This window comes from uncultured Dechloromonas sp. (assembly GCF_945957265.1).
Classification (GTDB): Bacteria; Pseudomonadota; Gammaproteobacteria; order Burkholderiales; family Rhodocyclaceae; genus Azonexus.
In genome coordinates, this window is record NZ_CAMFKO010000002.1 from 113,400 (window position 1) to 167,619 (window position 54,220).

Sequence of the window (54,220 nt, forward strand, 5' to 3'; positions counted from 1 at the left end):
CGGCGCTCGATCAATTTCTACAGCGGCATCCAGGACATGCTGCTTTCCATCGCCAATGGCCGGCCGGTTGGCGAGGCCGAGAAACGGCGGCTGCGGACGACCTTTTCCGAAGCCGACAAATACGTCTGCGCCCAGCGCAAGGCGCATATCCTGACCGCCATCCGGATGGTCGAACACCAGATCCAGCACGCGCCGCCGGACACGGTCATCCGGCCGAACGCGGATTGAGCGGCGGGGGGCGGTCAGCGCAGGTTGGCTGCCACCCACTGGCGCAGACGCGCCTCGGGGACCACGCCGGAGACCGCTTCCAGGCGGTGTTCGGCATCGTAAAAATGCGTGCGCGGCAGTTCGCCGTACCAGCGGCGGTCGATGTCCATGCGCAGCCGTTCCGGAATCGGGTCGGCGAATACCCATTGCGGCGCCTTGGCCAGGCCGTATTGCGCGGCCAGGCGCCGGGTTTGCGGCGCATCGTCGGGCGTGTCCGCCGCCACGAGGACGACATTCAGGCCGGGGTGGCGCCGCTTCAAGGCGCCCAGCGTCTTCAGCTCGGTCGGGCAGTGCGTGCAGCCGACGGACCAGAAGGCAACGATCAGCGGCTTGCCGGCGTACTGCGCCTGTATTTCCTTGAGGCTGCCGACGACAAAGGGGCGCGGGTCTTCCGCGGCCTGCACGGCCCAGGCGAGGCCGCCGAGGAGCAGGGCGGCCAGCAGGCGCGCGATACCCCTCATCACGGCGCCTCGCGCAGGTCGACGATGCGCAGGCCGGCCGCCGTTCCCCAGGCGACCAGCGGCCGGGCCGCGCCGTGCACGAAGAGCGGCAGGTCGGTCGCGCCTTCCGCTTCGGCCACCGTAGCCGGAGCCGACCAGGTCTCGCCGCGGTCGGACGACAGCATGCGGCGCAGGCGATAGCGCTGGCCGTCGAATTCGCGCCACACCACCGCCACCTGTTTTTCGTCGGCAAACACCGTCGGGTGGCCGGCCTGCGCATCGAGATCGCCGAACGCCAGGGCCGTGCCGAACTGCGTCCCGTCCGCGTAGCGGTAGAACAGGCCCGGCTTCCTGGCGCTGCCGGTAAACCAGACGTAATGGCGACGCCCATCGGCGTCGATGGCCAGGTCGCCGCCGTGGTGCGGACAGGCGCTGATTTCCCAGCCATCCTCGCTGGCCCGCTGCAGCGGCGCACCGGGTTTCAGGGCGGTGGTCGCGAAGTCGCGCACGCCGCCGGCGAACAGGTGGCGCCATTGCGCCACAGCCGTGCCGTCCGGGCCGATGGCGAGGCCGATGCGGCAACATTCGCAGGTGTTGTCGGCGAGCTTGGCGTTGGCCGTCCAGGTCTTGCCGAAATCGCCCGAGGTCGCGTAATACACGCTCGAACCGGCGTATTTGCCGCCCTTGCGGGCCGCCGCGCTACGTTCGCGCCCATCGAGCCAGGCCACGGCGAGGTTGCCCCGGCGATCCATCTTCATGGCGTTGAAGCCGTGGCCGATTTCCTCGCGGTTGTCGTTGACGATCACCGGCGGCGCGAAGCTGAGCCCGCCGTCTTCGGAGCGGGCCATGCGGACGTGACCGGTATGCAGCTTGGGCAGGGCCTGCGACCAGGAAACGACGACCGCCTGGCCGTGCACGGCGATCAGCGGCCGGCTCTGGCCGTCGGCCAGGATGGCTTCCGGCTGGGCGTTCACCTTGCCTATCTCGGCGAAAGTCTTGCCGCCGTCCGTCGACCGCGAAAGCCAGAGCTGGCCCTGGCGCATGTCGACCGACCACAGGCGTCCCTGCTCGTCCGCCGCCACGGAAACCGCGCTGCCCTTGGCCGCCGTCAGGCGTTCCTGCCAGTGGCGGGCCATCGGCGTGGCGGCCGGGTGTTCGTGCGCGCCGGCGGGCAGCGCGCCGAGCAGCAGCCCGCAGGCCAGTGCCAGGCTCGGCAGGCGAAAGTGCAGTTTTACCATTTACCCTGGATTCCAATCGTGAAGATGCGCGGCAGTCCGGCCGTATAGCTGGCGACCGTGCCATCCACCCCGGCCGTCTCGGCATAGCGCTTGTCGAGCAGGTTGTTGATGCCACCCCACACCTCGAACTGGCGCGTCACCGGGTAGTTGGCCCGCAGGTGGAACAAATCGTGACCGGCGTATTTGAGCGTATTTGCCTGGTCCTGCCAATAGCTGCCCAGCTTCACCCATTCCAGCTGGACGCGGCCGCCGTTCATGCTGGCCGGGTGGTAGGTCAGGCGCGTGTTGGCCATGACCTTGGGCGCGGCTTCCATGTCCTTGCCGCTGTAGTCGGCGGTGCCGCCGACCACCCATTTCTCGTAGCGGTGCTGGGCGCGGGAGAGGCTGACATCGGCGCGCCAGGCTTCGGCCAGCTGGGCGCCGAGGCCCAGTTCGACGCCGCGGTGCTCGGTCTGGCCGGCATTGACCACGCGCCGCTGGCTGGTCGCCGGATCGGTGTAGCTGACGATGTCGTCCTTCTTGGTCATGTAATAGGCTGCGACTTCGTAGTTGAAGCGGCCCTGTTTGCCGCGCAGGCCGATTTCGTAGCTGTCGACAACGACTGGCTTCAACTGTAGCAGCGATTCGGCGGCGGTCTGGGCCTTGAGTGCCGAGGTTTCGCGGCTGCCGCGGAAGACCTGGCTTTCGGAGGGGGTCCGGAAGGAGTTGCTGTACGAAACGTAGGCGTTCAGGTTCTTGTCGAAGGCGTAGTTGATCGCCAGCTTCGGGCTGAAGTGCGAATAGCCGATCTTGGCGCTCGCCGCGTGGCCGTAATAGCCGCCTGCCGGGAAGGGGCCGCCGACCCCCTGCGTCGCCGACGCGGCGCCGCCGTTGAAGGTGTTGGTGTAGTCGTACTGCATGTCGTCGTAACGCAGGCCGGCGGTGATGCGGAGCTTCTCGACCGGGCTGATCTCGCCGTGCAGGTAGGGCGAAATGCTGCGATAGACGACATCGTATTTGTAGATCTTGACCGGTGCCGTGCTGTTGAGCGCATAGGTCTTGCCGCCGAGGGAATTGATGGTCCGGGTGAGGCTGATCGAATCCTCGTCGCGCGATCCCGGGCTGAAGTCGTAGTCGAGGCCGACGATGACGCGGGCCTGGAGCGGCTCGAAGTCGCGGCGATACTTGCTCAGGAAGCCGAACGACTGGCTTTCCGAGACATAGCGGCTGGGGTCGTAGCTGACCGACCAGTTGGGAATGATCTCCATCCGGTTGTCCCGGATGTACGGGGTGATCGACAGCAGCGAGTTTTCGCTTTCCTTCTCGTAGGTCGTGGACAGCCGGAAAGCATCCACCTTGCGATACGAGAAGGGGGTGTTGTTGCTGCGCGGCGCTTCGTTGTATTCGCGTGTCGTCAGGTTGCCGACGTGCTGCTGGTTGATCGAGGAGACGGCAACGATGGTCTTGAGCACGGCGTCGTTGCCCAGGGCGCTGTCCCAGCGGAAGTTGCCGGATTGGCGTTCGTAGCCCGCGTTGTTCTGCCAGCCGTCGTTCCGGGTCAGGTTCAGGCTGGCGCGCCAGGCGTTGTCGCCGACCGCGTCGCCGCCGCTGATCAGCGAGCGTTTCCAGCCGTAGGAACCGACTTCCGCGCTGGCCTCGAACTCGGCCTGGCGCGGCGGCGTGCGGGTCAGCACATTGATCGAGCCGCCGATCGCGTCGGAGCCGTACAAGGCCGTGCCCGGCCCCTTGGAAACCTCGATCCCGCCGGACTGCGGCACGTTGATCTCGTACAGCGCATTGTGGTTGAAGAAACCGGTGGGGCGGGTCGGGATGCCGTCTTCCAGGTAGAGGTACATCGCGGCCGTGGTCAGCGGCTGGCGAATGGCCGTCGAGTGCCCCTCGCCGGACAGGTTGCTGACCCAGACGCCGGGCATCTGGTTCATGACCTGGCTGGGGTGGCTCGGGCGCTGGTCGCGGATAGTCTCGGCCTTGACCGCGTGGATGGTTTGCGGCGTTTCCGACAGGAGGCGGGCTTCGCGCGTGCCGGTGACCGTGACTTCGCCCAGCGCCGTCGTTTCCTCGGCAGCCATGACGGCAGCGTTCAATGAGAACAGGGCGGTGAGCAGCGCGGCGATCGGCGTCGGACGAATGTTCATGGTTCGGTACTCGCAGGAAAAGTGAGGTCGCCGGCGATCTTAATCAAAGCAAACACGCGCCCTGTGCGACATATCGTCGCACTTCTTCGGGAAATGGCCCGTTTTCTTGAGATATCTCAATTCCAGTGAAAAAAGTTGTCTTTTGTGCCGCTTCACCGGCCCGGGACGGGGTGGAACACGCATGGAAATGAGCGGCAGGCCTGGCGGGTTTTTTCGGCAGATGCCCGCACCGTAATGGCGATGCGCGCCTTGTTTTGGTGCGCTCCACTTGGGTGCCTGTCTCGGTTTTCGATAGAAATCAGTTGCTTGCGCTTGTGGCATGCGACTTGCGATGGATGTTGCATCGCAGCGATCCGACCGCCAACGGGGGCGGGTTCATGGCAACGATGTCATGCGCTGAAACAAGCTTTCCCCTTTAACAACCGCTCCCGCGGTCCATCCAGGAAACTGCCCCATGGACAAGAAATCATTCCTGCAAGCCGGCCACACGCCCACGTTGCTGGCCGCCTTTCTCTACTTCGACCTCGCCTTCATGGTGTGGGTGCTGCTCGGCCCGCTCGGGGTCGGCATCGCCAAGGATCTCGGCCTGTCGCACGCCGAAAAGGGCCTGATGGTGGCGACGCCGGTGCTGGCCGGCGCCTTGCTGCGCATCGTCATGGGTATCCTGGTCGACCGCCTGTCGCCCAAGAAGGCGGCCATCATCGGCCAGGTCATCGTGATCGGCGCCATGCTCTACGCCTGGCTGGTCGGCGTGCATAGCTACGCCGAAGTGCTTGTCCTCGGCATCTTCCTCGGCGTCGCCGGCTCGTCGTTCGCCGCCGCGCTGCCGCTCGCCTCGCGCTGGTATCCGGCCGAGCACCAGGGCACGGCGATGGGCATCGCCGGCGCCGGCAACTCGGGCACCGCGCTGGCCGCGCTGTTCGCGCCGGGCCTGGCCGCCGCATTCGGGTGGACCAACGTCTTCGGCATCGTGCTGATCCCGCTGGTCATCGTGCTCATCGCCTTCGTCTTCATGGCCAAGGACGCGCCGGATGCGCCGCCGCCGAAGACCCTGGCCGAGTACCTGAAGGTGCTCAAGGACAAGGATGCCTGGTGGTTCATGTTCTTCTACTCGGTGACCTTCGGCGGTTTCGTCGGCCTGGCTTCCTCGCTGGTCATCTACTTCAACACCCAGTATGGCCTCGATCCGAAGACCGCCGGTTTCTTCACCGCCGGCTGCGTCTTCGCCGGTTCGCTGGTGCGCCCGATCGGCGGCAACGTGGCCGACCGCATCGGCGGCGTCAAGTCGCTGACCGTGATGTACGTCTTTGCCGCGATCTTCCTGGCCATCGTCAGCTTCGGCCTGCCGGAAGCCTGGATGGCGCTGGTCGTCTTCGTCTGTGCCATGCTCGCGCTGGGCATGGGCAACGGAGCGGTGTTCCAGCTGGTGCCGCAGCGCTTCAAGAAGGAAATCGGCGTCATGACCGGCCTGGTCGGCATGGCCGGCGGCGTCGGCGGCTTCTACCTGGCTTCCAGCCTGGGTTACGCCCGCCAGATGACGGGCAGCTACCAGGCCGGTTTCCTGATCTTCGCCGGCCTCGCCGTGCTCGCCCTGGTCGGCCTGACCGGCGTCAAGACCCGGTGGCGCACCACCTGGGGCGCCAGCCACCTGACCACCGCCAAGATCTGAGAGGCAGCTGTTAGGATCGAGGGCCGAGGATCGAGCAAAAACCCGCTCACTCGATCCTCGACTCCAAATCCTGGATTCTAAAAATGCCCCTGCAAATTGCCGTTGGACACGCTTCACTGACCGGGCCGCGCGAGCGGAACGAGGATTATTGCGGGGTGGCCACGCCGGAAGGCCTGGAGCTCGAAAACAAGGGCGTCATTGCCGCCGTGGCCGACGGCATCGGCGGCCACAAGGGCGGGCGCGAGGCGGCGGAATACACGGTGCGCGGCCTGCTCGCCGACTACTTCGCGACGCCGGATACCTGGAGCATCCCGCGCGCCGTCGAAACCGTCACCACGGCGCTCAACCGCTGGGTGATCGCCGAAGGCAGCCGCAATGCCGAACTGGCCGGCATGGCCACCACGCTGTCGGCGGTGGTGCTGCGCGGCCGGCGCTTCTATACGGCGCACATCGGCGATTCGCGCATCTATCGCCTGCAGGACGGGCTGCTGCATCAGCTGACGGTCGATCACACCTGGGAACACCCGGAGCTGAACAACGTGCTGTCGCGGGCCATCGGCCTCGATCCGCGCGTGCTGATGGATTTCGCCGACGGCGAACTGGCGCTGCACGACCGCTTCCTGCTCGTTTCCGACGGCGTCTGGGGCGTGCTGCCCGACGCCCTGATGGCCGATGTGTTGCTCGATCACCCTGAGCCGCAGGCGGCGGCCGCGGCCTTGACCAGCCTGGCCATCGCCAATGGCGGCCACGACAATGCCTCGGCCGTGGTGGTCGACGTGCTGGCGCTGCCGCCGGCCAGCCTGCGCGACAGCCTGGAGGGGGCGGCCAGCCTGCCGTTGCCCGGCCGCCTCAAGCCGGGCCACGAACTCGACGGCCTGGTCGTCGAGGAGGTGCTGCACGATTCGCGCGAAACGCTGCTCTACCGGGTACGCAATCCGCGCAACGGCCAGCAGCTGGTGCTGAAGACCCTGCAGCCGGCGATGGTGGGCGACCCCGAGGCAACCGCCGCCCTGCTGATGGAGGAGTGGCGGGCCAGGCGCGTGGTGTCGCCGTTCTTCCCGCAGGTGCTGCCGGCCGATCAGCGCAGTTGCCTGTACTACCTGATGACCTGGCATCCCGGCGCGACGCTGCAGGCGCGCTTGGATGGCGACCAGCATTTCCCGGTGGGCGAGGTGGTGCGCCTGGGGATCGCGCTGCTCAAGGCGATTGCCGCCTTGCACCGGCTCGACATCGTGCATCGCGACATCAAGACCGACAACGTGCACCTCGGGCAGGACGGCGTGCTGCGCATCCTCGACCTGGGGGTCGCCGTCAGCCTGGCCGAACGCAAGGCGGGCGATCCGATCGGACAGGCCGGCACGCCCTCCTACATGGCGCCGGAGCTGTTCGCCAACCCGGAGCCGGCCTTCGGCCACGACCTCTATGCGGCCGGCGTCAGCCTGTATCACCTGCTGACCCGCAAGTATCCCTACGGCGAGATCGAGCCCTTCCAGACGCCGAGCTTCGGCGAGCCGGCCCGCCCGACGCGCTGGCGGCCGGAAATTCCCGGCTGGCTGGAGAACATCCTGCTCAAGGCGGTGGCCCGGGAGGCGAAGGACCGCTTCGAAACCGCCGAGGAGTTCATCCTGGCGCTGGAGCGGGGGGCGGCGCGGCCGATCGCGGCGCCGGGACGCCAGGCGCTGATCCAGCGCAACCCGCTCAAGCTGTGGAAAACGGTCGCCGCGGTATCGTTGGCGATCAATTTTGTGTTGCTGCTGATCCTGTTGCGGTAAAGTCCGCGACATGAACACTGCCCTCATCCTCTTTGCCCACGGCGCCCGCGATCCCGAGTGGGCCGATCCGATGCGCCGGGTCCAGGCGGCCGTTCGCCAGCTGCAGCCGGCGACCCGGGTCGAGCTGGCCTTCCTGGAGTTCATTGCGCCGACCCTGGGCGACTGCATCGCCGGCCTGATCGGCGACGGCGTGGAGAAAATCGTGGTGATGCCGATGTTCATCGCCCGGGGCGGTCACCTCAAGCGCGACGTGCCGGACCTGCTGGCCGCCTTGCGGCTTGCCCATCCCGGCGTCGAGTTCGTGCTGGGCGATGCCATCGGCGCCCATGAGTCCGTCGTCCAGGCCATGGCAGCGGCGGCCCTGGCGGAGGCTGGCCTGCAACTTGCTGAGTAAGCGGCATGCTTACCGTACTCGTCATCGATGAATCCAGGGCCCGGGCCGGCGAAATCTGCGCCGGGCTGGCCCTTGCCGGCTATCAGGTCGCCGCCATCCTGGCCGGCGCCGACAACCTGACGGCCGAAGTCGAAAAACTTCAGCCCGACGTCATCCTGATCGACACCGACTCGCCCAGCCGCGACACGCTGGAAAACCTGGCCGCCATGAACAAGGACATGCCGCGCCCGGTCGTCATCTTTACCCAGGAAGACGGCCAGGAAACCATCCGCGATGCCGTCAAGGCGGGCGTTTCGGCGTATATCGTCGATGGCCTCGACCCGAAGCGCATCAAGCCCATCGTCGAGGTGGCGCGGGCGCGTTTCGAGGATACCCAGGCGCTGCGCCGCGAACTGGATGAAATCTCCCAGAAGCTGTCCGACCGCAAACTGGTCGACAAGGCCAAGGGCGTGCTGATGAAGGCGCGCGGCCTCGACGAGGATGCGGCCTACCACGCCATGCGCAAGCTGGCGATGGAGCGCGGCCAGACCATGGCCAGGGTGGCGCGCGACGTCATCGACATGGCGCGGGTGCTGCTCTAAGGCAGTGCGGCATTTTGGCTTGCTGCACTGCAATAGTGCATGGCGCCGCCAAGGCGCCGATCAAAAATCCGCCAGCCAAGTCACTGAAAACAAACTAGATATTTTTGACTAGTTCTAAATAACTAGGCCTGGCACGGCCATTGCAATAGTCCTTTTAAAAGCCCGGTCAATGGCGATCGGGCGAGAACCGGAAGGTCCGGTTCAAGGACAAGGGCGTCCATCCATGCTGCCGATCGGCGGTACGGATGCGACGCCCGTTTTGTTTTTCGATTCGAGTAATCAAGGAGCAAGCAATGGAAGAGAAGAAACTGGCCCCGCTGGATGCCGTCGCTGGCAAACCGTCTCTGTCACGTCGTGATTTCGTTTCAACTGCCCTGGGAGCCTCTCTGATGGCCATGGTCCCCCCCGGCGTTCGCAGCGGTGCCTGGGCCGCTGGTTCCGACGCCCCCGAAAAGAAGGAAGTCCGCATCGGCTTCATCCCGCTGACCGATTGCGCTTCCGTCGTCATGGCGTCGGTCATGAAGTTCGACGAGAAGTACGGCATCAAGATCATCCCGACCAAGGAGGCTTCCTGGGCCGCCGTGCGCGACAAGATGGTCAACGGCGAAATCGATGCCGCCCACGTGCTCTACGGCCTGATCTACGGCGTGCAGATGGGCGTCGGCGGCCCCAAGAAGGACATGGCCAGCCTGATGACCCTGAACACCAACGGCCAGGCCATCACGCTGTCCAACCAGATGAAGGACAAGGGCGCCATCGACGGCCCCAGCCTGGCCAAGCTGATCGCCAAGAAGGAGAAGGAATACACCTTCGCCCAGACCTTCCCGACCGGCACCCACGCCATGTGGCTGTACTACTGGCTGGCGGCACAGGGCGTCAATCCGCTCAAGGACGTCAAGACCATCACCGTGCCGCCGCCGCAGATGGTCGCCAACATGCGCGTCGGCAACATGGACGGCTACTGCGTCGGCGAGCCGTGGAACAACCGCGCGATCATGGACAACATCGGCTTTACCGCGACGACGACGCAGGACATCTGGACCGACCACCCGGAAAAGGTGCTCGGCACCACCGCCGAGTGGGTGCAGAAGAACCCGAACACCGCGCGTGCCGTGGTCGCCGCCATCCTCGACGCCGGCAAGTGGATCGACGCCTCGCTGGCCAACAAGCAGAAGACGGCCGAGACCATCGCCAGCAAGGCCTACGTCAACACCGACACCGAGGTCATCGTGGCGCGCATGCTCGGCCGCTACCAGAACGGCCTGGGCAAGAGCTGGGACGACAAGAACCACATGAAGTTCTTCAACGACGGCGCGGTGAACTTCCCCTACCTCTCCGACGGCATGTGGTTCATGACCCAGCACAAGCGCTGGGGCCTGCTCAAGGACCATCCGAACTACCTCGAGGTGGCAAAGAAGGTCAACCGCATCGACATCTACAAGCAGGGCGCCGCCGCCGCCGGCGTCGCGCTGCCCAAGAGCGAGATGCGCTCGAGCAAGCTGATCGACGGCGTGGTCTGGGATGGCAAGGACCCGGCCAAGTATGCCGACGGTTTCAAGGTCAAGGCTTGAGATGCCTGCCCGCCATGCCCGGCCAGCCCGGGCGTGGCGGCGGAAATGAATGCTTGAGGAGAAAACCATGAGCGCAATGACGATGAGCAACGAGTACCGCGCGGAAAATCCCGCCGAACTCGCCATAAACAGCAAACCGGTCGCCGCCCCCGCTGCAGAGCCGGTCAAGGAAAAGAAAATGGAAAAGACAGCAACCCAGCCGGCCGGCGTGCCGCTCGGCGAGAAAATCGGTGCCTTCTTCCGTGCCGCCCTGCCGCCGCTGCTCGGCCTGCTGGTGCTGATCGGCATCTGGCACGTCGCCACCCACAAGGGCGGCAGCATTCCCGGTCCGGCCCAGGTCTGGGAGGCCGCCGTGGCGCTGTTCTCCGACCCGTTCTACCGCAACGGTCCGAACGACCAGGGCATCGGCTGGAACGTGCTGTCCTCGCTGCAGCGCGTCGCCATCGGCTTCGGCTTCGCCGCGCTGGTCGGCATTCCGCTCGGCTTCATCCTCGGCCGCTCGGCCTTCCTGTCGGCCATGGTCAATCCGATCATCAGCCTGCTCCGTCCGGTGTCGCCGCTGGCCTGGCTGCCCATTGGCCTCCTGGTGTTCAAGAAGGCCGACCCGGCGGCGACCTACACCATCTTCATCTGCTCGATCTGGCCGATGATCATGAACACCGCCCAGGGCGTGCAGCGCGTGCCGCAGGATTACCTCAACGTCGCCCGCGTGCTGGCGCTGTCGGAGTGGAAAATCGTCACCAAGATCCTCTTCCCGGCCGTGCTGCCCTACATGCTGACCGGCATCCGCCTGTCCATCGGCACCGCCTGGCTGGTCATCGTCGCCGCCGAAATGCTCACCGGCGGCGTCGGCATCGGCTTCTGGGTGTGGGACGAATGGAACAACCTGAAGGTCGAGCACATCATCATCGCCATCTTCGTCATCGGCATCGTCGGCTTGATCCTCGAGCAGGCGCTGATCCTGCTGGCCCGGAAACTCACCAAAGAAGCGTCGTAAGGAGCCCCATCATGGAAAAGTTCGTCCGTATCGAGCGTGTCGGCCAGACCTTCGACACCAAGAAAGGCAAGTTCGTCGCCCTGCGCGACATCGACCTCAACATCGCCCAGGGGGAGTTCATCGCCCTGATCGGCCACTCCGGCTGCGGCAAATCCACGCTGCTCAACCTGATCGCCGGCCTGACCAAGCCCACCACCGGCGTGCTGCTCTGCGACGGGCGGGAAATCGCCGGCCCCGGCCCGGAGCGGGCGGTGGTCTTCCAGAACCACAGCCTGCTGCCTTGGCTGACCTGCTTCGAGAACATCTACCTGGCCGTCGAGCGGGTGTTCAGCGCCAAGGAGGGCAAGCCCAAGCTCAAGGCGCGCACCCAGGCCGCCATCGAGCTGGTCGGCCTCGGCCATGCGGCGCACAAGTATCCGCACGAAATCTCCGGCGGCATGAAGCAGCGCGTCGGCATCGCCCGCGCCCTGTCCATGGAACCCAAGGTGCTGCTGATGGACGAGCCTTTCGGCGCGCTCGACGCACTGACCCGCGCCAAGCTGCAGGACGAGCTGATGAAGATCTGCGAGAAGACCAGGGCTACCGTCGTCATGGTCACCCACGATGTCGACGAGGCCGTGCTGCTCTCCGACAAGATCGTGATGATGACCAACGGCCCGGCGGCGACCATCGGCGAGGTGCTCCACGTCGAGCTGCCGCGTCCGCGCGACCGCCTGACGCTGGCGCACGATCCGGCCTACATCGGCTACCGCGCCGCGGTCCTCGAGTTCCTCTACGAAAAGCAGGCGCACGTCGAAAAAGAAGCGGCCTGAGCGCGATCTCTTCCATCGTCGCTGCGCTCTCTCCACGGCGACTTTTGCCCACCGGTAAAATGGTGGGCTTTTTTCTTGATCCATCCCTTTGCGTTTACCCCACGGCGGCGCTATGGTTCGAAGGTTTTGAATACGGACATTGATTGATGCTGGCCAATTCGGGCAAGCTTTCGCGCAAGATCGTCGGCATGCTGGTGGTGTTCTTCGCCGTCGCCACCGTCGCCATCGGCCTCACCCTGCTCATTTCCTGGCAACTGGAAGGCGTTGCCGCGGCCATCAACGACGCCGGCAGCCAGCGCATGCGCAGCTATCGCATCGGCCACCTGATGGCGCGCGGGCTGGAGGTCAAGGCGCAGGAGGCGCAAATTGCCGGCGCCCTGGGCGACGAGCTGGAGCGTTTCGAGAAGGTGCTACGCGACCTGCAGCTGGGCGACCCGGCGCGTCCCCTGGCGCAACCGAGAAATCGCGAGGTCCAGGCGCGACTGTCCGAGGTCGGCGAGGCCTGGCAGGCGACCGTTCGTCCCCTGGTCGCCAGCTATCTGGCGAGTGACCGCGCGGAGCGGGAGCGGATTACCGACCGTTTCGACCAGGAACTCGAAGCTTTCGTCAGCGGCATCAACGAGCTGGTGCTCGCCATGGAGCGCAGCTATGCCTACGACACCAATTTCCTGCGCAGCGTCCAGGCCGCGCTGGTGTTGTTCGCCATCCTCGGCACCGTCCTGCTGATCCGCTACTTCGACCGCCTGGTCATCCGGCCGGTGGGCATCCTGCATGCCGGCATGCAGCGCATGACCGGCAACGACCTGACGGTTCGCGTGCCGGTGGCCAGCGACGACGAGCTGGGCGCGCTGGCCGGCGGCTTCAACCAGATGGCGGAGCATCTGGAGACCGTCCATGATTCGCTGGAGCATCGCGTCGAAGCCGAAACCAGCCGTCTGGCGCAGCGCAATCGCGAACTGGGCATCCTCTACGGCATGACCACCTTCCTGACCGAGCCGGCGCCGCTGGAAGCCTTGTGCGAAGGCTTTCTCGAGCGCATCAAGACGACCCTGGGCGCCGATGCGGGCGCGGTGCGGCTGTACCTGCCGCAAACCGAAAAGCTTTACCTGATGACCCACGACGGCCTGTCGGCGGAGTTCGTCGCCAGCGAAGGGCAGATCAATTGCGGCGACTGCCTGTGCGGCGACGTGTTCCAGACCAGCCAGGCGGCGGCCTTCGCGACGGCCAATCCGCCGGAGAGCATGCGCCTGCGCACCTGCATCCGCGAGGGATTCGCGACGGCCACCGCCTTCAGCATCCTGTGCGACAAGCAGCGCATCGGGGTCTACAACCTTTATTTCCGCCGGCCGCAGGCCTTGTCGGAGCAGGAGATGCACCTGCTCGAGACGCTCGGCCACCACCTCGGCGTGGCGATCGAGAACCAGCGCCTGAAGTCGCGCGAAAAGGAGCTCGCGGTGTCCGAGGAGCGCAACCTGCTGGCGCAGGAACTGCACGACTCCATCGCCCAGGGCCTGGCATTCCTCAATATCCAGGTGCAGTTGCTGCAGGATTCGCTGCGCAAGGGGCGCGCCGACGAGGCGATGCAGACCGCCGGGCAGCTGCGCGAAGGGGTGCAGGAAAGCTACGACGACGTACGCGAGTTGCTGGTCCATTTCCGGACCCGGGTGCATCAGTCCGACCTCGATTCGGCGATCAACGCCGCGCTGGAAAAGTTCGAGGGGCAGACCGGGATCAGGACCGCATTCGACCGGCGCGGGGCGATGGTCCCGATGGCGCCGACCGACGAGATCCAGATCATGCATATCGTGCAGGAATCGTTGTCCAACATTCGCAAGCACGCCAAGGCCAGCCAGGTTCGCGTCGTGGTCGACCAGGACATGGCGCGCAGCCGGATCACGATCCAGGACGACGGCGTCGGCTTCGATCCGCAAACCGATCCGAATTGCCTGTCGGACCGCCATGTCGGCTTGAAGATCATGCGCGAGCGCGCGCACCGCATTGGCGCCGAATGTCAGGTAGCATCACAACCGGGGGCGGGGGCCTGCGTAACCCTCAGCCTGCCGAAAGAAAACAGGGAGACAGTCTGAAATGAGCGAGAAGATCCGGGTATTGCTGGTCGATGACCATACCTTGTTCCGTAGTGGCATCAAGTCGCTGTTGCAGCGCAACGACGCCTTCGAGGTCGTCGGCGAGGCCGGCGACGGGCTGGAAGGCATCAAGCGGGTGCGTTCCCTGAAGCCGGACGTGGCGCTGCTCGACCTGCACATGCCCGGCGTCTCCGGGCTCGAGGCGGTCAAGGTCATCAGCGAGGAAATGCCCGACGTCCATGTGCTGATGCTGACCGTCTCCGAGGATGCGCAGGACCTGATGGATGCGCTGCGCGCCGGCGCCAGCGGTTACCTGCTCAAGAACATCGAGACTGATACGCTGATCGACGCCATTCGCAAGGCGGCGCAAGGGGAGTCCGTCGTTTCTCAGCAGATGACGGCCAAGCTGATCCAGGGGGTGCGCAATCCCCCCAAGGCCGACGCGTCGCAGGTCGAGCGCGACCGCTTTTCACCGCGCGAGCGCGATATCCTGGCTGCGCTGGCCCAGGGCGAAAGCAACAAGGAAATCGCCCGCAAGCTTGACCTGGCCGAAAGCACGGTCAAGATTCATGTCCAGAACATCTTCAAGAAGCTGAACATGAGCAGCCGCGTCCAGGTGGCGCTCTACGCCGTCGAAAACGGCTACGGACACGGCCGCTGAGCGGCCAGTTTTCCTGCGCGCCGCGCGGGCGCGCCTCTCAGTGGCAGGATGGCAGCGGATGCGAGCGCTGCAGGTGCTGGTAGGATTCGGCCAGATCCTGGAGATGTAGCATGTCGCCACGATCGTAGGCGTTGCGCATGTTTTCCAGGAACATCACATGCAGCTGGCAGACGCCTTCGGGCGTGCATAGCAGCACTTCGCTGATCTCGGCGGCAATGGTCATGGGAACATGCTCGTGCTCGGCGATGGCCTCGATCTCGCCACGGTCGAGATCGCAATAGTCCAGCACATCCTGAATAGACAGCATGGGCACCTCCTTCAATGCGGAATAAGAAGTCAGGGTTTTTGCCTGCTTGTTATTGGTGTAAGCCGCCTTGTCGTTGTTATGGGTGGAGTGCCTGTTCTCTTTATAGCCCAGAAATTCTTCAAAATAAAGAAATAGGGGAAATCAAAAGCACAAACGCCCTTCTGGCAATGGATTTGATAATTGCAGGCGGGTCAGCGTCGGCAGCAGGTCGAGGCGCGTATCCTTCTTGAGCTGCGTCGCGGCGGCGCGCATCTCGTCCAGCGACACGTCGACCGGGTCGCCGCCGGTGGCGAAGGCGATGGTGTTGCCGCTGTCGCACGACGGAAAAACGGCGAGGCGCCCGTCGAATGCCTGTTTCAGGCGTTCGACGCTGGCCGCGAAGGTCTTGTCGCGGCCGAGGAGATTGACGGCCAGGATGCCTTTTTGACCGAGGCGGGCGCGGCAGGCCTGGTAGAACGGCAAGGTGTCCAGCGGGCCGGTGCGCGCCTCCGGGTCGAAGCCATCGACCAGGATGTAGTCGAAGCTGCTCGTGCCGCCGAGCATGTAGTCGGCGCCGCAGCCAATCACCACGTCGAGCCGTTGCGGATCGACCGGCAGCCGGAAATACTGGCTGGCGATGAATTCGACCTGCGGGTTGATCTCGATGGCGGTGATCCGGCAGTTCGGCAGATTGCGATGGATGAACTTGGCCAGCGAGCCGGCGCCCAGGCCAACCAGCAGGGCGGTTTTCGGCCAGTTGGCGGCGGGGCGGAGCAGCAGGCCGGCCATCATCTCGCGGGTGTAGGCCAGTTCCAGCGACCACGGGCGGGCGATGCGCATGGCGCCCTGCACCCAGTCAGAGCCGAAGTGCAGGTAGCGCACGCCGTCTTCTTCGCTGATATCTACGGGGTGGCGGGGTGTTTTTCCGGATTTCCGCATGGCGTGGCGCTTTTGAAGTGGCGTCCCCACCCGGAATCGAACCAGGAACTGCTCCTTAGGAGGGAGCCGTTATATCCATTTAACTATGGAGACGCGTCGAAGGTGCGCATTGTACCGGTGCCGGGGGCAATGTGATAGATTGGTCCGCAACAATACAAAAGGGAAGGCTGGGAGACATGATGACCGCTTTCGCAAGGCGTCCGATAGCACAGCAGCTGATCATGGCGACGATCGCCGCGCTGGTCGTTGTCTTTTCCGCATTGACGCTGATCGTCCAGAACAAGGCGGATAGCGCGGCCATCGCGGTGACCGAGCGCAACCTGGAAAACGAGGCCAGGCTGATGGCCGGGACCCTGGATGCGCTCTACGACGCGGTCAAGGTTCGCGGCGACGCCGAGGCGCAGTTCTTCCTCAAGTATGCCGGCGCGCAGCCGGAGGCGAGTGTCGGGCAGGTCAGGACCGGCGATGTCGATTTGCCGGCGATCCGGCTCGGCAACGAGGTGCTCAACGGCAACGATCGGGTCCTCAAGGCTTTTCGCGACCTGACGGGGAGCGAGGCGGCTTTCCTGATGATTCGCGACAACAAGGTCTATCGGCTGGCGACCCTGTTGAAGGACAAGGACGGCAAGCCCATGAACGGGGTGCCGATTGCCGATGGCGACCCGGTTGCCAAGGCCTTGCTGGCCGGCGAAAACTATCAGGGCCTGGCCATTCGCGGCGGCAAATATAACTTCAGCACCGTCCGGCAGATCAAGAGCGCGGACGGCAAGCCCTGGCTGGCCTATTCGGTGCGTATTTCCCTCGACCGGGAGCTCAAGCGCATTCGCGACCAGTTCGGGGCTATCGTCGCCGGCAAGACGGGCTACGTCTATATCGCCCGGCCCACCGACGAAAAGGGGATCGGCGAGTTCGTGATGCATCCCAAGTTCCAGGAGAAACAGATCGGCGAACTCGATATCCCGGAAACGACCAAGAACGTGCTGCGGCAGGTGCTGGCGAACAAGAACGGCGTGTTCCGCTACCCATTCGCCGATAGCGCCGGCGTGACGCGCGACAAGATCGTCGTCGCGGCGACCTCGACGGCATGGGGATGGACCGTGGCGACCGGCAGCTGGCTGGACGAATACCTCGAGGAAAGCCATGCCTTGCGCAACGCCCTGGTGATCGCCAGCGTCCTGGCCGCCCTGCTGCTGGCGGCCATGATCTTCGTGCTGGTCAGCACCCGCCTGCGCCTGTTGAAACAGATGGTCCAGGAAGTCGAGCGCATGGCCGGCGGCGACCTGCGCACCGTCGTCCAGGGCGCCGAGCCGGGCAGCCGCAACGAGGTGCATGTCATCGGCCAGGCCTTCAACCACATGGCGAACAGCATGCGTGCGCTGGTGCAGGGCGTTTCCGCGACCTCGGCACAGGTCGGCTCGGCGGCCAACGAGCTGCAACAGGCCGCCAGTGCAGGCCGCGAGTCGTCGGCGCAGGCCTCGTCCTCGGCGTCGGGCATCGCCGCCTCGGTCGAGGAGCTGTCGGTCAGCGTCACGCAGGTCGCCGACAATGCCAACCATGCCGCCCGGATATCGGAGGAGGCCAAGGTGGTCACCGCGTCCGGCCGCGATGTCGTCTATCGCACCATGGGCGAACTGGAACGCGTGGCAACGGACATCACCGAGTCGGCAGCCTTGATCGAGTCCCTGGGCGAGCGCTCGAAGCAGATTTCGAACGTCGTCGGCGTCATCCGGGAGATCGCCGATCAGACCAACCTGCTGGCGCTCAATGCGGCGATCGAGGCGGCGCGGGCCGGCGAGCAGGGCCGGGGTTTCGCGGTGGTGGCCGACGAAGTGCGCAAGCTCGCTGAACGCACCTCGCTGTCCACACAGGAGATCGCCACCACCGTGTCGGCCATCCTCGACGAGACCGGGCGTGCCGTCGGCCGTATGCAGGAGTTGAGCGCCAACATGAGCGGCAGCGTCGACATGGCCCGCGAGGCCGGGGATTCCCTCGAAGCCATTGACCAGCGCGCCCAGGAGACGGTCGACGTCGTGCATGGCATTGCCGACAGCGCCCGGGAGCAAAGCGCGGCCAGCCAGGAGATTGCGCGCCTGGTCGAGACCATTGCCCAGGCGGCGGCGGGCAGCAGCAACCGGGCCGTGCTCAACAGCGAGCGGGCGCAGAACCTCTTGCGCCTGGCGGCCGAGCTGCAGGCACAGTTGTCGCGCTTCAACACCTGATCGTCCCGCAGGCTGTAAAATTGCCTTCTTCCCAACGCGGCGCCCTGCGGGGCGCCGTTTTCATTGCGACTCATGCCCTACCTCAAACTCTCCGACGCCTGCCTTGCCTACGGCCACGTGCCGCTTCTCGACCATGCCGATTTCCAGCTCGATCCCGGCGAACGGGTGGCCCTGATCGGCCGCAACGGCACCGGCAAATCCTCCCTGCTGGCAGCGATGGCGGCCGGCTCGGGCAAGGGGCGGCTGGATGACGGCGAGGTCTGGGTGCAGCCCGGCATCCGGGTCGGCTACGTGCCGCAGGAGCCGCCCTTCGATCCGCAGATGAACGTTTTCCAGGCGGTCGTTTCCGGCATGGGCGAGACCTCGACATTGCTCGCCGAGTACCACGCGGTGTCGCATCAGCTGGCCGACGGGCAGGGCGATCACGATGCCTTGCTGGCCCGCATGGACACCCTGCAGCACGAGCTGGAAGCCCGCGGCGCCTGGGCCTACGAGGCGCAGGCCGAGCGCGTCATCGACCGTTTTGGCCTCGATCCCGAAGCGAGCGTCGGTTCCTTGTCCGGCGGCCAGAAGAAACGCCTGGCACTGGCCCAGGCGCTGGCCGTCGCGCCGGAAGTCCTGCTCCTCGACGAGCCGACCAACCATCTCGACATCGCCGCCATCGAATGGCTGGAGAACCTGCTCATCGAAAGCGGCGTCAGCCTGTTCTTCATCACCCACGACCGTTCCTTCCTCGACCGCGTGTGCACGCGCATCGTCGAACTCGACCGCGGCAAGCTGGCCAGCTTCCCCGGCAGTTTCACGCAGTACCAGCAGCGCAAGGAGGCCATGCTGCACGAGGAGTCGCTGGCCAATGCCCGCGCCGACAAGCTGCTCAAGGAAGAGGAGGTATGGATCCGCAAGGGCGTCGAGGCCCGGCGCACGCGCGCCGTCTTCCGCGTCCAGCGCCTCGACCGCTTGCGCGCCGAACGCCAGGCGCGGCGCGAGCGGATGGGCAAGGTCAACCTGCAGCTGGATGCCGGCGACAAGAGCGGCAAGCTGGTCGCCGAACTGGAGCACGTCGATAAGGCCTTTGGCGCGCGGCAGATCGTCCGCGACTTTTCGTCGCGCATCCAGCGCGGCGACAAAATCGGCCTGATCGGCCCCAACGGTGCCGGCAAGACGACGCTGCTGCGCCTGATCCTCGGCGAGCTGCAGCCGGATTCCGGCATCGTCCGCCAGGGCACGAAGATGGAAATCGCCTACTTCGACCAGTTCCGCACCCAGCTCAATCCGGACTCGACGCTGGCCGACGTGATTTCCCCGGGGTCGGACTACGTCGAGATCGGCGGCGCGCGCAAGCATGTCATCGGCTACCTCGAGGATTTCCTGTTCGCCCCGGAGCGCGCCCGTTCGCCGGTCAGCTCGCTGTCCGGCGGCGAGCGCAACCGCCTGCTGCTCGCCCGCCTGTTCGCCAAGCCGGCCAACGTGCTGGTTCTCGACGAACCGACCAACGACCTCGACATCGAAACCCTCGAACTGCTCGAGGAACTGCTGCAGAACTACGATGGCACGCTGTTCCTGGTCAGCCACGACCGGACCTTCCTCGACAACGTGGTGACCCAAACCATCGCCGCCGAGGGCGAGGGGCGCTGGCACGAGTATGCCGGCGGTTACAGCGACTGGGCGGCGTACAAGGCCGGCGTGGCGAAGGATGCGGCCAAGGCCCGGTCCGACGCGAAGCCGGCGGCCAAGGCTGCCGAGCCGGTCAAGCCGAAGGGCGACAAGCTGTCCTGGAAGGAACAGCGGGAGCTCGAGGCGCTGCCGGGAAAAATCGCGGCGCTGGAAGGCGAGCAGGCCGATCTGACCAAACGCCTAGAGGATCCTTCGATTTACCAGACCGATCCGCAAGCCGCGAAGCTGGCCGCCGAGCGCCTGGCCGCCATCGATGACGAATTGATGCTGCTGCTGGAGCGCTGGGAGGCGCTGGAGTCGCGCGTCGGTGGTTGAGGCAGCTTAGCGCTCCTCGTTCTGCCCGTCGGCTTCCCTGGCCGGCAGGGGCTCCAGGCCGAGGCGCTGGCGCACGGCTTCCGGCGAGATATTGAGCAACTGCCCGATATCCTTGTAGTCGTCGGGCAGGGCCGGATTGTCCCAGCCATGGGACGAGTGGCGAGCCAGGCGTACCGCCAGGGTCGCGTTGCGGACCCGTGCCTGCTCGGCGTTGTCGTCGTCGATCAGGGTCTGGAGCAGCGGCGGCAGGTGCCAGACGCGGCAAAGTTCGCGCTGGATTTCCAGGAAGGTGAAACCGAGGATTTGCTTCTGCGCATCGGCGCTGCGCATGCCGGGGTTCGCCTTCACCAGTTCCTGGATGCGCACGCCGAGTTTCGGGGCGGTGCACCACACCAGCATTTCGGCCAGGTCGTGGAGCAGCGCCGCGACCCGAACCTCCTCCATGTTGATGTCCTGCCGCCAGATGGCCCATTCCTGGGCGTAGTCGGCCGCCCGCTGGGCGCGGCGGATGATCTGGAGCACGCCGAGAAGCGCTTGCGGGCCGGCTTCCTTGACTTGCTCCTCGATGGTGAACAGTTCGCTGAAGCGATTGAAGAAGGGTTCTATGCCGGCCATCATCACCGCGCTGGCGATGGTCGTGATGTCCCTTTGCAGGGAGCGTCCGCGCATCGGCTGGATGAAGGCCAGCACGCGCACGGTCATGATCGGGTCCTGCAGGACCAGATGCGCCAGTTCCCGGACGTCGACGCGGTCGAGATCGGCGCGCATCTCCTCCAGCCGGCGCTTGGTGACGCGAAGGATGGGTAGCCCGTTATTGCTGAACAGCAGGGTCCAGGAGTCAATGTCGGGTAGCGCGTGGTCAAGCATTGTCTGTCGGCTTTCGAAGGGCGGTTCCGTGCTGGCAGGGGGGAGTGTAAGGTGGCTGGCTATGCCGGGCAAGGGTGGCGGCATGCCATAATGCTGCTCCGCCCCAACATTCCCGAATCATCATGCGCTACCAAGTCGTCCCGGTTACCCCGTTCGAGCAGAATTGCACCATTTTCTGGTGCGAGAAAACCCGTCAGGCCGTCGTCATCGATCCGGGCGGCGATATCGAGCGTATCCAGCGCGTGCTGAAAGACGAACAGCTGACGCTGGCCAAGGTGCTGGTCACCCACGGGCATATCGACCATGCCGGCGGCGTGGCCGCCCTGGTCGAACAGACCGGCGTACCGATCGAAGGGCCGCATGAAGAGGATCGTTTCTGGATCGAGGGCATGCCGCAGCAGAGCAAGATGTTCGGTTTCCCCAACGTGCGCAGCTTCGAGCCGACGCGCTGGTTGAAGGGGGGCGACAAGGTCGTTTTTGGCGAGGTCGAGCTGGATGTCTTGCACTGTCCGGGCCATACGCCGGGCCACGTGGTCTTCTTCCATGCGCCGAGCCGTCTGGCGCAGGTCGGCGACGTGCTGTTCCAGGGCTCCATCGGCCGGACGGATTTCCCGCGCGGCGACTACGACACCCTGATCGGCTCGATCAAGGGGCAGCTTTTCCCGCTCGGCGACGATGTCGCGTTCATTCCCGGCCACGGCCCGATGTCCACCTTTGGCGAGGAACGCCAGTTCAATCCCTTCCTGTCCGGGCGCTTCGGCTGATCAGTTTGCCGGGCGGATCTTGGCGGCCCAGCCGATGGCGGTGAGCTGGGCGTCCAGGTAGGTTTCCGGCGATATGCCCAGGGCCTCGAGTTTGGCGGCGGCCGGGCCCAGTTCGCGTTTGTCCCCGTCGCAAACCGCGCTCAGGAGTTCGCCGAACGGTCCCGTATGATCGTTCAGCGCCTGTCGCGCCGGCTCCGGCAGGGGCAGCTGGTTCAGGATGTCGGACATCGGCATGTTGAGCAGCACGTCGAGCAGCGAGAAGGTGCCGATCATGAATGCCATGTCTTCCGGGTTTTCGAGCCCCGGGTCGAGCGGCAGTCGCGCGCTCAACAGTTCGATGAGACGGCCGCGCGCGGCCGCTTTCGGGAGCAGCGGGGTCGGGTGCTGGCCATTGTTGGGGTCGGAATAGACCAGAAGCTGCAACCAGCGTTGCAGTTGCCGGCGTCCCAGCAGGTTGATCGCCTGGCCGAAGCTGGTGATCGGGCTGCGCGGCGACATGGCGGCCGAATTGACCAGCCGGAGCAGGCTGTACGAGAGCTTGGATTCCTCGCGGAAGATGTCTTCCAGGTCGCTGGTGCTGGCGTCGCCCTCGATCAGGCCCAGCAGCTTGAGCAGCTTGAGCTTGGTCATGTCGGCCTTGCCCGGCGCGGCGGAGCGGGCCAGCAGGTACTCTCCGGTCGAGAAGCTGCAGGCATTGGCCTGGGCCCACTCGCGATCGTTCTGGGTTTGCAGCCCGGTGATGCCGATCATGGTCCGGCTGGCCATGCCCAGCAGGTTGTAGGGCGGCAGGCTGCGGGCGTGGCTGGCGTCGATGAGCAGGTAGTCCCAGGTGCCGCTCGCCGGGAGCTTGATGTTCGGGCAGGCGGCCAGGGCGAGTTTGCGGCTTGCTTTGCGCAGCTGGCTTTCGAGTGCGCTCAGTGTTTCCTGTTTGTCCGGCGAAATGTCGGCGGAAAACACGACCACCGCGCGCTCTCCCTGGTCTTGCAGGGCACCGCAATTGCTCTCGGCGGGAAAGAACCAGGGCAGGCGCCGGTCGAATTCGTCAAATTGCGACGCATGGGCCAGTTGCGAAAGCAGTTCCGGGCTGCGCGTGCCGTTGGGAAGTTCGGCAAGGAAGGCGGCCCAGCCGTCGTCTGAACCCAGCATCGGGTGGATGAAGACGTAAGGCAAATTGTTCATGGCGCATGCTCGTCATTGTTTTTGACAATACTAACAAACCGATGCCTTTCCGTGTTCGATGTCGGCATAAATATGCGATCCGGAAAGCGGGCGTTGTGCCAACGTATAATCGCCCCATGACTCCACCCTACTGGACGCAGGCCGCCGGGGAACTGGCGGCGAACGATCCGCTCATGGCCGAGCTGGTAAAACGTTATCGAGGCGCTTCGCTGGCGTCTCGCGGCGACCCGTTTTCCACCCTGGCGCGCTCCATCGTCGGGCAGCAGATTTCGGTCAAGGCGGCCGACACCGTGTGGGCCCGCTTTGTCGAACGGGTGGGGGAGATCACGCCACGGCAGCTCGCCCAGGTGGGCGAGGAGGGGCTGGCGGGTTGCGGCTTGTCGCAACGCAAAATCGAGTATGTGAGCGATCTGGCCCGGCACTTTCTCAGCGGCCGGTTGAGTCCCGCGCATTGGGCGGACCTGGACGACGAGGCGATCATCGCGGAACTGGTCGGCGTGCGCGGCATCGGCAGGTGGACCGCCGAAATGTTCCTGATCTTCAACCTGATGCGCCCGGATGTGTTTCCGGTTGACGATATCGGCCTGCAACGTGCCGTCTTCGAGCGCTATTTCGACGGTGCGAAGCAGCCTCGGCGACTCCTCGCGGAATACGGGGATCGCTGGCGCCCGTGGCGTTCGGTGGCTACCTGGTATTTGTGGCGCAGCCTCGACCCGCTCCCGGTGGCGTACTGAAACGTTGGCGGCCGTACCTTTGGGGTAAAATGCGCCGCAACTTAGCAAACGAGCAGTCCATGAAAACTAGTTTCCTCGACTTCGAGCAATCCATTGCCGACCTTGAAGCCAAGATCGAAGAGTTGCGCTTTGTGCAGGATGACTCCGCTGTCGATATCTCCGAAGAAATCGACCGTCTGCAAAGCAAAAGCGCCCAACTGACCAAGGATATCTACGCCAAGCTGACGCCGTGGCAGATTTCGCAGGTGGCCCGCCATCCGCAACGTCCCTATACCCTCGACTATCTGTCGCTGATCTTTACCGACTTCGAAGAGTTGCACGGTGACCGCGCGTTCGCCGACGATCACGCCATTGTCGGTGGCCTGGCGCGTTTCAACGGCCAGCCGGTTATGGTCATCGGTCACCAGAAGGGCCGCGATACCAAGGAAAAGATTTACCGCAACTTCGGCATGCCCCGCCCGGAAGGCTATCGCAAGGCCCTGCGCCTGATGAAGCTGGCCGAAAAATTCGGCATCCCGGTGATGACTTTCGTCGACACGCCGGGCGCCTACCCCGGCATCGACGCCGAGGAGCGCGGCCAGTCCGAGGCCATTGGCCGCAACCTGTACGTGATGGCCGAACTCAAGGTGCCGGTCATCGTCACCATCATCGGCGAAGGCGGTTCCGGCGGCGCGCTGGCGATTGCCGTCGGCGATACCGTGCAGATGCTGCAATATTCGACCTATTCGGTCATTTCGCCGGAAGGTTGCGCGTCCATTCTCTGGAAGAGCGCCGAAAAGGCGCCCGAAGCGGCCGAAACCATGGGCATCACGGCGCAGCGCCTGAAAACCCTGGGCCTGGTCGACAAGGTGGTCAATGAGCCGCTGGGCGGCGCCCACCGCGATCATGCTGTCATGGCGCAGAACCTCAAGAAGGCCCTGCAGGATGCGCTGAAGCAGCTTTCCGGGCTGTCCACCGGCGAATTGCTGGAGGCGCGCTACGAGCGGCTGATGAGCTATGGCCGCTTCAAGGAACAGCCGGTCGGCTGACCTGCCCAAGCGGGTCGGTAGCTTTCTCGCCGCCCGCCTCGCCCCGGATGCCCCGCTTGCGGTGGGGCTGTCCGGCGGCTGCGATTCCGTCGTCCTGCTTCACCTTCTCGTCCGCTCGGGCTGGAAGGGCGAGCTGCAAGCCATCCATGTGCATCACGGCTTGTCTCCCAATGCCGATGACTGGGCGGCCTTTTGCGGCGACTATTGCCGCAGCCTGGGGGTGCCGCTCGTCGTTCGCCGCGTATCGGTCGATGGCGCCTCCGGCCTCGGGATCGAGGCGGCTGCCCGCAATGCCCGTTATGCGGCCTTCTCGGAAGTGGCCCGGGGCTGCCTGTTGCTGGCCCACCACCGCGGCGACCAGGCGGAAACCGTGTTGTTCAATTTGCTGCGCGGGAGCGGCGTGAATGGCGCGGCCGGCATTCCGGTTGCGCGGAGATCGGGCGGTGTCGATCTGCTCAGGCCGCTGCTCGATGTCTCCAGGGACGAAATCGAGGCCTATGCCTGCGCTGCCGGCTTGTCCTGGGTGACCGACGAAAGCAATGCCGATACGGCATTGACCCGCAATTATCTGCGGCACGACGCGCTGGTCGGCCTGGGGCGGAGATTTCCGGCGGCCGAGTCCTCGCTGGCCCGGGCCGCGGCCAATTTCGCGGAAGCCGCGGAATTGCTCGACGAGCTGGCCGAGCTGGATTGGCGACAGGTCAGCGACGGTGAGGCGGCCACGATGGCCGGCTTGCGCCAGTTGAGCGTCCCGCGGCTGAAGAATCTGCTGCGCCACCGCCTGCGCAGCCTGGGCTGGCAGGTTCCTGTCGCCAGCCGTCTCGACGAATTCGCCCGGCAGCTCCTCGCCGCCGCACCCGACCGTCATCCGGAGCTCGTGCTCGGCGCGGGCGTGATGCGGGTAGCGAACCGGCGGCTGCACTGGTCGTTAAGAAAATAACAATCTGTTACCAAGCGCCTTTCCGCGGCGAATGGCCTTCAGTTACAATCAAAGAATTACTTTATTCATATAACAGGCCATGATTACCGGATCCATTGTCGCCATCGTTACGCCCATGCATGAGGATGGCAGCCTCGATTTGAACGCCTTCCGCAAGCTGCTCGACTTCCACGTGCAGGAAGGCACCGACGCCGTCGTCGTCGTCGGCACGACCGGCGAATCGCCGACCGTCAACGTCGAGGAGCATTGCGAACTGATCAAAGTGGCGGTCGAGCACATCGCCGGCCGTATCCCGGTCATCGCCGGCACCGGCGGCAATTCGACGGCGGAAGCGATCGAGCTCACGGAATTTGCCAAGAAGGCCGGCGCCGACATGTCGCTGTCCGTGGTGCCTTACTACAATCGCCCGACCCAGGAAGGCATGTATCGCCATTTCAAGGCGATTGCCGAAGCGGTCGAGCTGCCGATCCTGCTCTACAACGTGCCCGGCCGCACCGTGGCCGACATGTCCAACGACACCATCCTGCGCCTGGCGCAGGTGCCGGGTATCGTCGGCGTCAAGGACGCCACCGGCAACCTGGACCGTGCCTGCGACCTGATCGCCCGTGCACCGAAGGAATTCGGCCTGTACACCGGCGACGACATGACGGCCGTGGCGACCATCGCCCTCGGTTTCCATGGCGACATCTCGGTGACCGCCAACGTTGCGCCGCGCCTGATGCACGAAATGTGCGTTGCCGCCCGCAATGGCGAGATCGCCAAGGCCCGCGAGATCCATTTCAAGCTGCTCGGCCTGCATCGCGACCTGTTCTGCGAAGCCAACCCGATTCCGGTCAAGTGGGCGGTACACCAGCTCGGCCTGATGCCCAACGGCATCCGCCTGCCCCTGACCACCCTGTCGGAGGCTGCGCAGCCTCGCGTTCTGGCCGCTCTGCGCCAGGCCGGCCTGATCGCCTGACCCCGGAGTACAAGAAACATGAATCGTCGGCTTTCCGGCCTCGCTCTTTCCCTGCTTGCCGTTGCGCTGGCCGGGTGCAGCATTCTTCCCGACTCCCGCAAGATCGAATACAAGTCCGCCGGCAAGGCGCCGACGCTCGAAGTGCCGCCCGATCTGACGCAGGTCACCCGCGACGACAAGTACCTGGTGCCCGATGCCGCCGGCAAGGGCAGCGCCACTTTCTCGGCTTACAGTGCGGATCGCACGCCGCAGGCGCAGGCGCAGAACTCGACTGTCCTGCCGCAGGTCGACAAGGTGCGTGTCGAGCGCTCCGGCAACCAGCGCTGGCTGGTCGTGACGGCGCCGGCCGACAAGCTGTGGGATACCGTCAAGGATTTCTGGCAGGAAACCGGCTTCATCATCAACGTGGAGCGTCCCGAGGCGGGCGTGATGGAAACCGACTGGGCGGAAAATCGTGCGAAGATCGGCCAGGATTTCATTCGCAATACGCTGGGCCGCCTGCTCGATTCGCTGTACTCGACGGGCGAGCGCGACAAGTTCCGCACCCGCTTCGAACCGGGCGCCACGCCGGGTACCACCGATATCTTCGTGAGCCACCGCGGCATGGAAGAGGTTTATACCTCGTCGGCCAAGGATGAGACGCGCTGGCAGCCGCGGGCGGCTGATCCCGAGCTCGAAGCCGAAATGCTGCGTCGCCTGATGGTTCGTCTCGGTTCGGAAGAGAAGCGCGCCGAAGCGTCGCTGGCCTCGGTCAAGGCCGAACCGCGCGCCAAGCTGGCCAAGTCGGACGATGGCGCCGGCACGCTGGAGGTGCTCGAGCGGTTCGACCGCGCCTGGCGCCGTGTCGGTCTGGCACTGGATCGTGTCGGCTTTACCGTCGAGGATCGCGACCGTTCTCGTGGCCTGTATTTTGTCCGCTACGTCGATCCGGATGCCGACAATCGCAGCAAGAAGGACACTGGCCTGTTGTCCAAGCTGGCTTTCTGGAAGAGCACTCCGCCCGTTAACACGAATGCGCAGTACCGCATTTATGTCAGTGAAGAGGGGCAGCAGAGCGTCGTCAAGGTGCTGTCCGCCGAAGGCGGCACGGACAAGTCGGAAACCGCCAAGAAGATTCTCGGCCTGCTCCTCCAGCAGTTGCAGTGATCCGTTTCGCCTCGCTCGGCAGCGGCAGCGCCGGTAACGCGCTGCTTGTCGAGTCGGGGGAAACCTGTCTGATGCTCGACTGCGGCTTCGGGCTGCGGGAAACCGCCGCCCGCATGCTGCGTCTCGGCAAGCATCCCTCCGATCTGGCCGGTATCGTGGTCACCCATGAGCATGGCGATCATGTGGGCGGCGTCTTCCGCCTGGCCCGCAAGTACGCTCTGCCCATCTGGATGACGCACGGCACCTGGGTGGGATGTCGACAGGATTCGGCCGGCCTGGACCTGCGCATCATCGACAGCCATCAAGCCTTTACGGTCGGCGCTTTCGATGTTCTGCCCTTCCCGGTTCCGCATGATGCGCGCGAACCGGTCCAGTATGTGTTTTCTGTCGGCGAACGGCGCCTGGGTGTGCTGACCGACATCGGCGAGCCGACGGCGCATGTTTGCGCGATGCTATCCGGCTGCGACGGGCTGGTCCTTGAGTTCAACCACGATGCCGAACAGCTGGCCCGTTCGGCCTATCCGCTTTCGCTGAAGCGCCGCATTGCCGGTCGCCTGGGGCATCTGGAAAACGGGGCTGCCGCAGCCCTGCTCGGCCGGATCGATTGTTCACGGCTGCAGCACCTGGTGGCGGCCCACCTGAGCGAGCGGAACAATCAGCCGGAGTTGGTGCGGGGTATTCTCGCCGCGCTGTCCGGCGGTACCTTGGGAAAAATTTCGGTGGCTTCGCAGGAGCAGGGCTTCGATTGGTGTTGCCTGACCTAGCTCGATAAAGCTTCAGGCAACAAAAAACGGGGCCGAGGCCCCGTTTTTTGTTGCTGTGCTGGAAGAATTACTTCTTGTCAGCAGCGGCCGGAGCGGCAGCTTCAGCCGGCTTGGCGGCTTCAGCCGGAGCGGCCGGGGCAGCAGCCGGAGCAGCGGCTTCAGCCGGCTTGGCAGCTTCAGCCGGGGCGGCGGCCGGAGCGGCAGCAGCCGGGGCCGGGGCAGCAGCCGGAGCCGGAGCGGCGGCCGGAGCGGCTTCTTCCTTCTTACCGCAAGCGGTCAGGGCAACAGCCAGCAGGGCAGCAACGAGAATAGACTTATTCATGGGATTTCCTTATCGACAAGAACCAACAAAATCTTAATTTATCGGAGATCAGGAGCTACCTGATCAGCACACGATTATAACAATAATTTATTTGCAGAGGGCTTTGTTTGTTGCATTGCGGAATGGCATCCGGGTACTAGAGGCCAACTGTCGAGTTGCTTATCCGCTCGCCGCCTTCCGCCCATATTTCGTTGAATTTCGCCAGATAGGGGCGCAATTCGTCGCTTTCGTCGATCAGGAGCTTGCTGCGCGGCATGTCGCGCTCGAAGCGTATCAGTCCGTACTTGTCGTCGACGATGATCATGCTGTCGCGCAGGTGGGCGAGCTGCGCCGGGGTTTCCTGCGCGGCGGCGACATGCCCGTAAGTGGTCAGCAGGCTTTGCAGCAAGGGGTGCTGGTTGCGGAGCGGGGAACCGTTGCGCACCGCGATGGACAGCGCGTTGGAGCGAGCGCCGGAGACGAGGCGCTTGACATGGGCCAGACGGGGCGCCGAGTCAAGTTTCAGCGTCGTCAGGTCTTCGTCGTAAATGCGAATCTGTTTTGTGGCAATGGCCAGCAAACGGTCGATTGCCGTTTGGTAGTCTGCCCAGGATGTGATCAGTTCGCGAGCCATGGCGCTTAGTGTAACCGATTGATAGAATTCGCGCTTTTTGGAGTCGACCGTGCCGATCGGGATGATAGAGTCGCTGGATCACGAGGCGAGAGGGATCACGCGCCAGGAGGGCAAGACGATCTTCGTCGATGGCGCCTTGCCCGGCGAGACGGTCGAGTATGCCAGTTTTCGTCGCAAGCCAAATTATGAGCTGGCGCATCTGGTTGGCGTGCTGAAGCCGTCAAATGCGCGGGTCGAGCCGCGTTGCCCGCATTTCGGCATCTGCGGCGGCTGTGCCATGCAGCACATGGAACCCTCGGCCCAGGTCGCCGCCAAGCAGCGCGTCCTTGAGGATGGGTTGTGGCATATCGGCCGGGTTCGTCCGGAACGCATCTTGCCGCCGATCTTCGGCGAGCCCTGGGGTTATCGCCATCGCGCGCGGCTGGCCGTGCGCAAGGTCGAGCGCAAGGGCGGGGTGCTGATTGGCTTCCATGAAAAGCGCAGCAGCTATATCGCGGACATGCAAACCTGCGCGGTCCTGCCGCCGCATGTGTCCGCCATGCTCATGCCGCTGCGGGAACTGATCGGCGCATTGTCGATCGTTGAACGCATGCCGCAACTGGAGTTGGCGGTCGGCGAGCACTGCACGGCGCTGGTCTTGCGCATTCTGCAGCCGCTGACCGGTGCCGACGAAAAGATGTTGCGTGCGTTTGCCGATCGTCACCGGGTAGTTTTCTACTTGCAGCCCAAGGGGCCGGATACGGCCTATCGCTTCTATCCCGAGGACGCCCCCCGTCTTTCCTATGCCTTGCCGGAGTTCGGGCTTGAGCTGGATTTCAAGCCGACGGACTTTACCCAGGTGAATCACGCCGTGAATCGCATCCTGGTTCGTCGGGCGCTGGGCTTGCTCGATCCGCAACCCGGCGAGCGGATCGCCGACATGTTCTGCGGGCTGGGCAACTTCACGCTGCCGATAGCCCGCTCGGGCGCGAGTGTGGTGGGGATCGAAGGCAGCCCGGCGCTGGTCAAGCGGGGGCGGGAGAGCGCCGTCGCCAACGGGCTTGGCGAGCGGGTCGAGTTCGGCGTTGCGAACCTGTTCGAGGCTAGCGAGGCATCGTTGGCAAAGCTGGGACGTTTCGACAAGATGCTGATCGATCCGCCGCGAGAGGGGGCGCTCGAGCTGGTCAAGGCGCTGGGCGCGGATGCCCCGGGGCGCATCGTCTATGTCTCCTGCAATCCCTCGACCCTGGCGCGCGATGCGGCGATCCTGGTGACGCTCAAGGGCTATCGTTTTGCGGCGGCCGGTGTCGTCAATATGTTCCCGCATACCGCTCACGTCGAGTCGATCGCGGTTTTTGAGCGGGACTGAGTAGGGCTTTAGGGCATGAAAAAAGGGCGGCCAGGGCCGCCCTTGTCGTTTCCGATGGGACTCGCTCAGTCGCGTTCGCCGGTGAAGGCCATGATCAACTGCAGCAGGCTGACGAAAACGTTGTAAATGTCCAGGTAGACCGCCAGCGTCGCGCTAACGTAGTTGGTTTCGCCGCCTTGGACGATGCGGCTGATGTCGTAGAGGATGTAGGCCGAGAAGATGCCCACGGCCGCCACGGCGATGGTCAGCGACAGCGCCGGAATCTGGAAGAAGATGTTGGCGACCGCTGCCAGCAGGATCAGGATCATGCCGGCAAACAGGAATTTGCCCATGCCCGTGAAGTCGCGCTTGCTGACGGCGGCGATCGAGGAAAGCGTGAAGAAGATCGCGCCCGTGCCGCCCGCGGCCAGCGCAATCATCGAGGCGCCATTGGAGAAGCCCAGCGCGAACTGCAGGATGCGCGACAGCATCAGTCCCATGAAGAAGGTGAAGCCAAGCAGCAGGGCGACGCCGAGGCCGCTGTTCTTGTTGCGCTCGATTCCCCACATGAAGCCGAAGGCGATGCCGAGGAAAAGCAGGAAGGAAATCATCGGGCTGCCGGCAAAGAAGCTGAACCCCATCTGGATGCCAGCCATCGCGCCGAGGACAGTCGGGATCATCGAAAGCCCGAGCAGCATGTAGGTGTTGCGCAGGACGCGATTCTGTCCGAGCGCAATTTCGGGCGAACTCTGGCGGGCAATATCGAAATTGGTGTTCATGCAGGACATCTCCTTGATATGTTTTCGTCAAAGGCTAAGACTAACGGACTGCGGGATAAGTTTCAACGCCGCGTGGCGGCCGGAAATGCGCCCCGTCGCGACTGTGCTATGATGCGCGCCGCCAGGGTCTGTGGCAGAGCGGTTGAATGCACCGGTCTTGAAAACCGGCGTGGAGAAATCCATCGTGAGTTCGAATCTCACCGGACCCGCCAGGCGCCTTCTCAGAGCTTCAGAAAATCTCCGACTTCGGTCGAGCGCGCCATGGTGTCGGCGTAACCCAGGTCGATCAGCGCCTGGGTGTAAGGTTTCTCGAACAGCAGGTAGCTGGTGAGCGTTCCGTTGCGCCGGCTCATTCCACCGATTCCGCCCAGCATCATCTTCATGGCCCAAGGCAGGGCCTTAGCGTGCTCCGATGCAAAGCGTTCCAGGCGTTCGGATGGCGAAATGATCAGCGAATGGATGGGGCGGAGCGGAATGTCGCTTTCCGACCTGATCTCGACGGGGATCGCGTTCAGGGTCCGGTTGATGCGCTGCATGCGCTCGATGTCCACCGCCAGGCTGTCGAGGAAGATCGTGGACAGGGCGTGGCCGGCTATTTGCGCCAGCGAGGGGTGGCCGTCGACGCGTCGTCTGTCCTGGTGTTCGTTCTTGCGCCCGGCGCCGACGATCAGGATGCGCTCGGCGCCGAGGTGGATGGCGGGAGAGATCGGGGCCAGCTGGCGCATCGATCCGTCGCCAAAATATTCGCGATGTATCTTGGTCGCCGGAAAAATGAAGGGGATGGCGCTGGATGCCAGCAGGTGATCCACCGTGATTTGCGATCGAATCCCGATGCGCTGTACCCGGCGCCACGGTTCGGCGCTCGGATGGCCCTGGAAGAAATTGATGTTGTCGCCCGATTCGTAGCCGGAGGCTGAGACGCTGACGGCGTGCAGGGCGCCTTTGGCGATGGCGTGTTCGATGCCGCGGAAGTCGAGATGCTGGCTCAGCAGTCGGCGCAGCGGGGCGTTGTCGAGCAGCGAGCGCGGCGGGTTGTGGAACAGCCAGCCCATGGTCAGCGCGGAGAGCCAGTGCGCCGCGGAACGCCCGATGCCGATCGGGTCGGCGCGGTAGATGTGGTCGGCATGCATACTCCGCCAGAAGGTGGCGAGAACCGACACGGCCTTGCTGAAGTTGTCGGCCAGGCAGGCGATGCTGACGACGTTGATGGCGCCCGCCGATGTGCCGCAAAGTATGGGAAAGGGGTTGTGGCGCCGATTGCTCGACAATTTGGCGATGGCGAGCAGGACGCCGACCTGATAGGCCGCACGGGCTCCACCTCCGGTCAGGACGAGGGCGGTTTTGCCGCTTGTCGTTTTGGGCTGCGCGGTCATGCCGCTACTCCAGCCTGGAGCCGGGCGTCCGTCATCCTGCGGTTGTTGCCGATCTTTTGCCGCATGTCCCCTCCGGTGGCATCTGTCGGGCAGATGCTGCTTTCAGGCAGTATAGAGGGGGTGCGGCGTTGACTCAATCGGCTGCTGTGCGCAGCGCGTCGGCCCCGCAGTTGGGTCTATGAAACAGGTCGTCGTTCTCTGCAAAACGTTGCAGGACGGCCACCCATGCGGCTTTTTCGTCGTCAGTCTTGGCCCGCTCTGCATGGCACGAAGCCATGACGTAGCCAGGTTCGATTTCCAACAGTTTCGCGACCTGAATAGCCGTCGAGTCGCCTAAGTAATCGACTTTGTTTCTGAACCTGCTTACTTGCTGGCGCGTTACGCCCAAAATCGGCGCAAGCGCATAGTCAGAAGCCACGTGTGCACGGGCTTTTACGGCGTCGAGAAAATCAATTGTTGTAGTCATGGATTCCTACCTCTAGGAAAGTTACGAGCCGAGTTTAGGTGCGTATTGCTTGACGTTCAAGAGTCACGCACCGCTAGACACGTCCTGCGGCGCTAGACTATTCTCCCGCTCGCCAGCCGGAAACCGGCCCCGAGCGGTCCCTACCTCCCCCTCAAACGCCCCGGCTGGCATCCCCGTTGACCGAGGTAGGACGCCCCTAGAGGTAGGAAACCATGGACCTAACACTTTGCGGCCTGCAATCGGCCATCTATCGAAAGATCACTGCGTTGCGGGAACAACTGAATGCTGTGGATGATCTGCCGAGCCTGGATGATCGAGTGAACGCCAGGGATGCTTTATTCGACCTGATCGAAGAGCAAGAAAAGATGCTCACGGCAATCATCAATTACGCGACGGACGGTGAAGTATGAGCGCCGACCGTAACGAGGAAAAGCGCCGCACCCGCCAACGTATACGTAACGACTTGACCGGCTATCTGGCATGAAACCCATAGCCGACTTCCTCCCCACGCCCGCCCAGGTGCTCGCCGCTGGCGATGCCTGGGACAAGGCCACCAAAGAGGCCCGTTACATCCTGCTGACCCTCGGCGGCCAGCTGGGCGTCATTGGCCCCTCGCTCCCCTGGGCAGACATCCCGGCCACCTTCCGCCTCGAACTGGTGCACCGCGTGTACCTGTTCCGCGACCTGCTCAACAAGGTGCTGCCGTGACCCTCGCCTGTGACTCCGAATTCATCCGTGCACTGGCCATCGGCTTCGTGTGCGGTTTCGCCTTTGGGGCCGTTGCTGGCGGTTCCTACATCCTCGCTCAAGCCCGTCAAATCATGGCGCAGGTGAATCGAAAGCGCCCATGACTGCCGCGCCACATACTTCTCTCGGTACTTACACGAAATCGATACACGCGGGCCGGAAAGCCACGCCGCGCAACGATCCGGAATGGGCTGATCGTCGCAGCAAGCAACAGGCTGGCCGTTACGCGCTGATGCGCACCGCCCAGGGCCTGCTCTGGAAGAAGGGCGATGAGTGGCGCGACCAGGCGCGCACCTGTTGGTGCTGCCGGTCGATGAAGCGCGAGGCCGGCACCGTTTCCGTGTACCGCAACGAGGACGGCAGCGGTTCCAGCCTCACCGGCCTGAACCGCTGCGGCAACATCTGGACGTGCCCGGTATGTGCGGCCAAGGTCGCCGAAGCCCGCCGCGCCGAACTGAATGCCGGTCTGGTCAGCCACCTGAAGGCCGGCGGCGGCGCGTATCTGCTGACGCTGACCTTTCCGCACGAGGCCGACCACCCCATCGCCGAACTCCTGGAGCGTTTCACCAACGCCCGCCAGCGCCTCCAGAATTCGCGCACCTGGAAACGGGTCATGGAAGAAGCCGGCCGCCTGGGCAGTGTCGCCTCGCTCGAGGTCACCATCAGCCAGGAGAACGGCTGGCACCCGCACCTCCACGTGCTGATCTTCGCCCAGACCAACGGCTTTCACGAAGGCGACCCGATCAACGACCAGGGCGACCTGCTGTCGCCGGCCATCATCGAACTCAAACACGCCTGGGTGAACATCCTGCTGAAGACCGGCCTGGGCGACCTCAAGAAGCTGCATCACATGCTCGATCACGCCCTGAACGTCAGGGGCGGCAATCAAGCCGCCGAGTACATCGCCAAGTACGGCCGCGACGAACGCTGGGGCCAGTCGTCCGAAATGACCCGGCATTACACGAAGCAAGGCAGTGCAGGGGAGCGCGACGGTCTGTTGCATTTCACCCCGTTCCAGCTGCTCACCTGGGCAGGCAACGGCGACGAGTGGGCGACCCGCAAGTTCATCGAGTACAGCGACGCCATCGAAGGCAAGCGCGCCGTCACCTGGTCGCCCGGCCTGAAGAAGTCCCTCGGCGTGCATTCCGACCAGACCGATGAAGAAATCGCCGCCGACGACAACCCGATGCCCGAACAGATTCACGTCGGCGACATCGACCAGGAGCAGTACCAGACCCTGTTCCGTCACAACCGCTTGCCCGACTTCGTGCGCTACGTCGCTCAGTCAGCCGTCACCCAGGCCGACCTCGACGAGTACATCGAAGCCATCAAGACCACGCCTGCGACGCATTCCGGAGCCGTCGTCATCAAGGGCACTTTCTCCGGTCGCTACATGGTGCAGTGATGCAAACCGAAAAAGACCTACTCGATGAGGTGAAGTCGAAGCTCGACCAGCTGCCTGGCCTCTACCGCGACAAGGTGTCCGAAGTGATGGACCCGCTAATCGAACTGTGCGAACGAATCCTGGTCCGCCTGGATGAGTTCGAAGAGGAGTTCGACCGTGGCTAAGGATCACGTCGGGCACGTATCCTGCCCCTGCTGCGCCGAGGATGCCGAAGTCCGCGAACAGAAGAACGGCCGCGCCTACGTACTCTGCACCTCCCCGCTCTGTGGCTTCCAGGGCTTCACTCGTTCCGACGGTGCAGACCAGTCCCTGCGCGGCCGCATGAAGCCGAAACTCAATATCACCCCGCCGGCAGCAGCGCCGGGGCAGGGCACTGGCTCTGCCCCGGAGACGAAGCCGGCCGACAACCCGAAGAAAGGATTTTTCGATGGCATCCTCTGAGCAGACACCGGCCCCCGTCGCCCTCCCGCCCGAACTGGCGCAGATCGCCGCGGAGGCCGAAGCCATTGCCCCGCCGCCGGTCGCCGACCCGGCCGCACCCGGCGCGCCGGCTCCGGAAGCCCCCGTCGACTACCAGGAAGATGCCGCCCTGCTCGTCGGCATGATTTTCGAAGGCTGCGCCGAGGTCTATCCGTCGACTGGCGTCATCCTGCAGCCGAAGCAAACGCGCTTTTCTGCCGCCCTGGGCAAGGTCATGGAGAAACGCGGCTGGTCGCTGGCCGCTATCCTCGGCCGCTGGGGTGCGGAAATCGAACTCGGTTTCGTCGGTGCGACGATGGCCATCCCGCTGATGAAAGCCATCCAGGCCGACCGCGCCGCCGCCCAGGCTGCAGAAGCCCGGGCCGAACTGGCGCAGAAGCCGGCCGACCCCCAGCCGCCGCGTGCGGCCAATGACCCGTACAACGCCGCCTTCCCGGACCCGGCCGCGAAATGACCAAGGTCGACGTTACCCAGAAGGCCGATATCCGCTGTGTGCTGGGTGCTCCTGGTACCGGAAAAAGCCACTACACCAAAGCCGAAATGGCGAAGGCCAAGCGCCTGCTGGTCTGGGACCTCGAGGACGAGTACGAGCACATCGATGCGGTGAGCGTCCAGCAGCTGCCGCACCGACTTCACCAGGCCGGGGCAGGGGGCTTCAAGGTCCGCGTCATCCCATCGACCGACGCCGACAAGCGCCAGGTGGAATTCGACCTGGTCTGCCGCACCATCATGGCCATCGGCAAAATCACCTTCGTCGCCGAGGAGCTCCGCTTCGTCACCCAGCCGAGCAAGGCCCCGGCCGGCTGGGCCGCGATCACGCTGCGCGGCCGGAAACGCGGCGTCAAGGTCATCGGTACCAGCCAGCGGCCGGCCAGCATCGACAAGGATTTCCTGGGCAGCGCCACGCTGATCCGCTGTGGCGCGCTGAATTACCCCGAGGACAGAAAAGCCGTCGCCGCCGTGATGGGCATAGACCCGGCCGACATCGAGAAACTTGAGGGCTACCAGGCAATTCTCTGGACTCGAACGCCCCGGACCATCAAACAGGTATAACGTATACGTAACACCCCCTTCCAAGGGGGTATTTTTTTGCCTAAATTCTGCCGTGCGCGGTGAGTAGGGCACCAAGTCAACCAACCATTCTTGGAGCCCATACCATGCATCAAGCCCTGAAAGTCGCCGCCATCGCCTACGTGGCCATCGTCATTGCCAAGCGCGTGCCGGTCCTGCGCGACTACCTGTAATCGCTACCTGAACGGAGAATTCCCATGGGTAGCCAATACCGCATTGCGCATAAAATCGCGTCCGTCCCGGTCACGGCCGGCGGTTTCGCCACGGTCGACATCCCCAGGGATTACGACTACGAGACCATCTTCATGCGCGTCACCGGCGGCCTGCAGGTCACCGGCGTCGCCACCTCGGTCCGTGCCGAAGCCCCGTGCCAGGTCATCCAGCGCGCTGAACTGATCGCCGACGGCAAGAACAACATCTTCAGCGCGCCCGGCTGGTTTGCCGTGCTCGGCAGCTATGACCGAAAGCTGATCGAATACAACGCCCGCGCCACCACGCCGCCGTCTGGCGTCGCTGTCGCGACGTACCAGGTCGAAGCCATCGGCACCATCGACCTGATGTCGCCGGATTCCGTGCGGCCGAAGGATTCGAACTTCCGCTCGTCCGGCCTCAGCCTGTTCCAGCTGCGCCTGACCTTCGGCCAGCCGGGCGATGCCTTCGTCGGCGGCACCGTCGTGTTCAACAACATGTTCGTGGAAATCTTCGCGCAGAAGCTGGTTGAACTGCCGGATGCCTCGGGTGCTCTCTCTGGCCCGGTCGCCCTGAAGAAGGTCTCCTACCAGGAACTCGCCGTCGTCGCCTCGAACGCCAACCAGGAACTGCGCCTGCCCGCCGGAAACCGGATCAAGTCCGTCCTGGTACGTACGGCCGGCAGCGTCACCGCTGACGAGCCGAGCACGGCCATCCTGAACAACCTGACGCTGCAGGCCGGCGTCGATGTCCGCATGAACTTGTCCGGGGCCAACCTCCGCGCCAAGAACAACGCGGACTACGGCCAGCTGCAGGCCGGCTACTACGTGGCCGACGTCACCAGCAAGGGCTGGGCGGGTATCAACCTGACCGACCTGTGGGATGTGACCGGCGTCGCCGAACCGAAGCTCCTCATGGATGTGACCGGCGCTGCGAACAACAAGGTTCAAGCGGTTATCACCGAATACATCATGGCCTGACGGCCGATGTGAAACACCCGCCCCGGTCACAAGCTGGGGCGGGTTCCTGAGAGAACACCATGGGTTTCTTCAAGAGCGTCGTCCAGGCGGTCACCAACTCGGTCAAGACGATCTCCAACCCATCGAAGATGCTCTCGATGCGAGAGGACGTTCTCAGGCCGGGCGGATCGCTCACCCTGGATGACTTCTTCAAGCGTGTCGACCCCGTGCTCGACACCCTGGACCCGATGCATAACATCGTCCAGGAACGCACTACCGGCAGCAGCACCACCGAAGGTCAAAGCCCGTATTTCCAGACCATCGCCCCGATCATCGTCGACGTCTTCTTTCCCGGCGCCGGCAGCATGGCTGCGGGTATCTCCAACATTTCCGACGGCAACACCGCCAAGGGCGTCACGCAGTTCGCCGGGGGCTACATCTCCCAGGTCGGCAGCGCGTACTCGGCGATAGGGCAGGGCGGCAGCTGGATCGGCGCGGCTGGATCAGCCGTCAAGATCGGTGCCACGGCCTATGCCGTCTATGACCGGGCCGACAATCTGAAGGGCTATTACGGTGCGCCGCCGCCCAACCTGGTCAGTACCACCCAGCAAGCCGCGCCCGCCTACGCCAGCACCGGCGCCGGTACCGCCTACGGCAAATTCACCAATGCCGTCGACCCCGCTGACAACGCCGCCGCCGTCGCGGCCAACCGCCAGAAGGCACTGACCACCGCCCGCGACAAGAACATCGCCTTGCTCGCGCTGATCGCCGGTGCCCTCGCACTCACTTTCGGGAAGATTTAAATGGACGACACCGTTGATATGTCCGGCTTCTACAGCGACCCGTGGTCATTCTCGACGCCGGGCAACCTGTTCGACTCGCCGGTCCTGCAGAACACCAACTACTCCACCGACTACAGCCAGCCGGCCATTGGCATGGACGTCCTGCCGGCCGTGACCACCAGCACGCCGCCGGTCTTCACCAGCAACAGCCCGAGCACCAATGCCGACTGGCTGAAGACCGCGACGGCCGGTATCGATTACGGCCTCAAGGTCATGCAGACCGGCCTCAATGCCAAGAGCCAGTACCAGGACCAGTCGCTGAACGCCTACCTGAAGACCGCCCAGGTCGATATCGCCCGCGTGCAAGCCGGAGCGGCGATGGACGTCGCCAAGCTCAACGCAACGACCGCTGAGAAGGTCGCGACGTTGCGCGCTAATGCTGCCAACACTGGGGCCGTCGCTGCCGACCTCGGCCGCGCCGCGGGGAATAACTCCATCATGCTGTGGCTGACCATTGCCGGCGTCGCGCTGGCCTTCGTCCAGGTCATGCAGTCGGGGCGCTGATATGACCTCCGACAACGTCAAAGCCATCCTCCTTGCCGGCTTCGGCATCGCCGTCGTCGCCACCGTCTGGAAGCTCTATCACAAGGCCGGCCAGATGGGCACCGACCTGGTCACCGCCGCCGGCCAGATCGAGAAAGACCTGGTACAGGGCATCACCAGCATGGGCAACACCGTCGGCGCCATGGCTGACCAGGTCAAGGCCGGAATCAACTCGACCACCGACGCCCTGGGGCTGACCAACTCGACCGACAACGGATACCAGATGCCGGCCGGCTACGGCGCCACGCTGCTGCCCTTCAAGCGATGGCCTCAATCGGCCATCGACGGCATCAACGCCGCCAACCGCCTGCGCGGCATCAAGCGCACCTGGAAGTTCGAAGGCGACTTCGCCGGCTGGAAGGTCTATAGCGACGGAACCATCATCTCGCCCGATGGCTACTACCTGCGCGACCTGATCGCCGCCGGCGACGTCAGCGCCACCCAGGCCAATTTCGCATTCTCAGAGATCCCGGACAACTTCTCCGGGCTGACCTTCGATCAAACCCGTTACCAGTGGCAAACCGCCCAGGAGTGACCATGCAGCAATTCCTCGACAAGCCTTCGATCAACTTCGGCGCCGTCCGCGACGGCCGGCGATCCATGCCGCTGTGGCTCGATGTCGACCTGACCGCCGCCCGTAGCATTGCCGCTGGATCCGCGCTGTCCGTCAACATCGCCGGCAACTCTTTCTACATCGACCAGGACACCGCGAACGTCGGCAGTGCGACCGTGCATTTCCAGGACACCAACCTGGGCGCATCGTCCGCCCCGCTGTTTGTCTCCGCTGGCTTTATCGCCAACGTGCCATTCACCCAGCTGCTGATCGAGAACGCGGCCCAGGCGGGCAAACGCCTGCGCATCTTCTACGGTGTCGACATCGACTTTCAGGCCGGCATTAATGCCAGCATCGCCATCTCGGGGACTGTCGCTGTCACCACTGTCGCTAAGACCGTCGCCCAGGATTCTAAAATTTGGACGCAGTCTTATAAGTCGACCACGGCCATGGGCGCGAACGCCGCCGATCCGATCTTTCTGGCCGCTGCCAACGTCAACGGCGCGGAAATCGTGCGTGCCGACATCTTTTGCATTACCGGCGGCGGGGCTATGCAGCTCATCGCCAAGAACGGTGCTCCGGCCGGGCTCAATGACGGCACGGTTCTGTGCACCGGATTCGCCGCCTCGACCAATCCGATGAAGATTGAGCAACCGCTCTATGTGCCGCCCGGAGTCGGCCTCTATCACATTAATGCCGTGGCTGAAAGCACCGCCAACCGCTCCGTTCTGTGGCGCTTCCTGTGATGCTCAATCAAAAATCACTGGACCGCATGGCCGGCGTCGATCCGCGCCTGGTCGCCGTCATCGGTGCCGCCGCCGCCATCTGCCCGCTGCAGTTCATCGTCACCGAAGGCGTGCGCAGCTGGGACCGGCAGAAGATGCTCTTCGAGGCCGGCAAGAGCCAGACCATGAACTCCCAGCACTGCAAGGGCAGGGCGGTCGACATCGCCGTCATGATCGATGGCAAAGCCGATTGGACCTTTGCCAATTACCGAACCGTCGCCCAGGCCGTCAAGGCTGCGGCGCTGCAACTCAACGTCCCGGTGGAGTGGGGCGGGGATTGGGCCACCTTCAAGGATGGCCCGCACTTTCAACTCAAAGGAGCATGAACATGGCAAACGGCCAAAAGACGCGGGCAATCATCGCCCGCATGTCCGAGCCGAGCACCTACGCGGGTCTCGGCCTTTTACTGCACGGCATCATGGGCTTGATCGCCTCCAAAGGAACGGATGGTCAAGCCTGGGGGACCGTCGGCGCTGGCCTCGGTGCCGTGTTTCTACCGGAAAACGGCGGGAACACCTGAGCGACCCGTGAATTTTTGCTTCAACTGTGGAAAGGAAATGAACCCATGAAAACCAAGACTGTTCCCGGCTTCGAAAAAGTCACCGGCCGCCCGCCGCTCGTCGTCTGGCACACCTTCGAAGTGACCAAAGATGGGCAGATGGCCCACCTCATCGACGGCGTGCTGCGCGCCACCGTGCCGCCCGAAGGCTGGCTCGCCTACTGCGATACCTACCCGGACGCCCAGGACATCGTCGACGAGCTCACCAAGCCCACTGAGATCCCGCCGCCCGCACCGGAACCGACGATGGGCCAGGCTCTGACCATCCAGGAGCAGCTGGCCGCTGCGCTGGCAACCGTGCAGCAGCTGCAGCAGGCCGTCCAGGAACAGCAGCCGCTGCAGTGACCTTCATGGCCATGTGAATGAGAAGCCGGGGAAACCCGGCTTTTTTACGCCGCCAGCGGGAGCTCCAGCTGCTCCACCGCCTCGCGTAGCCGATTCGGCGCCAGGTGCGCGTACCGCTCCGTTTCCCGGACGCTGGCATGCCCGAGCAGATCGCGGACCTCCGTCAGCGGCACACCGGATGACACCAGCCAGCTGGCGAATGTGTGCCGTAGGTCGTGAATCCGGAAATCATCAATCCCCGCCCGTTTCTTCGCCGTTTGGAATTGCTCATACAGCCGAGTAACCCGCCGGCCGTCCGGCCACGCGAAGACCCACCTTGAGCGTGGGCAGTGTTCCATGCGAAAAGCCTGCCGCTCTCGCAAGGCGTCCTGCGCATGGCGATTCAGCGGAATGAACCGGCGCTTGCCGCTCTTCGTGTGCTGGCCGTCCAACTGGATGCGACGCTGCTCGATGTCGACGCGGTGCCACTCCAGGCCCAGCATCTCGTTGAGTCGCATGCCTGTATTCAGCGCCAGGTTGATGAACGACCCCAGGCAGTGATTCAAGCCGGCCTCCGCACACATCACCAGGCGCTGCGCCTCATCGCGCGTCAGCCAGCGCAGACGGCCCTCTGGCATCTTCAGTGACATGTTCCTGGTTGGGTTGGGCAGAGGCCATTCCCAGTGCTTTATAGCGTAGTTGATCGCCGCTGACAGAATGTCGATCTCTCGGTTGATCGTCCCGTTGGCGCGGCCGACCTTTCGTCTCGACTGGATGTAGCTCGAGATATCCAGTCGCCGAAGCGTGGTCATGTCGCGGCCGGCGAAGTGTCGGTGCAGAGCCACCTCTGCACATTCGATACGCTTGATGCTTTTCAGGTCGCCGCGAACGGCGTCCAGGTACTCCGAGAAAAGGTGCTCAAAGGCGTATTCCATCGCCTCACCATTCAAATTATTTTTTTATTGGATTTGAGTTGTCGATTGGATATTCCTATCAATCTTGGGAATATCAATCCATGGAATCAGATTTGGACAAATCAGCCTGTTTTACTGATTTCGCCGTAATGCGGATAAAACACGCTCTTATGCAACTTCAAGCCTAAGCGCGTCGGCCCAGCAGTTGGGGGTTTCGTAAAGTCTGACCTGCTCGAGGCGCAAGTGGTTGCCGTAGGTGTCGCGATAGACGGTATCGAGTCGGTCGAAGGCCAGGCGGGCCAGATTCTCGGCGGTCGGGACGCGGTCGAGGATGACGGTCTTGTGGCCGGGCAGGGTGGCCAGGAAGTCGACGATGGCCTTGTCGCCGGCAAAGGCGAGGAAGGCGTGATCCCATTCGTCAACCAGGTATTGCTTGGCCAGGTGCTTGACCTGCGAAAAGTCCATCACCATTCCATTCGCGGCGTCGCCCGTCTTGTTGATGATGTCGCCGGAAAGCGTGATTTCAATGACGTAGCGGTGCCCGTGCAGGTGGCGGCACTGGCTTTTGTGATCGGGGATGCGGTGCCCGGCATCGAATTCGAGACGGCGGGTAATCAACATGGTGTATTGCTCGACAAGACGGTCGCGGATTATACAATGGGCCATGCTTACTACCGATGATCACCGCCGCGACAGTGCCGGCCTGCTTTACGTCTACCCGGTCGTGTCGCGACGCGCCGGCGGGGTGTCGATCGGCATCAACCTCAATCCCAACAATGCCTGCAACTGGGCCTGCCTGTATTGCCAGGTCGAGAACCTGACACGCGGTGGGCCGCCGCCCATCGATCTGGATCGCCTGGAGCGGGAGTTGGCTTCACTTCTGGACGACGTATTGCACGGCGATTTCATGGTCCGGAACGTACCGCAGGAATCGAGGCGCCTGATGGATGTGGCTTTCTCGGGCAACGGGGAGCCGACAAGCGCCGCCGAGTTTGCCGATGCGATTGCCCGCGTCGGGGGTGTTCTGGAGCGTTTCGGGTTGAAGGGCGGCTTGCCGCTTCGTCTCATCACCAACGGCAGCCTGCTGCATCGCCCGCTTGTCCAGTCCGGAATTCGCCGGCTTGGCGAATATGGCGGCGAGGTTTGGTTCAAGGTCGACCGGGGCCTGGCGACCGAGGTGGAGGAAATCAACGGAGTACCGGGCGGCGCGGAGCGGGTTTTGAAAAATCTGCAGCTTTGCGCAGATTTGGCACCGACCTGGGTGCAGACCTGTTGGTTCGCTCTGGACGGCTGCGCGCCCTCCGCCGAATCGCGGCTGGCCTATTGCGATTTGCTGCGCAAGGTGTCCGGAAAGTTGCGGGGAGTTCACCTCTACGGCCTGGCCAGGCCGTCGATGCAGCCTGCCGCGCCACGCCTGGAGGCCTTGCCTGCCGAGGAATTGCTGGCGTTGGGGCGTCAGATAGAAAAAGAAACGGGCATCCGGGTCAGTGTTTCCCCGTGATGCCCGTTGATTCCGGACTTGCCCCGTAGCCGGGCAAGATCAGGCGGCTTTCTTGGCGTGGCTGCGAGCCGACTTCTTCAGCGACTTGAACAGTTCCGGTTCCTGGGTCTTCAGGTATTCGACGACTTCCCAGTCTTCGCGCTTGATGGTCTTGATGTCGACCTGCTCGACGTGAACCAGGCGCAGCAGTTCGCGGACCGGCTTCGGCATGTTGCGGCCGCTTTCGTAGCGGGAGCCGCCACTCTGGGTCACGCCCAGGGTGGACCAGAATTGCTGCTGGTTCAGGCCGAGCTTGCGGCGGATTTCACGGGCATCGATCTTCTCGATTGTCTTGACGGTACTCATATTCATTCTCCATACGCTGGTGTAATCGGGTTACCCAAGCATCGTAGCGAAGTATGACTTAGGTAATATGGCGAAGTATATATATGCCTATGACGTTATGCAACCTCAAAATTGATTAAATTTATTAAATACGCCGATAGTTTTTTTGATGCCCGGCGCGATCCGCAGGGTGGGTGGCCGATGCGGCGTTCTTCCAGATTCGCCGGGGATGTTCTAAGATCGGTCAGGTCAATCATTCTTCATTCATGGAGAGCGTCATGCAGGTTCGGGAAATTCTTCGCGTCAAGGGCGGAACGCTGTACACGGTGACGCCGCAGCAGTCGCTGGCGTTCGCCATCGACTCCATGGCGGATCTCGATGTCGGTTCGCTGGTCGTCATGGATGGCGGGCGCATGGTGGGGATGCTGACCTTCCGCGAGGTGCTGTCGGCTCTGCGCAAGAACGGTTCGGCACCGGGAGGGCTGACGGTCGGCGAGGTGATGGTCAAGGACCCGGTCACGGCCTATCCGGCGATGGAGGTCAACGAGTTGCGCGGCCTGATGATCGAGAAGCGCTCGCGCTACCTGCCGGTGGTCGATGGCGGAACCCTGATGGGGGTCATCTCCTTTCTCGACGTGGCCAAGGCGGTGCTCGAGGAGCAGAGCCTCGAGAACAAGATGCTGAAGAGCTACATCAAGAACTGGCCGGGCGAAACGCCGGCGGGCTGAGCGTCTGGCGCATACAGTGGAGGGCGGCCCGGGCCGCCCTTGTCGTTTGTGCCGGCCGGAAACGGGGATGTGGCCGACGTGATAGACTATCACGTTTCGAAAGCACCTATTTTTCCCATGTCCGGCAATACATTTGGCACCCTGTTTACCGTTACCTCTTTTGGCGAGTCGCATGGTCCGGCCATCGGCTGTGTCGTCGATGGCTGCCCTCCCGGCCTGGCGCTGTGCGAGGCCGATATCCAGGCCGAACTGGACCGGCGCAAACCGGGAACGTCGCGCCATGTCACGCAACGCCGCGAGCCGGATAGCGTGGAGATCCTCTCCGGTGTCTTCGAAGGCAAGACGACGGGGACGCCGATCGGGCTGCTGATCCGCAACCAGGACCAGCGCAGCAAGGACTATGGCAACATCGCGGAGACCTTCCGTCCGGGGCATGCCGACTACACCTACACGCAGAAATACGGTTTCCGCGACTACCGCGGCGGCGGCCGCTCATCGGCGCGCGAGACGGCGGTGCGCGTGGCGGCCGGGGCGATTGCTCGCAAGTGGCTGAACGAGCGTTATGGCGTGACCATCCGCGGCTGGATGTCGGCACTGGGGCCGCTCGAGATTCCGTTCGTTTCGGCCGACGACATCGACGGCAACGCCTTCTTCGCGCCCAATGCGGCCATCGTTCCCGAACTCGAAAGCTACATGGACAGCCTGCGCAAGTCGCTTGATTCCGTCGGGGCAAGGATCACCGTGACCGCCGCCGGGGTTCCGCCCGGTTGGGGTGAGCCGGTGTATGACCGGCTGGATGCCGAGATCGCCTACGCGATGATGGGCATCAACGCGGTCAAGGGCGTCGAAATCGGCGCCGGGTTCGCCTCGGTGGCGCAGAAGGGCAGCGAGCACGGCGACGAAATGACGCCGCAGGGCTTCGCCAGCAATCATGCCGGCGGCGTGCTGGGCGGCATTTCCACGGGGCAGCGGATTGTCGTCAATATGGCGATCAAGCCGACGTCCTCGATTGCGCAGTCGCGCCATTCGGTCGATATTCACGGGCAAGCCATCGAGGTGGCGACCCAGGGGCGTCACGATCCCTGCGTGGGTATTCGCGCGACACCGATTGCCGAGGCGATGCTCGCCCTGGTGCTGATGGATCATGCCTTGCGGCATCGTGCCCAATGTGCCGATGTCATCTGTCCGACGCCGCGTATCCCGGGTGAAACCGCGTAGAATATTCAATCGTTTGCCGCTCTTTGGCGGGTTTGTCGTTACAGGGGGAAACATGCAAGTCGATCACCACGATCTCCATCAGGATTTTCCGGAATTTCACGATGCAATCCATGCGCTGAAGGCCGGCAACGCCCATTTCGCCAAGCTGTTTGCCTCCTACGACCGGCTGACCGGCAAGGTCGAGGATCTGGAAGCGCACGACATGCCCGTTGCCGATTTCACGATGGAAGACATGAAGAAGCAGCGCGTCAAGCTGAAGGACGAGCTCTATCACATGCTGCTGGCCTTCCGCGCCGGCCAGCAGTCCGTCAAGGCCTGATCCGGCCTTCGCCCGGGCATGCATCCGGTAGAATCGCCGGATGCATTCCTTGCCTTACTGGCGCCTCTCGGGCTACTACTTTTTCTACTTCGCCTTCATTGGCGCGTTTTCGCCCTATTTCGGGCTTTACCTCCAGTCGTTGAACTTCTCGGCGTGGGACATCGGGCTGCTGATGTCGCAGATGCAGCTGATGCGCCTGTTCGGGCCGAATCTCTGGGGGTGGCTGGCTGACCGTTTCGGCTGGCGGCTGTTCATCATCCGTCTGGCGGGGGCGATCGGGCTGGCCGGGTTCACGGCCTTTTTCTGGCTCGACCGCCTGCCGGGAATGTTGCTCGCCATGGCGGTGCTCGCCTTCTTCTGGAGCGCCGCGCTGCCGCTGGTCGAGACCCTGACCTTCGATCACCTGCGCGACGAGCGCGGCTGCTACAGCCGCATCCGCTTGTGGGGATCGGTCGGCTTCATCGTCGCGGTCATGGTCACCGGCGCCCTGCTGGACCGGACGTCGGCGGTCGGTGTGCTGTGGGTCTGCTGGGCGATCCTGCTCGGCATACTGGGCTATGCGCTGACCTTGCCCGAGGCGCCGCCGGTGGTCCATGCCCGCGATGCGCAGCCGATCGGCGACATTCTTCGCCAGCCGCGGGTGATGGCGCTGATGGCGGCCTGTTTCGCGATGTCGGCGGCGCATGGCGCGTTTTACGTTTTCTATTCCATCCACCTCGATGCGCACGGCTACAGCAAGACGGAGGTCGGCTTGCTCTGGTCGCTCGGCGTGCTGGCCGAGATCGTCGTGTTCATGCTCATGGCGCGGCTGGCGACCCGCTATTCGCTGAGGACCATCCTGCTCGCCAGTTTCGCCGCTGCCGTGCTGCGCTTCCTGATGATGGGCTGGGGCGTCGAATCGGTGGCGATCATGATCGTGGTGCAGTTGCTGCACGGGCTGACCTTCGGGGCCTACCACGCTTCGGCGATTGCCGCCGTCAATCAATGGTTTCCCGGCAAGGTGCAGGGACGGGGGCAGGCCTTGTACTCCAGCCTGTCGTTTGGCGCGGGCGGTTTGCTGGGCGGCTTGATCAGCGGGCGGACCTGGGATTGGCTGGGTTCCGGCTGGACGTTTACGCTGGGCTCGCTGTTCGCGCTGGCAGGCTGGTTCCTGATTTGGGGCTGGGTCAGGGACCGCCCGGCGGCGTTGCCTGCGGCAAGGGAAAAAACGACGAATCCTGTGCAATAATTCAAGGTTTTACGGCCTACTTTACCTTCCATGCCGAAGACACTTTACGACAAGCTCTGGGAAAACCATGTCGTCCATCAGGAAGCGGATGGCACGGCACTTCTCTATATCGATCGTCACCTCATTCACGAAGTGACCAGCCCGCAGGCTTTCGAAGGCCTCAAGCTGGCCGGTCGCAAGCCGTGGCGCGTCTCGTCCATCGTATCGACGCCGGACCACAACACGCCGACCGATCACTGGGACGAGGGCATCAAGGATCCGATTTCCCGTCAGCAGGTTGAGACGCTGGACGCCAACATCCGCGAGGTCGGTGCGCTGGCCTATTTCCCGTTCAAGGACCCGCGCATGGGCATTCTCCATGTGGTCGGCCCGGAAAACGGCGCCACGCTGCCCGGCATGACCGTGGTGTGCGGCGATTCGCACACCTCGACGCACGGCGCCTTCGCCTGCATGGCGCACGGCATCGGCACCTCCGAGGTCGAGCACGTGCTGGCTACCCAGTGCCTGCTGCAGAAGCGCTCGAAGACCATGCTGGTCGCCGTCGAAGGCAGGCTGGGCAAGGGCGTGACCGCCAAGGACGTGGCCCTGGCCATCATCGGCACCATCGGCACGGCCGGCGGCACGGGCTACGCCATCGAATTCGGCGGCAGCGCCATCCGCGGCCTGAGCATGGAAGGTCGCATGACCCTGTGCAACATGGCCATCGAAGGCGGCGCCCGCCTCGGCTTCGTGGCGGTCGACGACACCACCATCGATTACCTCAAGGGCCGCCCCTTCTCGCCCACCGGCGAAACCTGGGATCGCGCCGTGGCCCACTGGCGCACCCTGCATTCCGATGCCGGCGCCCAGTTCGACCGCGTCGTCACGCTGAAGGCCGAGGACATTCGCCCGCAGGTGACCTGGGGCACCTCGCCCGAGATGGTCGTCGCGATCGATGCCGTCGTACCCGATCCGGCCAGGGAAGCCGATCCGGTCAAGCGCGAGGGCATGGAGCGCGCCCTGCAGTACATGGGCCTGAACCCGAACATGCCGATCAGCCAGATCGCCATCGACAAGGTTTTCATCGGTTCGTGCACCAACTCCCGGATCGAGGACTTGCGCGAAGCCGCCTCGGTGCTCAAGGGCCGTCACGTCGCGGCCAACGTCAAGCTGGCCCTGGCCGTGCCGGGCTCCGGCCTGGTCAAGCGCCAGGCCGAGGCCGAAGGGCTGGACAAGGTTTTCGTGGCCGCCGGTTTCGAGTGGCGCGAGCCGGGCTGTTCGATGTGCCTGGCGATGAACGCCGACCGGCTGGAGCCGGGCGAGCGCTGCGCCTCGACCTCGAACCGCAACTTCGAAGGCCGTCAGGGGCCGGGCGGGCGCACCCACCTGGTCAGCCCGGCGATGGCCGCGGCCGCGGCGATTGCCGGGCGTTTTGCCGATGTTCGCGAGGTCTTGTAAGCGATGAGCCGCATGCGTTTCTTCCTGGTTGTGATGCTGGCCGCGGTGTCGGCTGCCTGCAATACGGCGCAAGGCGTCAAGAAGGATGTCGCGATCGGTGCCGAAAAGACCGGCGAAGCCCTGCACAAGGGCGGAGAGGCGGTCGGCGAGGTCTTGCAGAAGACGGGTGAAGTCGTTGGCGGCGCCATCAAGAAAGGTGGCGAAGCCGTACAGAAGGTGGTGGATTAATGGATAAGTTCGTTCGTTTGGAAGGCCTGGTGGCGCCGCTCGACCGCAGCAACGTCGATACGGATGCGATCATTCCGAAGCAGTTTCTCAAGTCGATCAAGCGCTCCGGCTTCGGCCCGAACGCCTTCGACGAGTGGCGTTACATGGATGTCGGTCAGCCGGGGCAGGATAATTCGCAACGGCCGAAGAATCCGAATTTCGTGCTCAACCAGCCGCGTTACCAGGGCGCCGAGGTGCTGCTCACCCGCGCCAACTTCGGCTGCGGCAGCTCGCGCGAGCATGCGCCGTGGGCGCTGCTCGACTACGGCTTCAAGGCGATCATCGCCGAGTCGTTCGCCGATATCTTCTTCAACAACTGCTTCAAGAACGGCATCCTGCCCATCGTGCTGCCGGCGGCGGAAATCGAGGCGCTGGTCCACCAGGTCGAGGCGACGCCGGGCTACAAGCTGGTCGTCGACCTGCAGGCGCAGACGGTGGTCCGCCCGGATGGCCATGGCATCCCGTTCCAGATCGACGCCTTCCGCAAGGAGTGTCTGTTGAATGGCTGGGACGACATCGGCCTGACCCTGCGGCATGCCGAAAAGATCCGTGAATTCGAGGCCAAGCGCCGTGTCGAACAGCCGTGGCTGTTCTCCTGATAAGGAAGAAAAATGAAGATTTGTGTTTTGCCGGGTGACGGCATCGGTCCGGAGATCATGGCGGAAGCCGTCCGCGTGCTGAAGGCGCTGGATCTCAAGTTCGAACTCGAAGAAGGCCTGATCGGCGGTGGCGCGGTCGATGCGACCGGCACGCCCTACCCGGAAGCGACCAAGAAGCTGACCGCCGAAGCCGATGCCATCCTGCTCGGCGCCGTCGGCGGACCGAAGTGGGACGTGCTGGCCCGCGAGCTGCGCCCGGAGCGCGGCCTCCTCGGTATCCGCAAGGACCTGGCGCTGTTCGCCAACCTGCGTCCGGCCATCCTCTATCCGGAACTGGCCAACGCCTCGACCCTGAAGCCGGAAGTCGTGGCCGGGCTGGATATCCTGATCGTCCGCGAACTGACCGGCGACATCTACTTCGGCCAGCCGCGCGGCATCCGCGAGGAAAACGGCGAACGCGTCGGTTTCAACACCATGGTCTACAGCGAGTCGGAAGTCCGCCGCATCGGCCATGTCGCCTTCCAGGCAGCGCAGAAGCGCAACAAGAAGCTGTGCTCGGTGGACAAGATGAACGTCCTGGAAACCACCCAGCTCTGGCGCGACGTGATGATCGAAGTGAGCAAGGATTATCCGGACGTCGAACTCAGCCACATGCTGGTCGACAACGCCGCCATGCAACTGGTGCGCGCCCCGAAGCAGTTCGACGTGATGGTCACCGGCAACATGTTCGGCGACATCCTGTCCGACGAGGCATCGATGCTGACCGGGTCCATCGGCATGCTGCCGTCGGCCTCGCTGGATGCCAACAACAAGGGCATGTACGAACCATCGCACGGCTCGGCGCCGGACATCGCCGGCAAGGGGCTGGCCAATCCGCTGGCCACCATCCTGTCGGTCGCCATGATGCTGCGCTACACCTTCAATATGGAAGATCAGGCCGTGCGCATCGAAAACGCCGTCAAGAAGGTGCTCGCCCAGGGCTATCGCACCGGCGACATCTACGAGCGCGGCACCAACAAGGTCGGCACCCGCGAAATGGGCGATGCCGTGCTTGCCGCACTGGCGTAAACCGAAACGCACATTCGTGCGTTAAATACAGGTTCTATTCGGAGAGAAAGTCATGAAGAAGGTTGGTCTGGTCGGTTGGCGTGGCATGGTCGGTTCCGTGCTGATGCAGCGTATGGTCGAAGAGGGCGATTTCGCCTACATCGATCCGGTCTATTTCTCCACCTCGGCCGCCGGTGGCAAGGCCCCGGTGTTCGGCGGCAAGGAAGCTTCCCTGCCGCTGCAGAACGCGTCCGATATCGATGCGCTGAAGGCCTGTGAAATCATCATTACCTGCCAGGGCGGCGACTACACCAAGGAAGTCTTCCCCAAGCTGCGCGCCGCCGGCTGGAACGGCCACTGGATCGACGCCGCCTCGGCCTTGCGCATGGCCGACGACGCGGTGATCATCCTCGACCCGGTCAACATGAACGTGATCAAGGATTCGCTGGTCAAGGGCGGCAAGAACTGGATCGGCGGCAACTGCACGGTGTCGCTGATGCTGATGGGCCTCGGCGGCCTGTTCCAGAACGACCTGATCGAATGGGCGACCTCGATGACCTACCAGGCCGCCTCCGGCGCCGGCGCGCAGAACATGCGCGAGCTGATCGCCCAGATGGGGAGTATCCACGCCTCCGTCGCCGACCTGCTGGCCGACCCGGCCTCGGCCATTCTCGACATCGACCGCAAAGTTGCCGAGACCATCCGTTCCGATGCCTTCCCGAAGAAGAACTTCCGCAACACCCCGCTCGCCGGTTCGTTGATTCCGTGGATCGACGTGCCGGTCGACGGCGGCCAGTCCAAGGAAGAGTGGAAGGGCGGCGCCGAATGCAACAAGATCCTCGGCCGTCCGGCTTTCAAGACTGCCGGCTCGATCCCCATCGACGGCCTGTGCGTGCGCATCGGCGCCATGCGCTGCCACAGCCAGGCGCTGACCATCAAGCTGAAGAAGGACGTGCCGCTGGACGAGATCAGCGACATGCTGGCCAAGGCCAACCAGTGGGCCAAGGTCGTCCCGAACGATCGCGAGATTTCCGAGCGCGAACTCACGCCGGCCGCCGTCACCGGCACGCTGACCGTGCCGGTCGGCCGTCTGCACAAGATGGCGATGGGTCCGGAATACCTGGCCGCCTTCACCTGCGGCGACCAACTGCTGTGGGGCGCGGCCGAGCCGCTGCGTCGCATGCTGCGCATCCTGCTCGACGCTTGATTGTTTCATTTTTGCGATAAAAACCGGGGTTGATCCCCGGTTTTTTTATTTGTTGGGAATATGCAAAAGTCGGTAGATTAGAAGCGGGATTAGCTTGCATTGCTAAGTCCATGATGTTAATTTGAAAGTCCCAAATTCCACCTCAGGGTTTCGCTGTGACCGAAACTAAACACACCCAATTCAAAAAGCGCGCCGTGGCTCTTGCCGTCGCGTCGTGTTTGTCGTTCGCGCCGTTGATCGCCCAGGCAGCCGGTCTCGGGAAACTGACAGTTCTGTCAGGGCTGGGGCAGCCTTTGCGAGCCGAACTGGATATCGGCGCCACGAAGGACGAATTGGCCGGGATGAGCGCCCGGCTGGCGCCGCAGGATGCGTTCAGGCAGGCCGGTGTGGACTTCGCCAGCGTGCTGCTCGACCTGCGTTTCGCGGTCGAAAAGCGTCCCGGTGGACAGGCGGTGGTCAAGGTCTCGTCGTCGAAACCGATCAACGAGCCCTTCCTGGATTTCCTCGTCGAGCTGAACTGGCCGGCCGGCCGTCTGGTTCGCGAATATACTTTCCTGCTCGATCCGCCTGAGATCGCAGCCAGGCAAACCTCGCGTCCGGTCGCCGAGGCGCGCATCGTTGAAACGGTGCGCGGGGGCGGCGCCGCGGAAGAGCGCCCGGCCCCGGTCAGGGCGGCACCGCGCCCGGCTGCGGTCCCGAAGGTCGCGGCCGAACCGAAGCCCAGGGCGGAAAGCGGCAATACCCGCGTCGTCGAAAGCGGCGACACGCTGCGCAAGATCGCGGATGAAACCAGGCACGATGGAGTCACGCTCGAGCAGATGCTCGTCGGCTTGTTCCAAAGCAACCCGGATGCGTTCATCGCCCAGAACGTCAATCGCCTCAAGGCGGGCGCCATTCTGAACATACCCGAGAAAGCCGCCGTGGAATCGGTTTCTCCGGCCGAGGCGCGCAAGATCTACGTGGCCCAGACCAGCGACTGGAACAACTATCGCCAGAAACTGGCCGCCAGCACTGCCAAGACGCCGGCCAAGGCCGACGAGGGCGGCGCCCAGTCCAGTTCGGGCAAGATCACCGCCAAGGTCGAGGAAAAGGCGGCGCCTGCTGATCAGGCCAAGGACCAGCTGAAGGTTGCCCGTACCGACGCCGCTGCCAAGGGGGCTGCGGCCGCCAAGGCCGCCGAGACGGCGGAGCAGGTTGCCCGCGACAAGGCGCTGAAGGATGCGCAGGAACGCATGGCAGTTCTCGAGAAGAACGTCGGCGAGTTGCAGAAGCTGCTGGAAATGAAGAGCCAGAAGCTTGCCGAGTTGCAGCAGGCGCCGAAGAAGGAAGAACCGAAGCCGGTCGAGCCGCCGAAGCCGGCGCCGAAGGTCGAGGAGCCGCCCAAGCCTGTCGAAGTGCCGAAGCCGGTTGAACCCCCGAAAGCCGCCGAGGAGCCGAAGCCGGTCGAGGCGCCCAAGCCGGCGGAGGTCAAGCCGGCTGCGCCGGCAAAGCCGGTCGAGCCGGCGAAGGCCGTGACGCCGCCGGTCCCCGCTCCCGTCGAGGAGCCGGGTATTGTCGATTCCCTGATGGAAGACCCGCTGCCGCTGGTGGGCGGCGGTGGCGTGCTCGCCTTGCTGGCGGCCTATTTCGTGGCGCGGCGCCGGCGTACCCAGGGTTC

At 63.9% G+C, this 54,220-nt stretch carries 62 protein-coding genes and 2 tRNA genes (2 of these 64 only partly in view); 48 read left to right on the forward strand and 16 right to left on the reverse strand.

Annotated features, from left to right (window positions below; genetic code table 11):
- Positions 1-228, forward strand: partial view of a hypothetical protein gene (locus Q0P59_RS01770; RefSeq protein ID WP_295002868.1) — the 3' portion only. 204 nt of this gene lie to the left of the window's left edge; only the last 228 of its 432 coding nucleotides appear in the window; the start codon falls outside the window, past its left edge; its stop codon occupies positions 226-228.
- Between the two features lie 14 nt (positions 229-242).
- Here Q0P59_RS01770 and Q0P59_RS01775 read toward each other — a convergent pair whose 3' ends face one another.
- The 3 genes from Q0P59_RS01775 to Q0P59_RS01785 are packed head-to-tail and all read right to left on the reverse strand — an operon-like array spanning position 243 to position 4,080.
- On the reverse strand, positions 243-728 hold the full coding sequence (locus tag Q0P59_RS01775; protein ID WP_295002870.1) for a TlpA disulfide reductase family protein: 486 nt from the start codon (positions 726-728) through the stop codon (positions 243-245).
- Positions 728-1,945, reverse strand: coding sequence for a sialidase family protein (locus Q0P59_RS01780; RefSeq protein WP_295002872.1), 1,218 nt, complete (start codon positions 1,943-1,945; stop codon positions 728-730). The genes Q0P59_RS01775 and Q0P59_RS01780 overlap by 1 nt, the downstream gene beginning before the upstream one ends.
- Positions 1,939-4,080: a TonB-dependent receptor gene (locus Q0P59_RS01785; protein WP_295002874.1), complete on the reverse strand. Its 2,142-nt coding sequence runs from the start codon at positions 4,078-4,080 to the stop codon at positions 1,939-1,941. Before Q0P59_RS01785 ends, Q0P59_RS01780 begins: the two co-directional genes overlap by 7 nt.
- A 454-nt stretch (positions 4,081-4,534) precedes the next feature.
- Between Q0P59_RS01785 and Q0P59_RS01790 the strand changes: the two genes are divergently transcribed.
- From Q0P59_RS01790 to Q0P59_RS01830, 9 genes are all read left to right on the forward strand, one after another.
- Positions 4,535-5,749 (forward strand): nitrate/nitrite transporter, encoded by a 1,215-nt coding sequence (locus Q0P59_RS01790; RefSeq protein WP_295002876.1) that lies wholly within the window; start codon positions 4,535-4,537, stop codon positions 5,747-5,749.
- Between the two features lie 83 nt (positions 5,750-5,832).
- Complete coding sequence (locus Q0P59_RS01795; protein ID WP_295002878.1) at positions 5,833-7,521, forward strand: bifunctional protein-serine/threonine kinase/phosphatase; 1,689 nt, start codon at positions 5,833-5,835, stop codon at positions 7,519-7,521.
- 10 nt (positions 7,522-7,531) lie between these two features.
- Positions 7,532-7,915 carry a CbiX/SirB N-terminal domain-containing protein gene (locus Q0P59_RS01800; RefSeq protein ID WP_295002880.1) on the forward strand — a complete coding sequence of 128 codons (384 nt, stop codon included), beginning with the start codon at positions 7,532-7,534 and terminating at the stop codon, positions 7,913-7,915.
- Between the two features lie 5 nt (positions 7,916-7,920).
- Positions 7,921-8,496: an ANTAR domain-containing protein gene (locus Q0P59_RS01805; protein WP_295002882.1), complete on the forward strand. Its 576-nt coding sequence runs from the start codon at positions 7,921-7,923 to the stop codon at positions 8,494-8,496.
- A gap of 389 nt (positions 8,497-8,885) precedes the next feature.
- Positions 8,886-10,067: a CmpA/NrtA family ABC transporter substrate-binding protein gene (locus Q0P59_RS01810; protein WP_295002884.1), complete on the forward strand. Its 1,182-nt coding sequence runs from the start codon at positions 8,886-8,888 to the stop codon at positions 10,065-10,067.
- Between the two features lie 67 nt (positions 10,068-10,134).
- The gene (gene ntrB / locus Q0P59_RS01815; protein ID WP_295002886.1) at positions 10,135-11,064 is read left to right on the forward strand and encodes a nitrate ABC transporter permease; all 930 of its coding nucleotides are present in this window, start codon (positions 10,135-10,137) and stop codon (positions 11,062-11,064) included.
- A gap of 11 nt (positions 11,065-11,075) precedes the next feature.
- Entirely contained in the window at positions 11,076-11,876 is an 801-nt protein-coding gene (locus Q0P59_RS01820) for an ABC transporter ATP-binding protein (RefSeq protein WP_295002888.1), read from the forward strand.
- Between the two features lie 146 nt (positions 11,877-12,022).
- Positions 12,023-13,963, forward strand: a complete 1,941-nt coding sequence (locus Q0P59_RS01825; protein ID WP_295002890.1) for a type IV pili methyl-accepting chemotaxis transducer N-terminal domain-containing protein — start codon at positions 12,023-12,025, stop codon at positions 13,961-13,963.
- 1 nt (position 13,964) lies between these two features.
- Positions 13,965-14,624, forward strand: coding sequence for a response regulator transcription factor (locus Q0P59_RS01830; protein WP_295002892.1), 660 nt, complete (start codon positions 13,965-13,967; stop codon positions 14,622-14,624).
- Positions 14,625-14,661: 37 nt separating this feature from the next.
- On the opposite strand, the gene Q0P59_RS01835 is transcribed toward Q0P59_RS01830, so the two are convergent.
- The 3 genes from Q0P59_RS01835 to Q0P59_RS01845 all read right to left on the reverse strand — a co-directional run bounded on the left by Q0P59_RS01835 (position 14,662) and on the right by Q0P59_RS01845 (position 15,942).
- Entirely contained in the window at positions 14,662-14,931 is a 270-nt protein-coding gene (locus tag Q0P59_RS01835; RefSeq protein ID WP_295002894.1) for a hypothetical protein, read from the reverse strand.
- Positions 14,932-15,072: 141 nt separating this feature from the next.
- Entirely contained in the window at positions 15,073-15,849 is a 777-nt protein-coding gene (locus tag Q0P59_RS01840; protein ID WP_295002896.1) for a spermidine synthase, read from the reverse strand.
- Positions 15,850-15,867: 18 nt separating this feature from the next.
- A tRNA-Arg gene (locus Q0P59_RS01845) sits at positions 15,868-15,942 on the reverse strand.
- Positions 15,943-16,070: 128 nt separating this feature from the next.
- Between Q0P59_RS01845 and Q0P59_RS01850 the strand changes: the two genes are divergently transcribed.
- Entirely contained in the window at positions 16,071-18,068 is a 1,998-nt protein-coding gene (locus Q0P59_RS01850) for a Cache 3/Cache 2 fusion domain-containing protein (RefSeq protein ID WP_295002898.1), read from the forward strand.
- A gap of 72 nt (positions 18,069-18,140) precedes the next feature.
- Positions 18,141-20,057 carry an ATP-binding cassette domain-containing protein gene (locus Q0P59_RS01855; RefSeq protein WP_295002901.1) on the forward strand — a complete coding sequence of 639 codons (1,917 nt, stop codon included), beginning with the start codon at positions 18,141-18,143 and terminating at the stop codon, positions 20,055-20,057.
- A gap of 6 nt (positions 20,058-20,063) precedes the next feature.
- On the opposite strand, the gene Q0P59_RS01860 is transcribed toward Q0P59_RS01855, so the two are convergent.
- The gene (locus tag Q0P59_RS01860; RefSeq protein WP_295002903.1) at positions 20,064-20,924 is read right to left on the reverse strand and encodes an HDOD domain-containing protein; all 861 of its coding nucleotides are present in this window, start codon (positions 20,922-20,924) and stop codon (positions 20,064-20,066) included.
- Between the two features lie 119 nt (positions 20,925-21,043).
- Here Q0P59_RS01860 and Q0P59_RS01865 point away from each other — a divergent pair, with 119 nt between their 5' ends.
- Positions 21,044-21,688: an MBL fold metallo-hydrolase gene (locus Q0P59_RS01865; RefSeq protein WP_295003194.1), complete on the forward strand. Its 645-nt coding sequence runs from the start codon at positions 21,044-21,046 to the stop codon at positions 21,686-21,688.
- Here the strand turns inward: Q0P59_RS01865 and Q0P59_RS01870 are convergent, their stop codons facing one another.
- On the reverse strand, positions 21,689-22,867 hold the full coding sequence (locus tag Q0P59_RS01870; RefSeq protein ID WP_295002906.1) for an HDOD domain-containing protein: 1,179 nt from the start codon (positions 22,865-22,867) through the stop codon (positions 21,689-21,691).
- Between the two features lie 116 nt (positions 22,868-22,983).
- Here Q0P59_RS01870 and Q0P59_RS01875 point away from each other — a divergent pair, with 116 nt between their 5' ends.
- The 6 genes from Q0P59_RS01875 (at position 22,984) to Q0P59_RS01900 (ending at position 28,437) form a co-directional block, all read left to right on the forward strand.
- Complete coding sequence (locus tag Q0P59_RS01875) at positions 22,984-23,601, forward strand: DNA-3-methyladenine glycosylase (protein ID WP_295002909.1); 618 nt, start codon at positions 22,984-22,986, stop codon at positions 23,599-23,601.
- 59 nt (positions 23,602-23,660) lie between these two features.
- Positions 23,661-24,629: an acetyl-CoA carboxylase carboxyltransferase subunit alpha gene (locus Q0P59_RS01880; protein WP_295002910.1), complete on the forward strand. Its 969-nt coding sequence runs from the start codon at positions 23,661-23,663 to the stop codon at positions 24,627-24,629.
- Positions 24,598-25,569 (forward strand): tRNA lysidine(34) synthetase TilS, encoded by a 972-nt coding sequence (gene tilS, locus Q0P59_RS01885; protein WP_295002912.1) that lies wholly within the window; start codon positions 24,598-24,600, stop codon positions 25,567-25,569. Before Q0P59_RS01880 ends, tilS begins: the two co-directional genes overlap by 32 nt.
- Before the next feature lie 79 nt (positions 25,570-25,648).
- Positions 25,649-26,527, forward strand: a complete 879-nt coding sequence (gene dapA, locus Q0P59_RS01890; RefSeq protein WP_295002915.1) for a 4-hydroxy-tetrahydrodipicolinate synthase — start codon at positions 25,649-25,651, stop codon at positions 26,525-26,527.
- An 18-nt stretch (positions 26,528-26,545) separates the two neighbouring features.
- The gene (gene bamC / locus Q0P59_RS01895; protein WP_295002917.1) at positions 26,546-27,673 is read left to right on the forward strand and encodes an outer membrane protein assembly factor BamC; all 1,128 of its coding nucleotides are present in this window, start codon (positions 26,546-26,548) and stop codon (positions 27,671-27,673) included.
- A complete protein-coding gene (locus Q0P59_RS01900) occupies positions 27,670-28,437 on the forward strand; it encodes an MBL fold metallo-hydrolase (protein WP_295002919.1) in 768 nt (255 codons plus the stop codon). The genes bamC and Q0P59_RS01900 overlap by 4 nt, the downstream gene beginning before the upstream one ends.
- 67 nt (positions 28,438-28,504) lie before the next feature.
- On the opposite strand, the gene Q0P59_RS01905 is transcribed toward Q0P59_RS01900, so the two are convergent.
- Both Q0P59_RS01905 and Q0P59_RS01910 read right to left on the reverse strand, forming a co-directional pair.
- Positions 28,505-28,759 carry a hypothetical protein gene (locus Q0P59_RS01905; RefSeq protein ID WP_295002921.1) on the reverse strand — a complete coding sequence of 85 codons (255 nt, stop codon included), beginning with the start codon at positions 28,757-28,759 and terminating at the stop codon, positions 28,505-28,507.
- A gap of 136 nt (positions 28,760-28,895) precedes the next feature.
- Positions 28,896-29,372 carry a hypothetical protein gene (locus Q0P59_RS01910; RefSeq protein ID WP_295002923.1) on the reverse strand — a complete coding sequence of 159 codons (477 nt, stop codon included), beginning with the start codon at positions 29,370-29,372 and terminating at the stop codon, positions 28,896-28,898.
- 49 nt (positions 29,373-29,421) lie between these two features.
- Here Q0P59_RS01910 and rlmD point away from each other — a divergent pair, with 49 nt between their 5' ends.
- Entirely contained in the window at positions 29,422-30,720 is a 1,299-nt protein-coding gene (gene rlmD / locus Q0P59_RS01915) for a 23S rRNA (uracil(1939)-C(5))-methyltransferase RlmD (RefSeq protein WP_295002925.1), read from the forward strand.
- 65 nt (positions 30,721-30,785) lie between these two features.
- Here the strand turns inward: rlmD and Q0P59_RS01920 are convergent, their stop codons facing one another.
- On the reverse strand, positions 30,786-31,478 hold the full coding sequence (locus tag Q0P59_RS01920) for a Bax inhibitor-1/YccA family protein (protein ID WP_295002927.1): 693 nt from the start codon (positions 31,476-31,478) through the stop codon (positions 30,786-30,788).
- Between the two features lie 124 nt (positions 31,479-31,602).
- Here Q0P59_RS01920 and Q0P59_RS01925 point away from each other — a divergent pair.
- A tRNA-Ser gene (locus Q0P59_RS01925) sits at positions 31,603-31,690 on the forward strand.
- 9 nt (positions 31,691-31,699) lie between these two features.
- Here the strand turns inward: Q0P59_RS01925 and Q0P59_RS01930 are convergent.
- Together Q0P59_RS01930 and Q0P59_RS01935 are read right to left on the reverse strand one after the other, a co-directional pair.
- A complete protein-coding gene (locus Q0P59_RS01930) occupies positions 31,700-32,851 on the reverse strand; it encodes a patatin-like phospholipase family protein (protein WP_295002929.1) in 1,152 nt (383 codons plus the stop codon).
- A gap of 133 nt (positions 32,852-32,984) precedes the next feature.
- A complete protein-coding gene (locus tag Q0P59_RS01935) occupies positions 32,985-33,317 on the reverse strand; it encodes a DUF3693 domain-containing protein (RefSeq protein ID WP_295002931.1) in 333 nt (110 codons plus the stop codon).
- A gap of 212 nt (positions 33,318-33,529) precedes the next feature.
- Between Q0P59_RS01935 and Q0P59_RS01940 the strand changes: the two genes are divergently transcribed.
- The 16 genes from Q0P59_RS01940 to Q0P59_RS02015 all read left to right on the forward strand — a co-directional run bounded on the left by Q0P59_RS01940 (position 33,530) and on the right by Q0P59_RS02015 (position 41,795).
- Positions 33,530-33,727, forward strand: a complete 198-nt coding sequence (locus Q0P59_RS01940; protein ID WP_295002933.1) for a hypothetical protein — start codon at positions 33,530-33,532, stop codon at positions 33,725-33,727.
- Between the two features lie 70 nt (positions 33,728-33,797).
- Positions 33,798-34,025 (forward strand): hypothetical protein, encoded by a 228-nt coding sequence (locus Q0P59_RS01945; RefSeq protein WP_295002935.1) that lies wholly within the window; start codon positions 33,798-33,800, stop codon positions 34,023-34,025.
- 139 nt (positions 34,026-34,164) lie between these two features.
- Entirely contained in the window at positions 34,165-35,469 is a 1,305-nt protein-coding gene (locus Q0P59_RS01950) for a protein rep (RefSeq protein WP_295002937.1), read from the forward strand.
- A complete protein-coding gene (locus Q0P59_RS01955) occupies positions 35,469-35,633 on the forward strand; it encodes a hypothetical protein (RefSeq protein ID WP_295002939.1) in 165 nt (54 codons plus the stop codon). The genes Q0P59_RS01950 and Q0P59_RS01955 overlap by 1 nt, the downstream gene beginning before the upstream one ends.
- Positions 35,626-35,910 carry a hypothetical protein gene (locus tag Q0P59_RS01960; protein ID WP_295002941.1) on the forward strand — a complete coding sequence of 95 codons (285 nt, stop codon included), beginning with the start codon at positions 35,626-35,628 and terminating at the stop codon, positions 35,908-35,910. The genes Q0P59_RS01955 and Q0P59_RS01960 overlap by 8 nt, the downstream gene beginning before the upstream one ends.
- Positions 35,897-36,403, forward strand: coding sequence for a hypothetical protein (locus Q0P59_RS01965; RefSeq protein ID WP_295002942.1), 507 nt, complete (start codon positions 35,897-35,899; stop codon positions 36,401-36,403). The genes Q0P59_RS01960 and Q0P59_RS01965 overlap by 14 nt, the downstream gene beginning before the upstream one ends.
- Positions 36,400-37,002: a hypothetical protein gene (locus Q0P59_RS01970; protein ID WP_295002944.1), complete on the forward strand. Its 603-nt coding sequence runs from the start codon at positions 36,400-36,402 to the stop codon at positions 37,000-37,002. Before Q0P59_RS01965 ends, Q0P59_RS01970 begins: the two co-directional genes overlap by 4 nt.
- Before the next feature lie 59 nt (positions 37,003-37,061).
- A complete protein-coding gene (locus Q0P59_RS01975; RefSeq protein ID WP_295002946.1) occupies positions 37,062-37,193 on the forward strand; it encodes a hypothetical protein in 132 nt (43 codons plus the stop codon).
- A gap of 24 nt (positions 37,194-37,217) precedes the next feature.
- Entirely contained in the window at positions 37,218-38,189 is a 972-nt protein-coding gene (locus tag Q0P59_RS01980; protein WP_295002949.1) for a hypothetical protein, read from the forward strand.
- Positions 38,190-38,248: 59 nt separating this feature from the next.
- Positions 38,249-38,971, forward strand: coding sequence for a hypothetical protein (locus tag Q0P59_RS01985; protein WP_295002951.1), 723 nt, complete (start codon positions 38,249-38,251; stop codon positions 38,969-38,971).
- Positions 38,972-39,514 carry a hypothetical protein gene (locus Q0P59_RS01990; protein WP_295002953.1) on the forward strand — a complete coding sequence of 181 codons (543 nt, stop codon included), beginning with the start codon at positions 38,972-38,974 and terminating at the stop codon, positions 39,512-39,514. It begins immediately after the preceding gene.
- Between the two features lies 1 nt (position 39,515).
- Entirely contained in the window at positions 39,516-40,088 is a 573-nt protein-coding gene (locus tag Q0P59_RS01995; protein WP_295002955.1) for a hypothetical protein, read from the forward strand.
- Between the two features lie 2 nt (positions 40,089-40,090).
- Positions 40,091-40,852 carry a hypothetical protein gene (locus tag Q0P59_RS02000; RefSeq protein ID WP_295002957.1) on the forward strand — a complete coding sequence of 254 codons (762 nt, stop codon included), beginning with the start codon at positions 40,091-40,093 and terminating at the stop codon, positions 40,850-40,852.
- Positions 40,852-41,217, forward strand: coding sequence for a M15 family metallopeptidase (locus Q0P59_RS02005; protein WP_295002959.1), 366 nt, complete (start codon positions 40,852-40,854; stop codon positions 41,215-41,217). Before Q0P59_RS02000 ends, Q0P59_RS02005 begins: the two co-directional genes overlap by 1 nt.
- A gap of 2 nt (positions 41,218-41,219) precedes the next feature.
- Positions 41,220-41,411 carry a hypothetical protein gene (locus tag Q0P59_RS02010; RefSeq protein WP_295002961.1) on the forward strand — a complete coding sequence of 64 codons (192 nt, stop codon included), beginning with the start codon at positions 41,220-41,222 and terminating at the stop codon, positions 41,409-41,411.
- Between the two features lie 45 nt (positions 41,412-41,456).
- Positions 41,457-41,795 carry a hypothetical protein gene (locus tag Q0P59_RS02015; RefSeq protein WP_295002963.1) on the forward strand — a complete coding sequence of 113 codons (339 nt, stop codon included), beginning with the start codon at positions 41,457-41,459 and terminating at the stop codon, positions 41,793-41,795.
- Positions 41,796-41,839: 44 nt separating this feature from the next.
- Here Q0P59_RS02015 and Q0P59_RS02020 read toward each other — a convergent pair whose 3' ends face one another.
- Positions 41,840-42,709: a site-specific integrase gene (locus tag Q0P59_RS02020; protein WP_295002965.1), complete on the reverse strand. Its 870-nt coding sequence runs from the start codon at positions 42,707-42,709 to the stop codon at positions 41,840-41,842.
- 147 nt (positions 42,710-42,856) lie between these two features.
- Complete coding sequence (queD, locus tag Q0P59_RS02025; protein WP_295003197.1) at positions 42,857-43,309, reverse strand: 6-carboxytetrahydropterin synthase QueD; 453 nt, start codon at positions 43,307-43,309, stop codon at positions 42,857-42,859.
- A 43-nt stretch (positions 43,310-43,352) separates the two neighbouring features.
- On the opposite strand from queD, the gene Q0P59_RS02030 reads away from it, so the two are divergent.
- Positions 43,353-44,189, forward strand: coding sequence for a radical SAM protein (locus Q0P59_RS02030; RefSeq protein WP_295002967.1), 837 nt, complete (start codon positions 43,353-43,355; stop codon positions 44,187-44,189).
- A gap of 39 nt (positions 44,190-44,228) precedes the next feature.
- Here Q0P59_RS02030 and Q0P59_RS02035 read toward each other — a convergent pair whose 3' ends face one another.
- Entirely contained in the window at positions 44,229-44,534 is a 306-nt protein-coding gene (locus Q0P59_RS02035; protein WP_295002970.1) for a transcriptional regulator, read from the reverse strand.
- A 257-nt stretch (positions 44,535-44,791) separates the two neighbouring features.
- On the opposite strand from Q0P59_RS02035, the gene Q0P59_RS02040 reads away from it, so the two are divergent.
- The 10 genes from Q0P59_RS02040 to Q0P59_RS02085 form a co-directional block, all read left to right on the forward strand.
- A complete protein-coding gene (locus Q0P59_RS02040) occupies positions 44,792-45,241 on the forward strand; it encodes a CBS domain-containing protein (protein WP_295002972.1) in 450 nt (149 codons plus the stop codon).
- A gap of 117 nt (positions 45,242-45,358) precedes the next feature.
- Positions 45,359-46,459, forward strand: coding sequence for a chorismate synthase (aroC, locus tag Q0P59_RS02045; protein WP_295002974.1), 1,101 nt, complete (start codon positions 45,359-45,361; stop codon positions 46,457-46,459).
- A gap of 52 nt (positions 46,460-46,511) precedes the next feature.
- On the forward strand, positions 46,512-46,778 hold the full coding sequence (locus tag Q0P59_RS02050; RefSeq protein ID WP_295002976.1) for a YdcH family protein: 267 nt from the start codon (positions 46,512-46,514) through the stop codon (positions 46,776-46,778).
- A gap of 40 nt (positions 46,779-46,818) precedes the next feature.
- Complete coding sequence (locus Q0P59_RS02055) at positions 46,819-48,006, forward strand: major facilitator superfamily domain-containing protein 6 (protein WP_295002977.1); 1,188 nt, start codon at positions 46,819-46,821, stop codon at positions 48,004-48,006.
- A gap of 30 nt (positions 48,007-48,036) precedes the next feature.
- Positions 48,037-49,443, forward strand: a complete 1,407-nt coding sequence (leuC, locus tag Q0P59_RS02060) for a 3-isopropylmalate dehydratase large subunit (protein WP_295002979.1) — start codon at positions 48,037-48,039, stop codon at positions 49,441-49,443.
- A gap of 3 nt (positions 49,444-49,446) precedes the next feature.
- Positions 49,447-49,671, forward strand: coding sequence for an entericidin EcnAB (locus Q0P59_RS02065; protein ID WP_295002981.1), 225 nt, complete (start codon positions 49,447-49,449; stop codon positions 49,669-49,671).
- Positions 49,671-50,309: a 3-isopropylmalate dehydratase small subunit gene (gene leuD / locus Q0P59_RS02070; RefSeq protein ID WP_295002983.1), complete on the forward strand. Its 639-nt coding sequence runs from the start codon at positions 49,671-49,673 to the stop codon at positions 50,307-50,309. Before Q0P59_RS02065 ends, leuD begins: the two co-directional genes overlap by 1 nt.
- A gap of 12 nt (positions 50,310-50,321) precedes the next feature.
- A complete protein-coding gene (gene leuB, locus Q0P59_RS02075) occupies positions 50,322-51,377 on the forward strand; it encodes a 3-isopropylmalate dehydrogenase (protein ID WP_295002985.1) in 1,056 nt (351 codons plus the stop codon).
- 52 nt (positions 51,378-51,429) lie between these two features.
- Positions 51,430-52,563, forward strand: coding sequence for an aspartate-semialdehyde dehydrogenase (asd, locus tag Q0P59_RS02080; RefSeq protein WP_295002988.1), 1,134 nt, complete (start codon positions 51,430-51,432; stop codon positions 52,561-52,563).
- A 293-nt stretch (positions 52,564-52,856) separates the two neighbouring features.
- A protein-coding gene (locus Q0P59_RS02085; protein ID WP_295002991.1) for a FimV/HubP family polar landmark protein crosses the window boundary here: on the forward strand, positions 52,857-54,220 show its beginning. Its footprint extends 1,633 nt past the window's final position; only the first 1,364 of its 2,997 coding nucleotides appear in the window; the start codon lies at positions 52,857-52,859; its stop codon lies off the right edge, out of view.

Bases quoted from the DNA above. Each gene is read 5' to 3' on its own strand.
- Q0P59_RS01785 (WP_295002874.1), bottom strand. From the start codon at position 4,080: ATGAACATTCGTCCGACGCCGATCGCCGCGCTGCTCACCGCCCTGTTC.
- Q0P59_RS01800 (WP_295002880.1), top strand. From the start codon at position 7,532: ATGAACACTGCCCTCATCCTCTTTGCCCACGGCGCCCGCGATCCCGAG.
- Q0P59_RS01980 (WP_295002949.1), top strand. From the start codon at position 37,218: ATGGGTAGCCAATACCGCATTGCGCATAAAATCGCGTCCGTCCCGGTC.
- Q0P59_RS01870 (WP_295002906.1), bottom strand. From the start codon at position 22,867: ATGAACAATTTGCCTTACGTCTTCATCCACCCGATGCTGGGTTCAGAC.
- leuB (WP_295002985.1), top strand. From the start codon at position 50,322: ATGAAGATTTGTGTTTTGCCGGGTGACGGCATCGGTCCGGAGATCATG.
- Q0P59_RS02035 (WP_295002970.1), bottom strand. From the start codon at position 44,534: ATGAGTACCGTCAAGACAATCGAGAAGATCGATGCCCGTGAAATCCGC.
- ntrB (WP_295002886.1), top strand. From the start codon at position 10,135: ATGAGCGCAATGACGATGAGCAACGAGTACCGCGCGGAAAATCCCGCC.
- Q0P59_RS02000 (WP_295002957.1), top strand. From the start codon at position 40,091: ATGCAGCAATTCCTCGACAAGCCTTCGATCAACTTCGGCGCCGTCCGC.
- Q0P59_RS01805 (WP_295002882.1), top strand. From the start codon at position 7,921: ATGCTTACCGTACTCGTCATCGATGAATCCAGGGCCCGGGCCGGCGAA.
- Q0P59_RS02040 (WP_295002972.1), top strand. From the start codon at position 44,792: ATGCAGGTTCGGGAAATTCTTCGCGTCAAGGGCGGAACGCTGTACACG.
- asd (WP_295002988.1), top strand. From the start codon at position 51,430: ATGAAGAAGGTTGGTCTGGTCGGTTGGCGTGGCATGGTCGGTTCCGTG.
- Q0P59_RS01850 (WP_295002898.1), top strand. From the start codon at position 16,071: ATGGCGACGATCGCCGCGCTGGTCGTTGTCTTTTCCGCATTGACGCTG.
- Q0P59_RS01910 (WP_295002923.1), bottom strand. From the start codon at position 29,372: ATGGCTCGCGAACTGATCACATCCTGGGCAGACTACCAAACGGCAATC.
- Q0P59_RS02005 (WP_295002959.1), top strand. From the start codon at position 40,852: ATGCTCAATCAAAAATCACTGGACCGCATGGCCGGCGTCGATCCGCGC.
- Q0P59_RS01985 (WP_295002951.1), top strand. From the start codon at position 38,249: ATGGGTTTCTTCAAGAGCGTCGTCCAGGCGGTCACCAACTCGGTCAAG.
- aroC (WP_295002974.1), top strand. From the start codon at position 45,359: ATGTCCGGCAATACATTTGGCACCCTGTTTACCGTTACCTCTTTTGGC.
- Q0P59_RS01795 (WP_295002878.1), top strand. From the start codon at position 5,833: ATGCCCCTGCAAATTGCCGTTGGACACGCTTCACTGACCGGGCCGCGC.
- Q0P59_RS02010 (WP_295002961.1), top strand. From the start codon at position 41,220: ATGGCAAACGGCCAAAAGACGCGGGCAATCATCGCCCGCATGTCCGAG.
- dapA (WP_295002915.1), top strand. From the start codon at position 25,649: ATGATTACCGGATCCATTGTCGCCATCGTTACGCCCATGCATGAGGAT.
- Q0P59_RS01880 (WP_295002910.1), top strand. From the start codon at position 23,661: ATGAAAACTAGTTTCCTCGACTTCGAGCAATCCATTGCCGACCTTGAA.
- tilS (WP_295002912.1), top strand. From the start codon at position 24,598: ATGGCCGCTTCAAGGAACAGCCGGTCGGCTGACCTGCCCAAGCGGGTC.
- Q0P59_RS02050 (WP_295002976.1), top strand. From the start codon at position 46,512: ATGCAAGTCGATCACCACGATCTCCATCAGGATTTTCCGGAATTTCAC.
- Q0P59_RS02020 (WP_295002965.1), bottom strand. From the start codon at position 42,709: ATGGAATACGCCTTTGAGCACCTTTTCTCGGAGTACCTGGACGCCGTT.
- Q0P59_RS02030 (WP_295002967.1), top strand. From the start codon at position 43,353: ATGCTTACTACCGATGATCACCGCCGCGACAGTGCCGGCCTGCTTTAC.
- Q0P59_RS01780 (WP_295002872.1), bottom strand. From the start codon at position 1,945: ATGGTAAAACTGCACTTTCGCCTGCCGAGCCTGGCACTGGCCTGCGGG.
- Q0P59_RS01835 (WP_295002894.1), bottom strand. From the start codon at position 14,931: ATGCTGTCTATTCAGGATGTGCTGGACTATTGCGATCTCGACCGTGGC.
- Q0P59_RS01940 (WP_295002933.1), top strand. From the start codon at position 33,530: ATGGACCTAACACTTTGCGGCCTGCAATCGGCCATCTATCGAAAGATC.
- Q0P59_RS01825 (WP_295002890.1), top strand. From the start codon at position 12,023: ATGCTGGCCAATTCGGGCAAGCTTTCGCGCAAGATCGTCGGCATGCTG.
- Q0P59_RS01855 (WP_295002901.1), top strand. From the start codon at position 18,141: ATGCCCTACCTCAAACTCTCCGACGCCTGCCTTGCCTACGGCCACGTG.
- Q0P59_RS01965 (WP_295002942.1), top strand. From the start codon at position 35,897: ATGGCATCCTCTGAGCAGACACCGGCCCCCGTCGCCCTCCCGCCCGAA.
- Q0P59_RS01840 (WP_295002896.1), bottom strand. From the start codon at position 15,849: ATGCGGAAATCCGGAAAAACACCCCGCCACCCCGTAGATATCAGCGAA.
- leuD (WP_295002983.1), top strand. From the start codon at position 49,671: ATGGATAAGTTCGTTCGTTTGGAAGGCCTGGTGGCGCCGCTCGACCGC.
- Q0P59_RS01920 (WP_295002927.1), bottom strand. From the start codon at position 31,478: ATGAACACCAATTTCGATATTGCCCGCCAGAGTTCGCCCGAAATTGCG.
- Q0P59_RS01930 (WP_295002929.1), bottom strand. From the start codon at position 32,851: ATGACCGCGCAGCCCAAAACGACAAGCGGCAAAACCGCCCTCGTCCTG.
- leuC (WP_295002979.1), top strand. From the start codon at position 48,037: ATGCCGAAGACACTTTACGACAAGCTCTGGGAAAACCATGTCGTCCAT.
- Q0P59_RS01970 (WP_295002944.1), top strand. From the start codon at position 36,400: ATGACCAAGGTCGACGTTACCCAGAAGGCCGATATCCGCTGTGTGCTG.
- queD (WP_295003197.1), bottom strand. From the start codon at position 43,309: ATGTTGATTACCCGCCGTCTCGAATTCGATGCCGGGCACCGCATCCCC.
- Q0P59_RS01995 (WP_295002955.1), top strand. From the start codon at position 39,516: ATGACCTCCGACAACGTCAAAGCCATCCTCCTTGCCGGCTTCGGCATC.
- Q0P59_RS01990 (WP_295002953.1), top strand. From the start codon at position 38,972: ATGGACGACACCGTTGATATGTCCGGCTTCTACAGCGACCCGTGGTCA.
- Q0P59_RS01775 (WP_295002870.1), bottom strand. From the start codon at position 728: ATGAGGGGTATCGCGCGCCTGCTGGCCGCCCTGCTCCTCGGCGGCCTC.
- Q0P59_RS02015 (WP_295002963.1), top strand. From the start codon at position 41,457: ATGAAAACCAAGACTGTTCCCGGCTTCGAAAAAGTCACCGGCCGCCCG.
- Q0P59_RS01790 (WP_295002876.1), top strand. From the start codon at position 4,535: ATGGACAAGAAATCATTCCTGCAAGCCGGCCACACGCCCACGTTGCTG.
- Q0P59_RS01830 (WP_295002892.1), top strand. From the start codon at position 13,965: ATGAGCGAGAAGATCCGGGTATTGCTGGTCGATGACCATACCTTGTTC.
- Q0P59_RS01935 (WP_295002931.1), bottom strand. From the start codon at position 33,317: ATGACTACAACAATTGATTTTCTCGACGCCGTAAAAGCCCGTGCACAC.
- Q0P59_RS02065 (WP_295002981.1), top strand. From the start codon at position 49,447: ATGAGCCGCATGCGTTTCTTCCTGGTTGTGATGCTGGCCGCGGTGTCG.
- Q0P59_RS01810 (WP_295002884.1), top strand. From the start codon at position 8,886: ATGGCCATGGTCCCCCCCGGCGTTCGCAGCGGTGCCTGGGCCGCTGGT.
- bamC (WP_295002917.1), top strand. From the start codon at position 26,546: ATGAATCGTCGGCTTTCCGGCCTCGCTCTTTCCCTGCTTGCCGTTGCG.
- Q0P59_RS01950 (WP_295002937.1), top strand. From the start codon at position 34,165: ATGACTGCCGCGCCACATACTTCTCTCGGTACTTACACGAAATCGATA.
- Q0P59_RS01955 (WP_295002939.1), top strand. From the start codon at position 35,469: ATGCAAACCGAAAAAGACCTACTCGATGAGGTGAAGTCGAAGCTCGAC.
- Q0P59_RS02055 (WP_295002977.1), top strand. From the start codon at position 46,819: ATGCATTCCTTGCCTTACTGGCGCCTCTCGGGCTACTACTTTTTCTAC.
- Q0P59_RS01820 (WP_295002888.1), top strand. From the start codon at position 11,076: ATGGAAAAGTTCGTCCGTATCGAGCGTGTCGGCCAGACCTTCGACACC.
- Q0P59_RS01945 (WP_295002935.1), top strand. From the start codon at position 33,798: ATGAAACCCATAGCCGACTTCCTCCCCACGCCCGCCCAGGTGCTCGCC.
- Q0P59_RS01875 (WP_295002909.1), top strand. From the start codon at position 22,984: ATGACTCCACCCTACTGGACGCAGGCCGCCGGGGAACTGGCGGCGAAC.
- Q0P59_RS01860 (WP_295002903.1), bottom strand. From the start codon at position 20,924: ATGCTTGACCACGCGCTACCCGACATTGACTCCTGGACCCTGCTGTTC.
- Q0P59_RS01905 (WP_295002921.1), bottom strand. From the start codon at position 28,759: ATGAATAAGTCTATTCTCGTTGCTGCCCTGCTGGCTGTTGCCCTGACC.